The organism is Rhodococcus sp. KRD162, from assembly GCF_017168335.1.
GTDB lineage: Bacteria > Actinomycetota > Actinomycetes > Mycobacteriales > Mycobacteriaceae > Rhodococcoides.
Genome location: NZ_JABFAU010000003.1, coordinates 254,972 through 312,642, shown reverse-complemented (window position 1 = coordinate 312,642; position 57,671 = coordinate 254,972). Strand labels below are relative to the sequence as shown.

Sequence of the window (57,671 nt, the reverse complement as noted above, 5' to 3'; positions counted from 1 at the left end):
CACCGAGCGGATGCAGCAGCTTCGGTCGCTGACCCGGTAGAACTGCTGCCGGGGGTACATGCCGGTCAGTACTGCGCGGCCCGATACACTTTCGAGCCGCGCCCCTATAGCTCAGTTGGTAGAGCTACGGACTTTTAATCCGCAGGTCGTAGGTTCGAGTCCTACTGGGGGCACCACAGGCAACTCCGGTAACGGTGATCACACCTGCCGGGTACGTACACTCGGACGTAACGATCGGCCGAAACGAAGCGACGTGCGGGGGGCCGCAGCAGTCGCGGAGGCCGAGCGAGAGATCGACGAACGAGGACGTTCGAGTCGATCGGCATCGGACATCACGATCGCCGGAACAGCAGGTGAACAGGCACGAGACGGTTCACACCGAACCTACGGTGCCGTAAGCTGGACCGGTCGTACGCAATCTATGGAGGCGATCTAATGGCGAGGGATCTGACACAGCTCGAGCTTCTGCAGGAGCTGGTGCCCACTGCCGAGGACAACGTGAACCGTCACATGTCGATGGCGCGGGAATGGCATCCCCACGACTACGTGCCGTGGGACGAAGGCCGCAATTTCGCTGCCTTGGGTGGCCAGGACTACGACCCCGAGCAGTCCAAGCTCTCCGATGTCGCGCAGGCGGCGATGATCACCAACCTGCTCACCGAGGACAACCTGCCCTCCTACCACCGGGAGATCGCCGAGAACTTCTCCCAGGACGGTGCATGGGGAACCTGGGTCGGCCGGTGGACCGCCGAGGAGAACCGCCACGGCATCGTCATGCGCGATTACCTCGTCGTCACCCGCGGCGTCGATCCCGTCGCACTCGAACAAGCCCGCATGATCCACATGACCAACGGGTTCGCCTCGCCCGCCGGTTCACAGACGGGTCTGCTGCATTCGGTGGCGTACGTGACGTTCCAGGAACTCGCCACCCGCGTCTCGCACCGCAACACCGGCAAGGTCTGCGACGATCCCATCGCCGACCGGATGCTTCAGCGCATCGCCGCCGACGAGAACCTGCACATGATCTTCTACCGCAACATCACCGGCGCGGCGATGGACATCGCCCCCGACCAGACGCTCGACGCGGTGTCCGACATCGTGACCAACTTCGTGATGCCCGGTGCAGGTATGCCGAACTTCCGCCGCAACGGTGTGCTGATGGCCAAGCACGGCATCTACGACCTGCGTCAGCACCTCGAGGACGTCGTCTGGCCGGTACTGCGCAAATGGAGCGTGTTCGAGCGCAACGACTTCACCGGCCGCGGGGAGAACAAGCGTGAGGAACTGGCCGCGTTCCTCGAGGACCTCGAGCGTCAGGCCACCAAGTTCGAGGAAATGCGAGATCGCTCCCTCGCCCGCGAACGCGCGAAGGCCGAAGCACGCGCATCGTAGTGTCGATCAGCGACGTGCCCGGTACCGACTTCGGTGCCGGGCACCGCTGTTTTCGACCCTGATCTCCATCCCTCCGTTCCAAAGGCACTTCTCATGACCCTGCACATCGGCTCACTCGAGTTGCGCAGCCCAGTCGTCCTCGCCCCGATGGCAGGCGTCACCAATGTCGCGTTCCGCACCCTGTGCCGCGAACAGGAACTCGAGCGAGCAGGCAGCACGTCCGGGCTGTACGTCTGTGAGATGGTCACCGCACGCGCGCTGGTCGAACGGCAGCCCGCCACGATGCACATGACGACGTTCGGCCCCACCGAAACTCCCCGATCGCTTCAGCTCTACACCGTCGACCCGGACACCACGTACGCCGCGGCGAAGATGATCGTCGACGACAACCTCGCCGATCACATCGACATGAACTTCGGCTGCCCCGTTCCGAAGGTCACCCGCAAAGGCGGCGGTGCCGCTCTGCCCTACAAGCGGAACCTGTTCGGTCGGATCGTGGCCGCTGCCGTCAAGGCGACCGAGGGGACGGACATTCCGGTGACCGTCAAGTTCCGAGTCGGCATCGACGAGAACCATCACACGCACCTCGACGCGGGTGCCATCGCCGCCGACGAAGGCGCGGCCGCGGTGGCGTTGCACGCCAGAACTGCCGCTCAGCGCTACTCGGGCACTGCCGACTGGAACGAAATAGCTCGACTCAAGGAACATGTCACAGGGATCCCGGTATTGGGCAACGGAGACATCTTCTCTGCCGCCGATGCTGTCCGCATGATGGCCGAGACCGGCTGCGACGGTGTCGTCGTCGGGCGCGGCTGCCTCGGTAGGCCGTGGCTGTTCGCCGAACTCAGCGCCCGCCTCAACGGCAGGCCCGAGCCGACGCCGCCCACCCTCGGTGAGGTCGCGGCCATCATCGCTCGACATGCCGAACTGCTCGCCCAGCATCACGGAGAGAACAAGGGCCTGCGTGAGCTGCGCAAGCACGTGTCCTGGTATCTGCGCGGGTTCCCCGCAGGTTCGGAGCTGCGCGTCTCGATGGCGTTGGTGTCCAGCCTCGCCGAGCTGGACGACCTTCTGGCACAACTCGATCCGACCGTTCCGTTTCCCAAGGACGCCGAGGGACCCCGAGGCCGCCAGGGTTCACCGGGCGCGGTCTCGCTGCCCGACGGCTGGCTCGACGATCCGGAAGACCTCTGCGTACCCGCCGGTGCCGACCTGATGCACTCCGGCGGCTGAGCCCCAGCTCACCGAGCTCGACCTCGCACGAAGTGGACCATGCCGCTCGAGTCAGTACTATGGCTGGGATTGCCGAGTAGGCAGCGCATGCGTGTAATGGAAGGCCAGGTTCCAATCCGTGGGAGACGATCGAGAGTCGGGCCCGTCTGTGCCCGAGGGTCGCGCCCCGTGGGAGCGCCCACTGTCCTCAATCAGGCAAACCGGCGCATTCGGGCGATCCGGACAGCTCGGCTCCGGACCTCCCGAACCCCGGCCTTCCGAACCCCAACCTTCCGATCCCCAGTCTTCCGAACGCCCGCTGGTCGAGGAACCCACCGAGGTGATCGCGCCGATCACCGACACCACTCCTGCACCTTCCCGAGCCGCGCAGCCGCACGCAGTACCGGAACCGGTGGGTGCGCCCGCCGAGGATCGCCCGGCGCTGACCCGCTTGGCGATGAGCCGAGTGCGACGTCGCCGTCGAATCCGGATGATCGGCCGAAGCCTGGTGTCCGTGATCGCGATCCTGTCCGTGACGCTGACGGGGGTGGTCTGGGGCTACCTGCGAAACACCGACCAGGGATTTCTCCAGGTCGCCGCGCTCGATCCGGACTCGACCGACGTCGTCGACGCCGCGGGCCAGTACGGTGACGAGACCTACCTGATCGTCGGCACCGACACCCGTGCCGGTGCCAGCGGACAGCTGGGTGCAGGCACCGTCGCCGATGCCGAGGGATCCCGCTCGGACACCGTCATGCTGGTCAACATCCCCGCCGATCGCAGCCGCGTCGTAGCCGTCTCGTTTCCTCGCGATCTGGACGTGACCCGACCGGTGTGCGAGCAATTCGACAACGACACCAATACCTACACCGGCGAGATGTTCCCCGAGGCATACGGCGACAAACTGAACGCCACCTACGCGCTCGGTGGTCCCAAGTGCCTGGTCAAGACCATTCAGAAGATCTCGGGTCTACGCATCGGGCATTTCGTCGGCATGGACTTCGCCGGATTCGAATCCATGGTCGACGAGGTGGGCGGCGTCGAGGTCTGCACCGCACAACCGTTGATCGACTACGAGCTCGGTGCCGTACTTCCCAACGCCGGTAACCAACATATCGACGGCCGGACCGCGCTCGACTACGTGCGGGCACGCAACGTCGAGTCCGAGGGCAACGGCGATTACGGTCGCATCAAACGCCAGCAGCGGTTCCTCTCGTCTCTGCTGCGATCGGCACTGTCGAACAAGGTGCTCCTCGATCCGGGCAAGTTGAACGGTTTCGTCAACGCCTTCACCTCGGACACCTTCGTCGAGAACGTCAAGACCCAGGACCTGGTGACACTGGGACGCTCGTTACAGAACGTCGACGCAGGCGCGGTCACCTTCCTCACCATCCCCACCACCGGAACCAACGACTACGGCAACGAGATCCCCAACGACGACGCCATCGGTGCGATCTTCCAGGCCATCATCGACGACGACCCGCTGCCCGGCGAGGAACGCGCGGAACCGGTGACCCCGGAATCCTCGGCCCCTGCCGCCGCACCCGATGCCCCGCTGTTGGCCGTCGACCCCTCGACGGTGTCTATCCAGGTGTCCAACGCCTCCGATGTCGCAGGTATGGCCCAGCGAGCGTCCGACGAGCTCGCGACCTACGGATTCCAGATCCTGACGGTCGGCAACTTCGCCGGCACGGCCGCCCAGACCGTCGTGCGCTACTCCCCGGATCAGGAAGCAGCCGCCGCTACGGTCGCGTCCTCGATCCCGGGTGCCGGGATCGAACTCGCGCCGAGCCTGAACAACGTGGTCGAGGTGGTGCTCGGCTCCGACTACCCGGGATACACCCAGTATCCGGCGGAATTCGGCACCGAGATCGATCCCACCATGATGGAAGGGACCACCGAAAGCGCGCCACTTCCGGAGAATCTTTCGTTCACCAATGCCGCCGACGACACGTGCGCCTGACTTCATTCATGCTCCGTTAACCCTCGGGACAGGGAACAGCCAGACGTGACCAACTAAACTTCGGTCATGCGCGTCGCCTACATTGAACAGATGAACGAGCTTGCCGATCTCCTCGGAGAAATGGCGAGCCTGGCTGGTGCGGCCATGGAAAAGGCCACCCAGTCACTCCTCCAAGCAGACCTCGTTCTCGCCGAGCAGGTCATTTCCGAGCACGACAAGATCAGCGAGCTGAGCGCGGTGAGCGAGGAGAAGGCCTTCACGCTGCTGGCTCTCCAGGCCCCGGTCGCAGGCGATCTCCGTTCGGTGGTGGCAGGCATCCAGATCGTTGCCGACATCGACCGCATGGGAGCGCTCGCCCTGCACGTCGCCAAGATCACCCGCCGCAGGCACCCGAACCACGCCCTTCCCGAGGTCGTCAACGGTTACTTCGCCGAGATGGGTCGACTCGCCGTTACGATCGGCGCTTCGGCCCGCGAGGTGCTCGAGACCCGCGATCCCGAGCGCGCTGCAAAGCTGCAGGAAGAGGACGAGGCGATGGATGATCTGCACCGTCACCTCTTCACGGTGCTGATGGACCGCGAGTGGAGCCACGGCGTTGCCGCCGCGGTCGACGTGACGCTGCTGGGCCGCTTCTACGAGCGGTTCGCAGATCACGCCGTCGAGGTGGGGCGTCGCGTGATCTTCCTGGTCACCGGAGAGCTGCCGGCCGAACTCGGTCACGACAACATCGCGACCTCGTAAGACCGCCACTGTCGAGTGGCTCTCGGTGCCCTCCGCACCGGAGCCACTCGACATCCGCATCGGAACCGTACGCGGCCGACACGCACCGACACGAGAAAACCCCCGCCTCGCACGGCGGGGGTTTTCTCGTCTCAGGGGGGCTGCCTCGAGAGGCCGGTCGCTATCCGAAGCGGCCCGAGATGTAGTCCTCGGTGGCCTTCTGCGACGGGTTGGAGAAGATCTTCTCCGTGTCGTCGATCTCGATGAGCTTTCCGGGCTTGCCCGTCGCTTCGAGGTTGAAGAAGCCGGTCTGATCGCTCACGCGCGCAGCCTGCTGCATGTTGTGCGTGACGATGACGATGGTGAAGTCCTGCTTGAGCTCCTGGATGAGGTCCTCGATCGCGAGGGTCGAGATCGGGTCGAGAGCAGAGCACGGCTCGTCCATGAGCAGCACATCGGGAGACACCGCGATGGCGCGCGCGATGCACAGACGCTGCTGCTGGCCACCGGAGAGGCCGCCACCGGGCTTGTCGAGACGGTCCTTGACCTCGGTCCAGAGATTGGCACCTCTGAGCGAGCGTTCGGCGATCTCGTCGAGTTCCTTCTTGCCGCGACCACCCTGCAGCTTCAGACCCGCGACGACGTTGTCCTTGATCGACATCGTCGGGAACGGGTTGGGGCGCTGGAAGACCATGCCGATGGTGCGACGCACGCCGACCGGGTCGACGCCGCTGCCGTAGATGTCCTCGCCGTCGAGCAGCACCGAACCCTCGACTCGGGCACCGGGGGTGACCTCGTGCATGCGGTTGAGCGAACGCAGGACCGTGGACTTACCGCAACCCGACGGTCCGATGAACGCGGTGACACTGCGCGGCGGAACGGCCAGGGTGACGTCCGAGACGGCGTGGAATTTGCCGTAGTAGATGTTGACGTCTTTGAGATCGAGACGCTTTGCCATGTTCTTCGTTCCTTAGGATTCGCTGGAGTCTGGTGGGTCAGGAGTTCTTGGGCGAGAAGAACTTCGAGACCAACTTGGCACCGATGTTGAGTAGTGCGACGATCAGGATCAGCGTCAGAGCTGCTCCCCACATGCGCTCTGCAGTGAGCACGCCGGTTCCTGCTTTCTGCAGGTCGACCATCATGAGCGGCAGTGACGTCTGCGGCCCTTCGAAGATGTTGAAGTTGATGGCGGTCGCGGATCCCACCAAGATCAGCACCGGCGCGGTCTCACCCATCACACGAGCCAAGGCGAGCATGATTCCGGTGACGATTCCGGACAGTGCCGTCGGAATGACGATCTTGGCGATGGTCTTCCACTTCGGCACACCCAACGCGTAGGACGCCTCGCGGAGGTCCTGCGGGACGATGCGGAGCATTTCCTCGGCCGAACGCACGATGACCGGAATCATCAGCAGAACCAAGGCGAAGGCCACGGCGACACCGGAGCGCTGGAATCCGAACGTCGCGATCCACAGCGCGTAGATGAACAGGGCCGCGACGATGGACGGGACGCCGGTGAGAATGTCGACCATGAAGGTCGTCACTTTGGCCAGCCGCGTGCCTGCCCCGTACTCGACGAGGTAGATCGCGACGAAGATGCCGATCGGGATGGAGATGACTGCGCAGAACAGTCCTTGCAGGAGAGTGCCGACGATCGCGTGGTAGGCACCGCCACCGGCGATGAACTGAGTGATTCCGGCCTGCGAGTTCTGCCACCAGGTCGGCGCGACGACGGCCGACAACCCGCGCGAGATCACGGTGTAGAGGACCCAGACGAGCGGTACGAGCGCGATCAGCACCGACAGACCGACGAGGATCGTCGCCGACAGGTTGGCCGCCTTGCGCCGAGGGCTGACACCTCGGAAAGTGGGTTCCTTGACGGGCTTGTCCATGGTTGCGGTCATGGCTCAGTCCTTCTTTCCGGCGATGGCAGCGCGGGCACCGGCGTTGACGACAAAGGTCAGGATGAACAACACGAGGCCAGCCGCGATGTAGGCACCGGCCTGCAGCGGATTGTTGAACTCGCCCGCAGCCAACGCGATCTTCGTTGCGAAGGTCGATCCGCCGTCGAACAAGGACCCACTGAATGTCACCTGCGTGCTGCGAATGATGATGTAGAGCGCGATCGTCTCACCGAGCGCGCGGCCGAGACCGAGCATCGACCCCGACACGAAGCCCGACTTGCCGAACGGAATGACCGTGGTCCGCACAACCTCCCAGCGGGTTGCGCCGAGCGCGAGTGCGGCTTCGACCTGCCCCTTGGGGGTCTGCACGAACACCTCTCGGGTGACCGCAGCGATGATCGGCAGGATCATCACCGCGAGCACGATGCCACCGGTGAAGATGGTGCCGCCACCGGCGATCGAGACCGACCCGGTACTGAAGAGCGGGAACCAGCTCAGTGACGAATTGAGCCATTCGGCGAACGGGCTGATGGCGGGCGCCAGCACGTACAGGCCCCACAGTCCGAAGACGATCGAGGGAACCGCGGCCAGCAGATCGATGACGTAACCGAGCGGACCCGCGACTCGCTTGGGCGCGTAGTTCGTCAGGTAGATGGCGATGCCGAGCGCGACGGGCATCGCGAGAACGAGGGCGAAGAGCGACACAGTGACGGTGACCAGGAAGAGATCGAGAACACCGAACGCCATCGCGGAGGTGTTCGTGGTGTCCCACGCACCGTTGTAGGTCAGGAAGTTGACTGTGTTGTTCGACAGCGCGGGGATCGCACGCCAGAGCAGGAACACACCGACGGCAGCGATCAAGGCGATGATGAAGATGCCCGAGCCCGTAGCCAGGCCGGAAAAGATCCGGTCACCGGGACGAGTGACGGTGCCCGATGTTTTCTTGTCTGACAATTGTGGTTCTTCCGGTTTGTGCGCGGTATCCGTGGTAGCCACGGTAGCCGCGGGGGGGACGCCGGTCATCGAGTGGGTGTCGCTCATACCGCTCACTGTCTCGTCGTGGTGGTCCAGAACGGTCCTGCTTCGACTCGCGAGAACACGCGAGTCGAAGCAGGATCATGTGTCATCGAATCAGCCGATTGCTTCGATGGCGGTGATCAGGCGCTCCTTGAAGGTCTCCGGCAGCGGCACGTAGCCGGCTGCCTCGAGGCCCTGCTGGCCCTCGTTGGCTGCGCTGACCAAGAACGACTTGATCGCGGCCGAGGTTTCGGCGTCGTAGCCGTTGGAGCAGACGATCTCGTAGGTTCCGAGAACGAGGGGGTAGGTATCTGCGGCGTTGCTGGCGTACAGCGCGTCGATGTCGATGACCAGGTCGTTACCCTGGCCCTGGAACTGCGCATCGTCGATGGCCTTGCCTGCGGTCTCGCTGTTCAGCTCGACGGCCCCGTTGCCGAAGTCGATATCGGCCGTACCGAGGCTCTCCTGATCGGCGAAGCCCTTCTCGACGTACGTGATCGAACCGGGGGTGGCTGCGACGGCCTGGGCGACGCCCGACGAACCGTTCGCACCTTCACCGACGCCACCGGCCCAGTCGGAGCTGTGGCTCAGCGTCCATGCCTGCGGAGCCGATGCGCTCAGGAAGCGCTGGAAGTTGTCGCTGGTACCCGAGGAATCGGAGCGGTAGACCGGAGTGATCGCCGTGGACGGCAGCGATACGCCCTCGTTGAGCGCCGCGATGGCCGGATCGTTCCAGGTGGTGATCTGGCCGGTGAAGATCTGTGCGATGACGTTCGGGTTCAGCACCACCTTGTCGACGCCGTCGAGGTTGTACGCCACTGCGACGGGACCGAAGACCAAAGGCAGGTTCCATGCCGGGTTGTTGTCGCAACGAACGGCGGCCTGAGCTGCCTGATCGTCCTTGATCGCCGAGTCGGATCCGGCGAAGTCGACGAGGCCCGCGACGAACTGGGTGCGGCCGTTGCCGGAACCACTGGTGGTGTACTCCACGGCCTTGCCGGGGCAGACGCTGGAATAGATCGAGGTGAAGTTGGACATGGCGTTCTGCTGAGCGGAGGAGCCTTCGCCGGTCAGCGGAGACTTGCCCTCACACGTTGCCGAGGAGTCGGATGCGCCGTCTGTGGTTGCGACGTTGGCGTCGCTACCGCATGCGGTCAGCAACATGGCACTGATGGCCACCGCACTCATGAGAGCACCGTTGCGCTTGAGGTTCACCTGTTTCCTCCGAAGAATCTTGGGCCGTGTCCACGGCTCGGGCCCGAAGCGCCCGCGCTGTGGCTGTGTGGGTGCCGACTCGAGAACAGAACTCGACACCAGGCGACGTAGGTTGCCACCCACGGAGAAAGGTAGGGGCAGGCGGTGGACGTTTCCCCCCGCTCGGGTTAACGGAAGATGAACACCGAGGTGGATATGTCCGTTTAGACGCCGCGGGCGTACGCCGCGTCCACGTGGTAGTTCTCGAACCCCAGCTTGGTGTAGGTGTGCACAGCGGCGGTGTTGTCCGCCTCGACGTACAGCATGATCTCGTCCAACCCGCGGCTGTGCAGGTAATGCAGACCGGCCAGCGTCAGTATTCGGCCGAGACCGCGGCCTTGAGATTGCGGATCGATTCCCACCACGTAGACCTCACCGATCGACGGCCCGGAGCCCTCGCCCGCATGAACCCCCTCGCCCGCATGAACCTTGGTCCAGTGGAAGCCGAGCAGTCGGTCGCTGCCGGCCTCGAACGCCAGGAACAGGCCGGCCGGATCGAACCACGATTCGTCTCGTCGCGCAGCGATGTCGCGGTCGGTCCATCCACCCTGCTCGGGGTGCCAGGAGAATGCTGCATTGTTCACGCGCAACAGCTCTGCGTCATCCTGATGTCCGCGATACGTACGCAGCGAAATATCATCCGGCACAACGACATCGGGCAGAGCTGAACCAGCCGCTCCCCGACGCATCTGCAGTAGCTCCCGCACCACCTTCAGCTCGAGGTGCGCCGCGACCGACTGCGCCGCAGGAAGGTTACCGTGCGCCCAGATTCGCATATCGGAGCCGATATCGAGTGCGCGAGAGACCAATTCGCGACCAACGCCGCGGCCACGCGCCTCCGGATCGACCACAGCCTCGGCCATGCCATCGACGATTCCGACGTACCCGAGGACGCGATCACGCTCGGTGGCGAGAAGACGTACCACGTCCTCGCCCGCGTCGACTGCCTTCACAGCCTGCTCGGAGAGCGGAGCCGTTCCGTCGACTTCCGTTGCGCGAGCAAGGATCTGGTGAACCTCGTAAGAAACGCGCGAAGACGGTGCGTTGCCGTCGATCGGATGGACGTCGAACGCAGGATCCGAATTCATCTACGAGAGCGTACTCTGCTGCTCGTACTCCAGATCCGCATCGCCGGAATCCTCACCAACGGAATCGGCTGCGGTGAGACCGCCCTTGGCAGTGCGCGCAGGACGAACGGCCTTGTAGCCGACGTTACGCACCGTGCCGATCAGCGACTCGTACTCCGTGCCCAGCTTCGCACGGAGGCGTCGAACATGGACATCGACGGTGCGCGTGCCGCCGAAGAAGTCGTAGCCCCATACTTCCTGGAGGAGCTGCGCGCGGGTGAACACCCGGCCCGCATGCTGAGCCAGATACTTGAGCAGCTCGAATTCCTTGTAGGTCAGATCGAGCGGGCGACCCCGCAGTCGCGCGGTGTACGTTCCCTCGTCGATGACCAGCTCGCCGAGCGTGATCTTGCCCGATGTCTCCGGGCTCGCCACCCCGCCACTGCGTCCGACCAGTAGTCGCAATCGCGCGTCCAACTCCGCCGGCCCGGTACCGGGCAGCAGGATGTCGTCCAGACCCCAGTCCGCGTTGACCGCTACGAGCCCGCCTTCGGTGAGGACGGCGACGACGGGGATGGCCGATCCGGTGCTGCCCAGGAGCCGACACAGGCCCCGCGCCGCCGCCAGATCCGAGCGGGCATCGACCAAGGCGACGTCGGCCGAACCCGCCTCCAGAAGCGAGGACACCTCGGTGGGCACCGGGCGAACGTGATGCGCAAGAAGTGCAAGAGAAGGCAGAACGCCCTCCGGATTGGGATCGGAGGTCAGTAGCAGGAGCTCCACTGCGTCTCCGTTCTTACTGCTGGCCGGTCCAGCGAGGCTGGATTGGACTGATCGTCAAGGACACAGACTAGCTTGTCCGTACAACCGGCCGAAGAGGGCAGTACGCGATCCGTCGGTCACAATGGACGCGTGCGCACACTTCTCATCGGACTCGCCAGCCTGTTGGCCCTCGCGCTCGTCGTGGATTTCGGCGCTGCGGCCTACTCGGAGTATCGAGTCTCGCGCGCGATCCGCGCAGGCGGGGAGCTCACCTCCGACCCTCAGGTGATCGTGCACGGCTTCCCGTTCCTGACGCAGGCGGCGAACGGGCGCTACCAGAACATCGAAATTCGAGCCCAGGACGTACCGACCGAGTACGTCGGGTCGACGACCATCGAAGCCAATCTTCGCGGCGTGCACATCGCACTGTCCGACTTGATCGACAACAACGTCCGGGAGATCCCGGTCGACGAACTCGACGGGCGCGTCCGCATCGAGGCGACGAACCTGGGGCAGTTCCTCGGCATCGTCGACCTGCAGGTTTCGGCACCGCCCGCCGACAAGTCCGACGGAACGGGCGGCTCGGGCGGGTCGGGCAAGACCACCACCGGAGGCGTCGTACTGACCGGAACGGTACCGGTCGGCCCCCTGCAGACCACGGTGAGCGTGCAGGCCGATCTGGTGTTGGAGGGCGACAGCGTGGCGATCGTGGCATCGGATTTCTACTTCGGTCCCGAGGGCCAGGCGGACTTCACCATTCCGGACTTCGCCAAGGCAACCGTTCTCGGCTTCTTCACCAAGACCATCGAGCGACAGAGCCTGCCCTTCGGGCTGCGTCCGACGGGCGTGTACGCGGAGGGCTCTCAGATCGTCATCGAGGGCTCGGGGGACGACGTGACCATCGACCTGAACGAAATAGAGAAGCCGTGACAGGAATCACAGTATTGGCTGTCGTGGCGGTCCTCGCCATCGCGACCGGACTCTACCTACGCAGCCGGTCCGGCAGCGTGCGTGACATCCGATCGACCGATTCCGATACCGACGCCCTTCGGCCACTTCTGCTCGAGGCGGGCGTGACGACCGACGGAGCAACCGTGCTGCACTTCTCCGCCGACTGGTGCGGGCCGTGCGCAGCCGTTCGACGCGTCGTCGGACAAGTGCTCAACGATCGCAGCGGTGCCCACGAAGTCGAACTCGACATCGACGCCTATCCGGTGCTCGCCCGCGAGCTCGGAGTGCTGTCGTTGCCCACCACGTTCGTGCTCGACAGCGAACTGCGCCGACGCTCCAGAATCGCGGGCGTGCCGTCGGCGGCGGCCCTGCGCTCGGCACTCGACGCCCTCTGATCGAGTCCGACCGGGACCGGCGGTGCGACGCGACGCTGGTAGCGGGTACGATGCTCTTCGTGTTCTTTCGCCGCGAGCTGATGCTCACCAGTCGACGCACGGTTGATCTGTGCCGACTGGGCGGTTGTTGCTGTCGCTGCTGCTGATTTCCTCGCGCCGCCACGCCCATGCGTGATGCCGGCCCCCAGACAGGAATCCACGCCCGAGCACTGCCCATTCGGTGTGCCCGGCCCCGCACAGGAGTACCTCTCGATGTCGACTTCCGACACCCGCACCATCGTCGAATCCACCACCAGCACCCCCCAGGTCGACGTCCGCGGTCCGCGCTTCGCGGCGTGGATCACCACCGGCGTGCTCGTCGCCGTCCTCGTCCTGACCACGTTCTCGATCCCCGCGGCGGCAATCCTGCTCGGGCTTCAGGCAACAGTGTTCGCCCTCGGAGCCGTCCGCGGACCCAAGCACAGTCCGTACGGCACGATCTTCGCGAAGTTCGTCGCTCCGCGGCTCTCCCCGACCAGCGAACGCGAGCCGGTGGCTCCGTTGAAGTTCGCTCAGTTGGTGGGATTCGTGTTCGCCGCGGTGGGGGTGCTCGCTCTTGCGCTCGGCGCTCCCGTCGTCGGAACCGTCGCGACAGGCTTCGCTCTGTTCGCAGCCTTCCTCAACGCCGCCTTCGCGGTCTGCCTCGGTTGCATGATCTACCCTCTCGCCGCGCGGCTGCGTGGCACCTCGCGCACCGCATCCTGATCCGCACTCACTACCGATCCGAAACCGGAAACACCGAAAGGAACACCATGGCTCGCTCCGACGTCCTGGTCTCTGCCGACTGGGCCGAGCAGAACCTGAACACACCGAAGACCGTCTTCGTCGAGGTCGACGAGGACGCCAGCGCCTACGACGGCGGTCACATCGAAGGTGCGGTCAAGCTCGACTGGCGCAAGGACCTCCAGGACCCGGTTCGCCGCGACTTCCTGGGCCAGGAGCAGTTCTCGGACCTGCTCTCGGCGAAAGGCATCAGCAACGACGACACCGTCGTTCTGTACGGCGGAAACAACAACTGGTTCGCCGCCTACGCCTACTGGTACTTCAAGCTGTACGGCCACCAGGACGTCAAGCTGATCGACGGCGGTCGCAAGAAGTGGGAACTCGACGGCCGCCCGCTGTCGAACGGAGTCGTGAGCCGCGAGACCACGCAGTACCGCGCCCAGGCACCCGACCTGTCGATCCGCGCGTTCCGTGACGAGGTCATCGACGCCATCGGCAACAAGAACCTGATCGACGTGCGTTCGCCGGACGAGTTCTCCGGCAAGATCCTCGCTCCGGCGCACCTGCCGCAGGAACAGGCTCAGCAGCGTGGCCACGTTCCGTCGGCGATCAACATCCCGTGGAGCACCACCGCCAACGAGGATGGCACGTTCAAGTCCGACGACGCTCTCGAAGAGCTGTACAAGGCCAAGGGCTACGACGACGACAAGGCCACCATCGCGTACTGCCGCATCGGTGAGCGTTCGAGCCACACCTGGTTCGTCCTCAAGGAACTGCTCGGCAAGGAAGACGTCAAGAACTACGACGGCAGCTGGGTCGAATACGGCTCCCTCGTCGGAGCACCCATCGAGTTGGAGGTTCACTGATATGTGCGGAGCACCAGTACAGGGCCAGACCATCCCCGCAGGCGTCGACGTCGAGAAGGAAACGGTCATCACCGGCCGCGTCCTCGGCGGTGACGGCGAGCCGGTGGCAGGCGCCTTCGTGCGGCTTCTCGACGGCACCGGAGAGTTCACCGCCGAGGTCGTCGCATCGGGCACCGGCGACTTCCGGTTCTTCGCAGCTCCCGGCCAGTGGACGCTGCGTGCCCTGTCGGCATCGGGCAACGGCGACACCGTCATCACACCCGAGAGCGCAGGCGTGCACTCGGCCGACGTGACCGTGGGTGTCTGACCGCACACTGCCGCATCGAACAAGACAAGAACCCCGCACCTGCGTAGGTGCGGGGTTCTTGTCTTGTAGGGCGGGAGTCAGTTGGTACCGGGTGCCTCGGGGGCGCGCTCGGGAACAGTCGAGTACTGCGGCGGGAACATCCCGGGCGGAAGCGGGATGCCTTGCGATTCGAGAAATGCACCGAGATCGCTCACCTGCGTGACCGTTCCCGGCTCCGGCAGCAGCCGGGGTTCGGGTGCAGGCTCGGGTGCCGGGGCCTGCGGCGTAGCTGTCTCGGGCGCGGGTGCAGCCTTCTTCTCACGTTCGGTGCGCGCGAGATCGGTCACCCAGGCAACGATCTTCTCGCTCTCCCAGTCGAATCCGTCGTTGGGATCGTTGTACCAGTACGACAGGTGCTGTAGGAATCCGATCAACAGGTACGGCCCGAGAACGATGTCGACGATGCCCTTGTTGTTCTCCACCAGCCCTTGCCCCTCGGCGCGCAGCTTGGCGTCGACGGTCTCGGCACCGGGCCCGAGAGCCCAGTTGAGGTCCTCGAGCAACTGATCGGGTGACAGTGCCGCGAGGGCGTCCTTGTCGTCGACCTGGTACTGCTGGTCGGATACCTTCACCAGCACCTGCAGCAGCGTCTCGTCCGATTCGAGCCAGGACTTGTTCGTCGCGATGTCCACGATGGCGCGTGCGGCGATCGTCGAGACCGTCCGAGCGAAGTCGGCAACCGTCTGAACCGGATCGAGCAGGGTGAACCGCATCTGTCCCAGCACCCCGAGCGCGAGCTGCAGTAGTTCGATCTTGTCCGGCGCGTCGCACGCCAGATCATAGGGACGACACGACCAGGTGACCTTGTCGGTCAGGGATCCGTAATCGCGAGGCGACTGGTCCATGAATCCGCCGTGCGACTCACCCGGCTCGTCCTCGAAGTTCGGCACCCCGGCCGGACGGTAGGGCGATCCGATCATCATCACCCCGGCGATGTCGTCCGCGGTGACCAACGCGTTCGGGTCGCCGTGGCCGATATCGACTGCCATCCGGTCCAGTACCTCGCCGCCGACGCTGTACCCGACGAGAACGAATTTCGTCCTGTCGCCGCACTTGGTCTTGTACTCCTCCATCAACCGGTTGGTCGAGGCGATGCCTTCGGCGATCGTTTGCTGATAGGTCGGCACGTCGTCGAGCACACCGACGCCGTACGTCGATGCATACGGAACATAGAGCCAACCGACGGTTCCTGGGCTGTCCGCGTTCATCTCGCCGACAGGAACTGTGACGTTTCCGACCCAGTTCGACGCCACTGTGGACGTTTCCTCGTTGAGGGGGTTTCGGTCCGCATCCGAGTCCGTCGCACCGGACACGGCGAGCATCAACACGTCCGGGCAGTCTTGCGCATAGTTGTTGGGATCGATGTTCGGCCCCTGAGCGGACCCGGTGCCCGATCCCGTGTCCGCGGATCCCGTATCGGGGGCCGCGAGTGCGGCTGCGGGAGCTGCGAGAGCGAACGTCAGCGTGACGAGCGCCGATTTGAACAGAACGGATCCGAACGGCGATGTCAGAGCCCGTGTACGACGCAGCATTGTTGCGGAGACCTCCCCAGCCTTCGATACAGTCACAGTGACAACGTCGGCTGTATCGCGGTCGAGGTGCCGACGCCCCCGGGGAAGAAGGTACCTGTTCGCGACCGCATTGCCATTACCCACCTGTGATCGGGCGCACTAGCGCCTCGTACAGGGCGTACTGTCACCAATGACACAGGCCGGATTCGGGCCGATGTTCTCAGCGGGAAACCACGCGGGTTAAACTCGCTCTCGTGGTCATCTTCTTCGAGGTATTGCTGGCGCTCGCGGCAATTGCCATCATCGCGTTCTCGCTGTACGTCGTCTACCGACTGGTCAACGACGAGTCGTGACGGATCCGGTCGCGGGGCAGCCCGGCGGTGCTGACGAGGGAGACACCACTCCCATCACCAGTGGCGACGAGGCGATAGCGGCTGCCGAGCAGAAGTTCGCCGACGCGTCGGCGCGCAATATCCCGGTTCTGCCGGATATTCCGCACCCCGACGACACGGCCAACCTCAGACTCGGCCCCGATCTGCACCCGTCGATGCTGGCTCTGCTGCCTCTCGTCGGGGTGTGGCGCGGCCAGGGTGAGGGCCACGATCCCGAGTCCGGCACCGACTATCCCTTCGGTCAGCAGATCGTCATCACCCACGACGGGGGCAGCTATCTGAGCTGGGAGTCGCGCTCGTGGCGGCTCGACTCCGACGGAAACTACGCGCACCCCGATCTCCGCGAAACCGGCTTCTGGCGGGTGAGCGGCGGCCACGGCGTCAAGGGCTCGGACAACGAAGAGATCGTCGAGCTGCTGTTGACCCACAGCACCGGAGTCGTCGAGCTGTACTACGGGCACGCACTGACCAAGTCGTCCTGGGAACTCGCCACCGACGTCGTCATCCGGAGCACCTCCGGAGCACTCGTGGGCGGTGCAAAGCGTCTCTACGGCATCGTCGAAGGTGGAGATCTCGCCTACGTGGAAGAACGTGTCATCGCCGACGGCCCGCTCGCACCGCGTCTGTCCGCGAGATTGTCTCGCTACATAGGCTGAGGCCCCCAATTTCTCATCGCAGGACTGTCACCGCATGCGAACGGCCCCCGAGCCATACCTGCTTTCAGGTCCCGACCGGACAGGTCGGGGGCTCGGGGGCCGGGTAGCTGCCTGGGATTCGCCGTGCCGCTCGCGCGGTCTTCGCAGGAATCCGTCAGCGATAGCGGCTAGCTGACAGCCACCTCACGCGTCCTGGAGTTCTTCAACTTCAGACCACCTCCTCTCTCGTGTACTTGTCAACGTACGCCCGAGATTCCGAGTCGGCAAAGGGTTTTTTCGCGTCGTCTCGGCCCAGATCGATCACCTGGTCGGCGTCGGTGTCCTCGGGCAGCTGGTGGGTGACGACCACCACGATTCGATCCGCACCGAACAGGCCGCCGTTCGTGGTGAGCAGCTCTCGCAGAATCGTCTCACCGGAGACTCGATCGAGGTGCTCGGTCGGCTCGTCGAGCAGCACGATCGGCGCGGTACTGAGCAGGGCCCGGGCAAGCAGCAGCCTGCGCCGCTCGCCGCCGGACACCGCCTGCGCGCCGCCGACCAAGGTGGTGTGGACGCCGAGCGGCAACGCGTCGAGCCACCGGCCGAGGCCCACACGCTGCAGTGCCTGGATTGCCTGCTGCTCGTCGACATCGCCGCGCACCACGCGCAGATTCTCCAGAATCGAGGTGTCGAACAGGTGCGCATCCTCGGCGAACAGCGCTGCATCGGAACCGAATTCGCGAGCAAGTGCACGCAGCATCGTCGTCTTCCCCGATCCGCTCGGCCCGATGAGTGCGCTACGTGCATGTGCCCGCACGTCCAATGCTCGGACGCTGTGCCCACCGATCGACCCGTCGAGATCGACCCGCACGTGCGGCGAGGCCGCATCGAGCATGGCCATCACCCGGGTCGCCGCGATGCGCCCACGCATCAAGGCAATGGCGGCACCGGGCAGTGCGGCAGTCGCCTCGAAGGCAGCCAACGGAACCAGCACGATGATCGCGAGCGCCATCGGTGTCATTGCTCCTGCGGTGCCTCCGGCAGGTCCGTAGAGCCCGATGCCCACGAGCAGCGAACCGATCACCGACGCTCCGATCGACAGTGGCAACGCGGCATCGGCCAGAGCCGACGGTCGGGCCGCACGGTCCCGGGCGGTCACCGAATCCTCGGCAGCGCGTCGGGCCTGGACGAGTGCGTCGTCGAATCGACCGGCAACGCGCAGTTCCGGGGCGTGATCGAGTGTGCGGACAGCAGCCTCGGCGAACCGCGCATCCGCGTCGGCTCCGGCCTGTTCGGCAAGCCTTGCCGACCGCGCCGCCAGCATCGGTGCGCCCACCCCGGCAATCAGCAACGACACCGCCAGGATCGACGCGGCCGCGGGCGCGATACCTGCGATCAGGCCAACGGCTGCGAGCATCATCACGACACTGACGCAGATCGGGACGATCGCGCGGACGACGACGTCGCCGAGCACGTCGACGTCCGCCCCGGTGCGAGCCAGCACGTCACCGCGCCGCAGAGCGAGTGCACCGTCTCCGCTCGCCAACTGTTCGTAGATCCTCGTACGCGCTGCCGTCGTGCCACGCAGCGCAGCGTCGTGCGTTGTCAATCGTTCGAGGTAGCGAAATACGCCGCGGGAGATACCCAGCGCTCGCACGGCCACCACTGCCACGGTCAGGTCCATCACCGGCGGCATCTGCCAGGCTCGGGTGATCAACCACGCCGACAGTGCGGCCAGAGCCAGTGCGCTGCCGAGGGTTGCCACGCCGGCCGCCACCGCCGACGCGATCCGTCGCGGCGAGAGCTCCAACAGGGCCAATGCCCGGCGCAGATCAGACATGATCGAGCTCCGCCGACATCGGCGCAGTTCCGAACACCTCGACGATGCGGTCACCTGCGTGCAGCACCGAACGCCGGTGCCCGACCATGACCACCGTGACGCCTCGATCTGCGGCACCGCGAACGGCCTGCAGCACTGTCTTCTCACTCGCCGAATCCAGATGTGCGGTCGGCTCGTCGAGCAGCATCACCGAGGCGTTCGAGACGAAGGTTCGGGTCAGCGCCAGACGCTGCAGCTCGCCGAGAGACAGGCCAACTCCGCCCTGTCCCACGCGGGTGTCCCATCCCTGCGGATGGTCCCGGAGAACTGAGTCGAATCCAGCGGCCCGGCAGGCTGCGACCAACGCGTCGGCGTCGGGTACCCCGTGCAGTGTCACGTTCTCGTAGACAGTGCCAGGGATCAGTACCGGCCGCTGCGGGAGCCAGGCGACCTGCGCCCACCACTGTTCGAGGTCGAGATCGGCCACCGGCACTCCCCCGATGCGCACACCCCCTTCCAAGGGGGTCGTCAATCCCAGAATGGCATGCAGTGCTGTCGATTTACCCGAGCCGTTCGCTCCGGTCAGAACCGTGACGGTGCCCGCTCGGCAGCGGGCAGTCAGCCCCGCCGGAGCGGCCCCGTCCCGACTCGCGACGGTGAGCGCGTCGAGTTCTATGTCCGCGGACGAGGCGTCGACGGTTCGGCCGTGGCTCGGCGGCACCGTGCGCCGGTCCAGCACCGAGAACGCTCGGTCTGCGGCCTCGACACCGTCCTGCGCCGCGTGGAACTGGGTGCCGACGGCCCGCAGCGGCAGGTACACCTCGGGGGCGAGGATCAACGCGATGATTCCTGCTTCGAGCGTCATTTCCCCGAACACCAGCCGCAGCCCGATCGCAACGGCGACCAGTGCTACACACAGGGTGGCGAGCAGTTCGAGCACCATCGACGAGAGAAAGGCGACCTTCAACGCGCGCATGGTCGTTCGTCGGTGGGCCTCGCCCAGTGCGCGGATGCGTGTGGCGGGTCCTCGTTCGCGGCCCAGTGCGCGCAGTGTCGGCAGGCCGGCCAGGAGATCGAGCAGCTGCGCGGAAAGTCGGGTCATCGTGGTGAGCGTCGCCTTCGCTCGGCCCTGAGTGAGCAACCCGATCAGGATCATGAAGATCGGGATGAGCGGCAGCGTCACCGCGATGATGACCGCCGATGTCACGTCCTGGGTGACGATGACGACCAACACCAGTGGGGTGACGGTGACGGCCAGCACGAGCGCAGGCAGATACCCGGTCAGGTACGCCCGTAGCCCGCCGATGGCGCGGGTGACCACGACGTTGAGCTCCTCGCGTTCGGCGTCGAGCTCGCGTGGTTCGAAACGAGATGCCGCCGTGAGGACTTCGACCTCCAGCTCGGCCACGACGCGTGACGCCGACCGATGCGCATACCTCGACTGGGCCCCGGCCGCGAGCACGCGAATCACGGTGACCCCTACCAACACCGCCCATTCCGTCGTCCAGGCGGACAGTGCCCTCACCGAGGGGTCGGTGATCACTCCCGCCAGGACGCGTCCGATCGCCAGTGCACCGATGATGATGCACGCGGTGACGACGATGGACAACGCCACCGTGACGATCAGGTAGCCACGGGCCGAGCGAGAGTACTTCCACAGCCGAGGATCGATCGGCCCCTTCGCCCGCGTGCGCGGCGCAGCGGGGGCGGTCACGATTTCACCGTCAGTCCGATCGAGTCGGGAATCTGGGCGCTCGAGATACGTTGCCGGAACACCCAGTACGTCCAGGCCTGGTAGCCGATGACCACGGGAGCCGCCAGTGCCGCAGCCCAGGTCATCACCTTCAAGGTGTACGCACTGGAGGAGGCGTTCGCGATGGTGAGGTCGAAGGCGGCGTCCGTCGTGGACGGCATCACGTTGGGGAACAGCGATGCGAACAACAGCACCACGACAGCGACGACGGCAATGCTGGTGAACACGAATGCCCAGCCCTCGCGCACCTTCGCGGTGAGAGCGACCACGAGAAGCAGGGCGACCGCAGCCACGGCGACCAGAGCCCACGTCCAGGTCTTCCCGTACGCGAGTTGCGTCCACAGCGCAAAGGCTCCACCGACGAGAACCGCCGGAATCGACAGTCGCGTTGCGATCTTCACCGAGTCCTCGTGCACATCGCCTGCGGTCTTGAGCGCGATGAACACTGCGCCGTGCAGGGCGAACACCAACGCCATGGTGGCTCCGCCGAGCAGCGCATAGGGATTGAGCAGGTCGAGCAATCCCGCGGTGACCTTCTTGTTCTCGTCGATGGCGACACCGCGCACGATATTGGCGAATGCGACCCCCCACAGCACGGCGGGAACCCACGAGCCGATGCCGATGCCGAGATCGCAGCGTCGACGCCACACCGGATCGTCGATCTTTCCGCGCCATTCGATGGCACAGATGCGCAGGATCAGCGCCACCAGGATGAGCAGCAGCGGCAGGTAGAAGCCCGAGAACAACGTGGCGTACCACTCGGGGAAGGCCGCGAACAGCGCCCCGCCCGCGGTGATGAGCCATACCTCGTTGCCGTCCCAGACGGGTCCGATCGTGTTCAGGACGGTCCGCCTGCGCCTCTCCCCCGTCGCCGCATCGGGGTGCCGGCCCAGGATGGGCATGAGCATCCCGACACCGAAGTCGAAGCCTTCGAGCACGAAATAGCCCACGAAGAAGAACGCGATGGCGAGGAACCAGAATTCGGGCAATGACATGACTATCCCCTAGTACGCGAACGAGAGTTGTTTGGGCTCATCGTCTTCCGATTCCGGCGGGTCGACGTGCGGATGCGCGTCGTGTTCGAGAGGTCCTTCGACCACATAGCGTCGGATCAGATAGAACCAGACACCGCCGAGCGCGGCGTAGAGCAGCGTGAACGTCACCAGCGAGGCGACCACGAGGCCGACGGGATGGTCCGACACGCCCTGATCGACGGTGAGCCGGATCTGATCGACTCCCGAGAGGTTCGGTGCGACAACCCAAGGCTGCCTGCCCATTTCGGTGAAGATCCAGCCCGCACTGTTGGCCAGGAATGGCGTCGGAATGGCCAGGATCGACAACCACGAGAACCACTTCTGGTCGGGGACACGACCGCCTCGGGTGACCCACAGACCTGCGATGGCGAGCAACGCAGACCCTGCGGCCAGTCCGATCATCATCCGGAAGGCCCAGTAGGTGACGAACAGATTCGGTTTGTAGTTGCCCGGGCCGAATCGCTGTTCGTACTGATCCTGCAGCTGGTTGACCCCTTGCACGGTGGCACCGAAGTCGTTCTCCGCCAGGAACGAGGTGAGTCCGGGAATCGAGATGAGGTGGACCACCGATTCGCAGTTGTTGTGCGTCCCGACGGTCAGCAGTGAGAAGCTGGCACCGGTCTCCGTGTCGCACAACGATTCTGCGGAGGCCATCTTCATCGGCTGCTGCTCGAACATGAGCTTTCCCTGCACGTCGCCGGTGAGGGCGAGTGCGCCGCCCGCGACGATCATGACAACGAAGGACATCCGCGCTGCCGATCTGAACATCGGGAGCGAGTCGGAGTTACGTGTGCGACGAGCTTCGCGGACCATCCACCAGCCGGAGACTCCGGCGACGAAGGTCCCGGCGGTGAGGAATGCCCCGGAGACGGCATGCGGGAAGGCCGCCAACGCAGTGTTGTTGGTGAGCAGTGCCCAGATGTCGGTCAGTTCGGCTCGGCCGGTCTCCTCGTTGTAGATCGCGCCGACGGGATGTTGCATCCAGGAGTTGGCCGCGATGATGAAGTAGGCCGAGGCGTTGACGCCGATGGCGACGAGCCAGATGGTGGCCAGGTGAACGAGTTTGGGGAGCCTGCTCCACCCGAAGATCCACAGGCCGAGGAAGGTGGACTCGAGGAAGAACGCCAGCAGACCTTCGAGCGCGAGGGGAGCGCCGAACACGTCGCCGACGAACCGCGAGTACTCACTCCAGTTCATTCCGAACTGGAACTCCTGCACGATCCCGGTCGCGACGCCGAGGGCGAAGTTGATGAGGAAGAGCTTGCCGAAGAACTTGGTGAGTCGGTACCAGGAGTCCTTGCCGGTGATCACCCACATGGTCTGCATGGCGGCCACCATCGGCGCGAGGCCGATGGTGAGAGGTACGAGAATGAAGTGGTAGACGGTGGTGATACCGAACTGCCACCGCGAGACATCCAACGCGTCCATCAGTACTCCGAACTCTTCCGCCCGTACTGTGACGGGCAACACCGCAGGTCAGGACATTGGCCCTCGACGAATTCGACAGTACTACTACAAGTAGTAGTAGGGAAGAGTCTTTCGGCAGGGTCGTTGGTCCCCTACCGAGTTTCGACCGTCTCCACGGCCGCATCGACCATCGCTCGAACCTCGTCGACAAGACCTCGCGCGCCGAGAGCGACGCCGTTCATCGCCGTGACCCGAGCCGCGAGGGTGACGCTCGAGACGAGCCAGACACCATCTGCCGCAACGAGATCCGCCGGATACAGGTGGCCGCGCTCACACGTCCAACCAGAGGACTCGGCCACCGAGAACAATCCCGCGACCGTGGTGCCGGCCAGAATGCCCTGTTCGGCCGATGGTGTGACCAGAGTCTTACCGCGCGCGAGCACCACCGTCGAGCGCGGACCTTCGAGCACACGCCCCTCGCTACTGAGATAGATCACGTCGTCGGCACCCTGGGCTGCGGCGTGACGCAGCGCGGCCATATTGGTCGCATACGACAACGTCTTGGCCCCGGCGAGCTGCCACGGCGCACCCGCGGAGAAGTCCACCGAATACCCTCGATCGAGGGTGATCACGGACACCCCGTTCGTGCGGGCGGCGCGCACCCGTGCGGGCAAGGGCCCCACCGTCACGTACGCCGTCGGGCCGCCGCCGCCCTCGCGTCCGCGGCTGAGTACCAATCTGAGCACCGCCTCGTCCTCGGACTGTCGCGCCCACAGACCGACGGACCGTTCGACGACGGTGCGCCACTGCTCGAGATCGGGCTCGGGCAGGTCCAGTGCCGTCGCGGACGCTGCCAGCCGGGCCAGATGCAACTCGACTGCACAGGCCGCGCCGCCGCGCACGAGCAGCGTCTCGAACACCCCGTCGCCGCGCACCACAGCCAGATCGTCGGCGAACAGCAACGGCCGATTCGCGTCGTGCACTCGGCCGTCCAACGTCACCACTACCGACTCCGACATGAACGTCACACTAGAGGGCAGCGGGCGCGATCGATCAATCCGCTCGGTCGGCCGTTGCCATCGCGGCGGCGTGCTCATCGAGGTCGAGATCCTCGGCGACGACGACCTTGGTGCCGTTGTAGACCTCGCGGTCGATCTCGCCGTCGGGCTCGGCGACGAGCATCGCGACGAACGTGTCTCCGTTCACGTTGAGGAAGGTACGGAAGATCCCGGCGAACCAATCCACCGCAATCAGCAGGCCGACGGCCGCGAAGGGAAGGTCCAGCGAGGTCGCGAGGAACATCGCGACGACGGGGAATCCGCCGGGCACGGTGATGGTGCCCATGTTGAGCAGCACCGCCAGGCCCATGCCCAGCACGATCTGTCCGAGGCTCAGATCGATGTTGCCCGCCTGCGCGAGGAACATCACCACGATCATGTAGTTGAGAACGGCACCGTACGAGCCCATCGTCAGCCCGATCGACAACGTGAAGTTGGCGACCTTCTGACTGACGCCGACCTTCTCGACGGTGTTGCGTAGCACCGTGGGGAACGTGACGGCCGAGCTCGTGGTCGTCACCGCGACAGCCGTCTGTTCGGTGAGTTTGCTCGGCAGCTTCCACGGGCTCAATCGAGTCCGCATCGTCACGACCACGACGAAGAGCGCGAACAGAATCAACACCCCGAGCAGTGTCGTACCGAGGTAGCTCAGCGCGGTGGACACCACGGAGAAGCCGACATCACCGGCGAGCGCGGCGAGCAGGCAGAACACACCGACCGGGGCGATGACCATGACGAGGCGGATCATCGTCAGGACGATCTGCTGAATCTGGTCCATGAACGAGAGCACCTGGGTGTTGCCGGTCTTGGTGATGTGACTGCGCAGCGCGATGCCGAAGAGCAACGAGAAGACGATGATCGGCACCATCGTCGCCGTCGACATGGCGTCGAAGACGTTGGTGCTGACGAAGTTGAGCAGCGTGTCCTGCCAGCCGAGTGTCTCCTTCGCCGATTCCTCCAGCGAGGGATCGAGCTGCTGGGTGAACACCATGCCCGCGCCCGGCCTGATGATGCTGCTCAGCACCCAGGCCAGTACTGCCGCGACGACCGAGAACCCGATCATCCATTTGAAGGTGCGGAAGGCGATCTTCCCTGTTCCCGCCCCGGCCATCGATCCGGTGGCGACGATCACCGAGGCCATCACCAGCGGCACGATCGACATCTGGATCAGTCTGATGAACAGATCGCCGATGAACTTCAGGTTTGCGGCCCACTCGCCGACCACCAGCCCGAATACGATGCCGCCGATCGCGGCGAGGCCGATCTGCGCGGCCGGATGCGCCAGTTTCTTCATGGGTCGACACGCTAGGTCCGTGTGTTCGCGCCGCTGTGTCGTCGCCGTTTCGGGGGTGTAACGCGACCGGTCACCGAGTTGCCGCGCCGACGGGCTCCTAGTATGGAGATGTGTCCGACACAGTCACGATCAGCCCGAGCCCACTTCTGACACTCCCCGGCGCAGTGCCCTCCCCCGACGACACCGTCGATGCCGGGGTGGCCTGGCACTACGGCAATCCGTTCGCCGAGCAACGCGATGCGGTCAGCGGTGCTGCTGTCATCGATCGATCCCACCGTTTCGTGCTGGCCATCAGCGGAGACGAACGCCTGAGTTGGTTGAACACGATTTCGAGCCAACTCGTCTCGGACCTGCCCGACAGCAGCTCGGCGGAGAACTTGAGTCTGGACGTCAACGGCCGCATCGAGCATCACTTCGTCCAGACCGATCTGGCCGGCGTCACGTACATCGACACCGAGCGCGCTGCCGGACCGGATCTGCTCTCGTTCCTGAAGAAGATGGTGTTCTGGGCCAAGGCCGAACCCCGTCAGGCCGACGAACTCGCCGTTCTCACCGTCCTCGGTTCCGACGCGGCGGCGGTACTCGCGAAGGCCGGGCTGCCGGTTCCGGGCGAGATCTACGGTGCGTCGCCGGTCGATGGCGGCGGTTTCGTTCGACGGATGCCCTGGCCGGGCAAGAACTCGTACGACGTGGTGATTCCCCGCGCAAACCTGAGCCACTGGTTCCTGCACCTGCGTGATTCCGGGGCCACCTCGGCCGGAACCTGGGCGTTCGATGCGTTGCGGGTGGAATCGTTGCGTCCGCGCGTGGGCGTGGACACCGACGAGAAGACCATTCCGCACGAGGTTCGCTGGATCGGCAGCGCCGCCGAGTTCGGCGCTGTCCATCTGGAGAAGGGCTGCTACCGCGGCCAGGAGACGGTCTCCCGCGTACACAATCTGGGCCGCCCGCCCCGGCACCTGGTGCTGCTGCATCTGGACGGTTCTGCCGACGGCCGTCCCAGCACCGGGGATCCGGTGACCGCAGGCGGGCGCTCGGTGGGTCGGCTGGGCACTGTGATCGATCACTTCGAGCTGGGCCCGATCGCGTTGGCTCTGCTCAAGCGGACCGTTCCGGCCGACACCGCCCTCGAGGCCGGTCCGTGTGCCGCGTCGATCGATCCTGATTCGATCCCGTCGTACGACGACGTCCAGGCCGGTCGCGCTGCGGTGGACCGCCTGCGCGGCCGATGAGCGTGGACAGCTGTCGCCGGGTGCGTCGGTGTTCGGCACCTTCGATGGGCCGCGAGGCGGCAGCGACACATCGAATCCCGACGGAGACCATGACGCGCAGCACGTAGATTTTCGTGTCGCGGCACAAAAATAGTTTGCTTGTGCACGGAAATGCGCAGGTACAGGCGGCGCAGGCCCCAACTCCGGGCGTGTCGAGTGGGCGTGCCCGCCGCCAACACGTGGCGCCGTCTGCGCATCGCGGCGATTCGCGCGCTAGAGTGTGTGCCAGGAAGAAATACCAACTCTAACGGGGCCGCCAAATTTCCCCAGGCCGCCCCGCAAGTCCGCGAGGGGGCACCGCCATGGGCCGAGGTAGGGCTAAGGCAAAGCAGACAAAAGTCGCTCGTGAGCTCAAGTACAGCTCGCCGACAACGGACTTGGAGAGTCTGCAGAGAGAACTCTCCGGTGGTTCGTCCAACTCCCATCGTGGCATCCACTCTGACTCGGACGTGCATTCCCGAGTCGAGGAAGACGAGTACGAGGACTGGCGACGCTAGTTTTGTGCACTGAACGACTGAGGGGGAGCCGCTGAGCGGCTCCCCCTCACTTGTTCGTCCGGTGCTCGGACGATCGGCAACTTGCCGATCAGAACCTCGGGTGGTTGCCCAGCATCAGTGCACGCTCGTCGGCCACGTCCTTGGCGGTGGCCTTCTTCACCGTGCCCAGGGTCCAGCACTCGATGTGCCGTGCCGTCAGCACGGCCAGCGCACGATCGACGTCCTCGGGTGCCACGATCGCGACCATGCCGACGCCCATGTTGAACGTCTGCTCCATTTCGGCGCGCTCGACGCGCCCGCGCTGCGCGATCAGCGAGAAGATCGGGGCCGGGCTCCACGTGGTGCGGTCCAGTTCGGCTACCAACCCTTCCGGCATGACCCGGGAGAGGTTGTTGGCCAGACCCCCGCCCGTGACGTGGCAGAACGTGCGCACATCGGTCTCGGCGGCGAGGGCGAGGCAATCCTTGGCGTAGATCTTGGTGGGTTCGAGCAGTTCCTCACCGAGGGTGCGGCCGAATTCCTCGACGTGTCCACCGAGATCCATGTGGTTGATCTCGAGCAGCACCTTGCGAGCGAGGGAGTAGCCATTGGAGTGCAGGCCGGACGATCCCATGCCGATGACGACGTCGCCGGGACGCACCCGCTCGGGGCCGAGGATCGAATCGGCCTCGACGACGCCGATGCCGGTGGCCGAGAGATCGTAGTCGCCGTCGGCCATCAGCCCCGGGTGCTCGGCAGTCTCGCCGCCGAGCAGCGCGCAGCCGGCGATGACGCAGCCTTCCGCTATCCCCTTGACCAGTTCGGCGACCTGCTCGGGAACCACCCGCCCCACAGCGATGTAGTCCTGCAGGAACAGTGGCTCGGCTCCGCAGACCACGAGATCGTCGACGACCATCGCCACCAGGTCGAGGCCGAGGGTGTCGTGCTTGCCGAGGGCCTGTGCCACCGCGACCTTGGTGCCGACGCCGTCGGTGGACGCGGCCAGGACGGGCTCGCGGTAGTCGCCCTTGAGCGCGAAGAGACCGGCGAAACCACCGAGACCGCCCATGACCTCGGGCCTGCTGGCCTTCTTGGCGAGCGGCGCGAACAGCTGCACTGCTCGATCTCCTGCGGCGATGTCGACCCCGGCCGCCGCATAGGAGGCACCGCCCGAGTGAGTTGCGCTCGTGGGTTGGGATTCCTCGGTCATTCGGCTCCAGCCTGTGTACTCGTTCATGTCAGCGCCCGTTTCAGGCGCAGATAGCGCCCTAACGGTACCGGAGTGCCCGGTGACGAGAAGAATTCACGTGTGCAGGCGCTTGCCCGGAATCGCCGCCAACAACTTCTTGGTGTAGTCCGCTTCGGGGGATCGCAGAATCTTCCACGGGGTTCCCACCTCGACGACTCCCCCGTCACGGAGCACCACCACGCGGTGCGCGACGCGATCGACCACCGCGAGATCGTGACTGATGAACAGGCACGCGAAGCCGAATTCCTGTTGCAAGTCCTCGAACAGGTCCAGGACGGCTGCCTGGACCGATACGTCGAGTGCACTGGTCGGCTCGTCTGCGACCACCAGATCCGGGCCCAACACCAGTGCGCGCGCCAGGCTGACCCGTTGTCGCTGACCACCGGACAACTCGTGTGGGTAGCGCTTGTCGGTGCCGGACGGCAGTTGGACGGCGTCGAGCAGTTCGGTCGTCCTGGCCGCGATCGCATCCGCGGAGCCGTACTTGTGCACGATCATCGGCTCGGCAATGCACTGTCCGACGGTCAGCCGGGGGTTCAACGACGCCGACGGGTCCTGGAAGACGAAACCGAATCGCTTGCGCAACGGCTTGAGCTTGCGTTCGCTCATGCCGGCAATGTTGCGTCCCATCACCGTCACGGTTCCATCGGTCGGCTTCTGCAGGGCGGCCACACATCGGCCGATCGTCGACTTGCCCGAGCCGGATTCGCCCACCAGGCCGAGGGTTTCCCCGCGGTGGATGGTCAGTGAGACATCGTCGACCGCGCGGAACGCCGGTGAGCCGACACCGCCGGAGAACTGCACCACCAGATGCGAGACGTCGAGTACCGGCTCGCCCGAGGTGTCGACGGTCTTGTCGGACTCCACCGCGGCGAGAGTAGGCACGGCGGCGAGCAGCTTCTTGGTGTATTCGTCGGCTGGTGCGTCGAACAGTTGCGCCACGGGGGCTTCCTCCACGACGCGGCCGTTCTGCATCACGACGACGCGGTCCGCCAGATCGGACACCACACCCATGCTGTGGGTGATGAGCACGATGGCGCAGCCCAGCCGATCCTTGAGATCGCGTAGCAGTTCGAGGATTTCGGCCTGCACAGTGACGTCGAGTGCTGTGGTCGGCTCGTCGGCGATGATGACCTTCGCCTCGCACGAGATGGCGATGGCGATCATGACGCGTTGCTTCTGGCCACCCGACAGTTCGTGCGGGTAGTACGAGAAGCGTTGCTCGGGGCTGGGCAATCCCACCATCGTCAACAACTCGACGGCACGTGCCTTCGCGTCCTTGCTGTTCATCCGCTTTCCGTCGCTGCCCGGATGCGCCCGCAACGCTTCGACGATCTGATACCCGATGGTGAACAACGGGTCGAGGGCGCTACCCGGTTCCTGGAACACCATCGAGATCTTGTTGCCGCGCATCTGCGCCCAGGCCTTGCTGCTCAGCGTTGTCACGTCCTGCCCGCCGAGTATCACGTGCCCTTCGACGCGGGCCGTGTCGGGCAGCAGCCCGATGGCCGAACGGACGCTGACCGATTTACCCGATCCGGATTCGCCCACCACCGCGAGCACCTCGCCTGGGTACACCTCGAACGAGACCTCGGAGACGGCATCGACCTCACCCGCGTCGGTGAGGAACGTGACGGACAGCTTCTTCACCGACAGAGCGGACTCCCCGGGTGCGTTCTCGTGCGACGCCGCGACGCTCGTGGTCATACCTTCACCGCCTTCTTGAACTTCTTGCGGGTGCGCAGCAGCGGATTGAGTGTCTCGCTTGCACTTTCACCGACCATGGTCAGACCGAGCACCACCAGTACGATGCCCAGGCCCGGGAACACCGACGTCCACCAGATGCCGTTGGAGATATCGGGCAGGGCCTTGTTGATGTCGTATCCCCATTCCGAGGCCGAGGTGGGTTCGATACCGAAGCCGAGGAAGCCGAGTCCGGCCAGCGTGAGAATGGCCTCTGCACCGTTGAGGGTGATGATGACCGGCAGCGTCTGCACCACGTTGGCGAGGATGTGGCGGAACAGTATTCGAGGAGTGCCTGCCCCGGTCACCCGGGCGGCGTCGACGTACGGTTCGGTCTTGATCGCAACCGTGGCGTTGCGTACGACACGGAAGTACTGCGGGACGAAGATCGCCGTGATCGCGATGGCCGCGGATGCGATACCGCCGAAGCTCGACGACTGTCCGCCCGCGACGACGATCGAGATGACCACCGCGAGAAGCAGAGACGGAAACGCGTACATCGCGTCCATGAAGAGCACCAGCACTCTGTCGAACCAGCGGCCGATATAACCCGAGGCCAACCCGAGTGGCACACCGATGATCAGCGAGAGCAGCAAGGAGGACGCGATCACCATCAATGCTGTTCTCGCGCCGTAGATCACGCGTGAGAAGACGTCCTCGCCGCGAACCGATGTGCCGAACCAGTGTTCGGCGGACGGAGCCGCCTGCCGTGCGAAAGCCTGACCGGCATCGCTGGTCTGCGAGAACCCGTACGGTGCGAGCAGCGGAGCGAACACCGCGGCGATCACGAACACCACCATCAGGGCCAGGCCGACGAGCAGCGTGACGCGCTGCAACCCGGAGGTGGACTTGACGAACGCGACGCCGGGAAATCCTCGACGATGCGGACGGGCGGCAGGTTCTTCCGACAGCACTACTTCGGTGGTCATCAGAACCTCACTCTCGGGTCGATGAGGGCGACGATCGCGTCGGTGAAGAAGCTCACCACTGCAACCACCACGGCCAGGAACGTCACGATGCCCTGCACCGCAACGAAATCGCGGGCCTGCAGGTAACGGGCGAGTTCGTATCCCAACCCCTGCCACTCGAAGGTCGTCTCGGTGAGGACCGCACCTCCCAGTAGTACGGCTATCTGCAGGCCGATGACGGTGACGATGGGAATCATCGCGTTGCGGAACGCATGGCGGCGCGTCACGGTGCCGTCGCCGAGTCCGCGAGCACGTGCAGCATCGACGAACGGTGCCTGCAACGTCTGAATCAGGTTGACGCGCACCAGCCTCAGGAAGACACCGGCGGTGAGCAGGCCGAGCGCCAGGGCGGGTAACACGGCGTGTTCGAGTACATCGATGGTGTAGCCGGTGTCCCCGTAGAGGAAGGAATCGACTATCAGAATGTTGGTCTTGGGCGAGACGTTCTGCAGTGCCAGTTCGACATTGGTGCTGGCTCGACCGGCGACGGGCAACCAGCCGAGCTTGACCGCGAACAGCAACTTGAGCAGCATGCCGACGAAGAACACCGGGGCGGCGTACGCCAGGATCGCGAAGATCCGCAGCGAGGCGTCTCCGAATCGATCGCGATGGGTCGCGGCGAAGAAGCCGAGCGGGATTCCGACCGCGAACGCGACCAGCAAGGCCCAGAAGGCCAGCTCCAACGTGGCGGCCCCGTTGACGAGCAATACATCGCTGATCGCTCGGTTGTCGGTGGCGGACCGGCCGAAGTCGCCGCGCAGCAAACCGGTCAGGTATTCCCAGTACTGGGTCAGAATCGGCCGATCGTAGCCGGCCTCTGCCTTGCGCTGGGCAATCTGTTCGGCGGGCAAACGGCCGCCGAGAGCGGCGGTGATCGGATCACCGATCACCCGCATGAGAAAGAAGACGACGGTGACGAGAATCCAAGCAGTCGGGATGATCAGCAGAAACCTGATTCCGAGATAGCGGGCGAGCGCGCCGTATCGGGACGGCGCGCTCGCCTGCTGTGCGTGCTTCTCGCCCGCTACCGTGGTGCTGTCGGTAGTGGGCACCGGTTCAGCTCTTGGCGAGCGTGACGAACCGGAACTTGAACGAGGCGTCGAGGGTCTCGTCCACACCACTGATCGAGTCGGTGGCCACGGCGATCTGCTTGCCTTCCAACAGCGGAAGGGTCGGCAGGAAGTTCGTCGCGAGTTCGTTCTGGATCTGTCCGATGATCTGCATCCGAGCATTCTCGTCCGCGGTGGTGCGCTCGAGATCGAGGAGTGAGGTGATCTCCGGGCTCTCGAAGTGCGACTGCAGGAAGTTGTCCGGCGCGAAGAACGGCGTCAGGTAGTTGTCCGCATCGGGGTAGTCCGGGAACCAACCGAGCTGGTACACCGGGTATGCGTCGGCGACGCGTTCCTTGGTGTACGTGCTCCATTCGGTGGACTGCAGGTTCACATCGAACAGGCCGGTCGAGTCGAGCTGGTTCTTGATCGCGGCGTATTCCTCGCTCGAGCTCGAACCGTAGTGGTCCGGGTTGTACTGCAGGTTGACCTGAACCGGGGTGGCGACACCTGCTGCAGAGAGGAAACCTGCTGCCTCGTCGCGGTTGGGCGTCGTGCCGTACACATCGCCGTACGCGGTGTTCGCGCCGGCTAGGCCGGTGGGAACCACGGAGTAGAGCGGAGTGTAGGTGCCCTTGTACACACCGTCCGACAGCGCCTGACGATCCACCGAGGACGCAATCGCCTTGCGGACGGCCAACTTCTGCTCGGGAGTGTTGCCGGGCATCGTGTCCAAGTTGAAGACCATGTAGCGCGTTTCGCCGCCGGGGCCCTCGTGCACCGTCAGACCGTCGACGCCGCCGAGAGATTCGATATCGGTCGGCGTCAGCGAACGCCAGGCGACGTCGATCGCCTTGTTCTGCACGTCCAGCTTGAGATTGTCCGAGCTGGTGTAGTACTTCGCGTTGATCGATGAGGTCTTCGGCGTTCCGAGGATGCCGTTGTAGTCACCGTTCGCGGTGAAACTGACAAGGGAGTTCTTGGCGTAACTCGAGATCGAGTACGGACCGGCGAACGGAGTAGCCGCCACGATGGCGTCGTCGTCGAGGACCTTGTCCGCCGGGAACACGGTCTGGTCGACGATCGGCCCTGCCGGAGTAGCGAGAATCTGCGGGAAGGTCTGGTCGTTGGCGGACTTCAGGGTGAACTCGACGGTCTTCTCGTCCGGTGTGGCGACGCTGTCGAGGTTCGTCAACAGCGATGCGGGCCCGTTGGGATCGTTGATGGCCACCACGCGATCGAAGGAGAACTTCACGCTCTCGCTCGTCAACGGGTTGCCGTTCGCGAATTTCAGATCATCTTTGAGCGTGCACTTGTACACGGTCGGCTCCGCGAAATCGCAGCTCTCGGCGATATCGGGCTCGAGCTCGGAGCTGCCCGGCGCGAAGTTCATCAGGAAGGGATAAACCTGATTCATCAGCATGAACGAGCCGTTGTCGTACGAGCCCGCCGGATCCAGCGAGGTCACCTGGTCGGTGGTACCGACCGTGATGGTCTCGCCGCCGCTGTCGCCGGATCCACCGGCGTCGGTGCGTCCCGAACCGCAGGCTGCGGCGGTCAGTGCAAGTACCGACAGTGCTGCCACTGCAGCGGTCTTCTTGCCGTGCTTACGCGCGGCTGTCCTCGATGCGGCGCTGTAGCGCTGCATGCGTCCGTCGTCGGGCGACAGGGTCATCTGAGCCTCTATCCAATTCGGTGTGTCCTATGTAACTCGGGACAGTACCGATGGACTGTTTCGAATATGTGGCATTGAGAAAACCCCGCTGTTCCGTATCGGAAAAACCCAGCTCAGGGACGACTGAGAGCGCTCACGTTCGCGTCGTTGTCCACAGGCTGCCCGGCCGCCGAGGCCAGCAGGCCCTCGAGAACGTGTTTGCCGAGCGCGTTGTCGGCAGGCAGATCGATGGGGTACTTGCCGGTGAAACACGCTGCGCACAGCCGCGATTCGGGCTGTTCCGACGCCGCGATCATGCCGTCGATGGAGATGTACCCCAACGAATCGGCACCGATCGCCTGCCGAACGCCCTCGAGAATGCCGTCCTCGGATTCGACGCCGTTGGCGATCAGCTCTGCGGGAGAAGCGAAGTCGATGCCGTAGAAGCACGGCCAGCGCACCGGCGGGGAGGCGATGCGTACGTGAATCTCGAGTGCGCCCGCTTCTCGCAGCATCCGGATCAGCGCGCGCTGAGTGTTGCCGCGGACGATCGAATCGTCCACCACCACCAGCCTTTTGCCCCGAATGACCTCTTTGAGAGGATTGAGCTTGAGCCGGATGCCGAGCTGGCGGATGGTCTGTGACGGTTGAATGAACGTGCGGCCCACGTACGCGTTCTTCATCAGCCCCTGGCCGTAAGGAATACCGGACCCCTGGGCGAAACCGACCGCTGCCGGAGTTCCGCTCTCGGGCACCGGAATCACCAGATCGCCCTCGGCCGGATGTTCCTTCGCGAGGCGTCGTCCGATCTCGACGCGAGTGGAGTGCACCGAACGCCCCGCGATCACACTGTCGGGCCGGGCCAGATACACGTACTCGAAGACGCACCCCTTGGGCTCGGGTGCGGCGAAACGTGAGGAGCGAACGCCATCGGCATCGATCGCCAGCAGCTCACCGGGCTCGATATCGCGGACGAACGCAGCACCGACGATGTCGAGGGCAGCGGTTTCGCTGGCGACCACCCAACCGCGGTCGAGGCGGCCGAGGCACAGCGGCCGAACGCCGTGCGGATCACGCGCCGCGTACAGGGTGTGCTCGTCCATGAACGTCAAACAGAACGCACCTTTGAGCTGCGGCAGCAACTCCATCGCCGCCTGCTCGACGGTGCAATCGGCCGCCTTGTGCGCCATCAGCGCCGTCACCACATCGGAATCCGAGGTGCCATTTCCCTGCAGCCGATCGCTGATCAGGCCCGCCTCGCGGGCCTTGGTGGCGAGCTCCGCGAAATTCACGAGATTTCCGTTGTGGCCGAGCGCAATCCCGGTACCCGCAGGTGTGGTGCGGAAGATCGGCTGCGCGTTCTCCCACGTCACCGAACCGCTGGTGGAGTAGCGGCAGTGCCCGATGGCCACGTGCCCGGGCATCGCTCCGAGCGTCTGCTCGTCGAACACCTGACTGACGAGGCCGAGGTCCTTGAACACCAGCACCTGGGAACCGTCGGACACCGCGATTCCGGCTGCTTCCTGGCCGCGGTGCTGCAGTGCATACAGGCCGTAATACGAGAGTTTGGCCACATCCTCGCCCGGTGCCCAGACTCCGAACACTCCACATTCTTCGCGTGGCTCGGTCTCGGGTTCGTCGAGGGGTGTGCCTAGCAGAAGATTCGGACTGTCGACCGACAAATCGGCGTTGGTCACGGGCATTGCTCCCTTGGGGGACGGGGCGGGGGGCCGCGCCCGAGTCTACTGGCACACGACCGCAGTAGCCGCATCGTGTGGACGGCAGATTCCCGAGAGGTGAACAGGTGACCGATTCGCCCGGATATCGGGCAGGCTCACTCGATGGACAGCAGCGGCAACCAGCGGCCGACCTCGGCTGCCCGGTTGCCCGAGGCATCGATCGATCCGTCGGCAAGAGCGTCGGCGAAATCACGGATTCCGGTCACCACCTGCAGCCAGGTCAGCGCGTCCGTTTCGACCACATTGGGCGGGGTTCCCCGCGTATGACGCGGCCCTACGATGCACTGCACCGCGACGAACGGCGGCACTCGGACCTCCACCGAGGATCCTGGCGCATTCTGGCCCAACGTTCTGGCGCTGGTACGCACCGCCGCGGCGATCCGGGCGCGAGCCGGTGCATCGGCCTGGCCCTTGATCCAGTCCCCGACCGCCAACACGGCCTCGCGTACCTCGGCGGGGCTCACTTCCTTGTGGGGCGGCACTATCTCTCGTTCCCGTCGTTCACGGCTCGTTCCTGTCGTTCACGGCGAGATGCGCCAACACGGCCCCGCTCGCATTCAGTGCGTAATGCAGCAGCGCAGGGGCCAGCACACTGTGGCTGCGGGCCCGTAGCCACGAGAAGACGAGACCGGCTGCGGTCGTCGCAGCCACCGTTGCGATCACCGGGTCGCCCGCGGCGCGGGCCGGGTGAATATGCCACATCCCGAAGAAGATCGGCGACAGGGCGGGCGAGGCGGCGTCGAGCACCCCGCGGAACAGCAACTCCTCGGTGAGCACCGTTCCCACCGGGATCCGAAACAGAACCCACTCGGCGAGGTCCTCCTCGGATGGCCGGACCCGTCGACGCAACGCCGGAATCGCAGCGACGACGACCGAGCCGAGCACCGGAACTGCCGCCGCCGCAGCGCCCCACTTCAGCCCGCGAGCGGTGTTGCGTAGGCCGAGTTGCTCGGCGCTCGACCCGCTGAGGGCAGCGATGCCGACTGCGAACGAGGCGTTGGCCACCGCACGGCCGCGAGCTCCGAGTCCTACCGAGGGCAGGACGACGGTGCTCCATGCGGTCGTCGACAGTCCGATGACGGTCGCGGTGATTCTCACTTCTCGGGACCGTCGCGGCCGGCGAATTCTTCGATGACCCCACGAACGCGCTCGGTGTCACGATCGGTCCAGCCCTCCGGTGCCGCGACCGCCACCCAGCCGTCGAGCACGAGGGTTCCGTAGTTGTGGCCGTGACCGTCGGGAACGCCCGCGGCATTGGTGAGATCGGCGGCCACCTGCCAGAACGTCACGATCGGGAACCACCGCATGCTGGGCAGTCGGTCCGGCCCGGGCGGTTCGGACAGCCAATCGGGACGTTCGAAGAGCAGATCGGGTGACCACCAGACCACCGGATCCGAGGCGTGCTGGACGTAGAGGATCCGCGGCTCGAACCAGGGCTGATCCTCCGGCGGGATGCCCGAGGAATTGTCGGCGAATCGGACCGTCAGGCCATCGGAGTACACCGGCCGAACTTCCGGAGTTCCCGGATCGCGTCGGGTGACGAACTGCCGCCAGATGCGATTGTCGTTCGGCGGTCCCACCCACAGCACTCCGTCGGTGGTGGCTCGGATGTCGGCCAGGCCGTCGAACGCGCCCTCCCCTGCCTTCGTTCCGAGGCTTTCGCCGTAGACGTAGAACTTGGGGCGAGTGTCCTCCGGCTCCTGCAGCCACCGAGCATGGACCTTGTCGATCAGCGCCTTTCCTGCCTGCGCGGCTTTGTCGCCCTCGGCGAGGAACGAAATCCAGCTCGGCAGATAGGAATACTGCGACGCGACGGTGGCCACATCGCCGTCGAACATGAGCTCCTCGGCCTCGATGGCGGTGGGGTTGACCCACCCGGTGCCCGTGGTCGGTACGACGACGAGCGCCGCGCGTTGGAACGCACCGGTGCGCTCGAGTTCCGCAACGACGATGTCGAGTCGCTCGGCCTGGGTCGGTGCCGTTTCCAGACCGGCATAGGCCCGTATGGGCTCGCGGCTCGGACGCCCCGTGGCCCGTTCCATCTCGTCGGCGCGCAGACCGCTGGAGACGAAGTTCCTGCCCTCGAAGCCCAGAGTGTCCCAGGGAGCAAACGAGTTCGGACTGCCCGATCGCTCGTCCACTGTGGGTTGCTCTGCGCCGTCCCGGGTTTCGTCGTTCTGCAGACTGAACACCGAATTGGTCACCTCGGAGACCGCACGCAGCAGCACACCTTGGACCAGAGCCACGACCAGCACGACCAGAAGAACGACGCCCAGCGCGTTGGCCACTTCCCGCGGCATCTTCACGATGCGATTGAGCTGACGGGCCAGCAGTCGAACGAGGTCGCGCAGCACCCGCCACACCGAAATGAGCAGAGCCGCAACGGCGATGCTGAGTGCCCCGGTTCGGAGGTATCCCGTCGTGGTGGTGCCCTCGGCGTTCATCAATGCGGCGAGCTCACGCTGCCATTCCGCCGAGACCGCCAGCATGATCATCGAGGCCGCGATCGCCGCAACGGGCACTGCGACCTTGACGGCGCGGTCGACTGCGGGTGGTAGCGGCCACCACGATCGCGACGACAGCCACCACCGACTCACGGCCCACCCCAGTGCGACACCGAATGCGTAGCCGATGGCCGCGTTGATGCCGCCGATGATGCCCTGGAACAGCCATCCGCGCGGAAGCAGCGAGGGAGTCAACGACCAGCAGAAGAACAGCGCGCTGAACGCGATTCCGGTGAAGTCCAAACGCAACAGACCCCACGCCCACATGACGAACGGGTGCTTCTCGGGTGAGGGAACCGAGAATTCGAGGGACGGCAGGTGGTAACGGTGATGCTGGTCTTGTTCGAGGGCCGCGTCGCGTTCGACGCCGGGCCCATCCGATGCCCGATCCCCGACCGACGTCCGACCCCCCACCTCGATCAGCCGAAAAGTCTGGGAAGAGTGTCTTCGAACGTCTCGCGCAGCTCCGCCATCGGGACGGAGAACTGCCCCTGTACCTCGATGGAGTCCGATCCCTCGTCGACGACGCCGATGCGCACCCACGGCAGGCCGCGAGCGGTGCACATACCGGTGAACCGGATCTCCTCGGTGCGCGGGACCGCGACCAGTACGCGGCCCGAGGACTCCGAGAACAGCGTCACGAACGGATCCGCACCTTCGGGAACGATGATGCGGCAACCGGTTTCGCCGGCCAGAGCTGCCTCGACGACGGCCTGAGCCAGGCCACCCTCGGACAGGTCGTGTGCCGCAGAGATCAGTCCGTCGCGCGAGGACGCGAGCAGAATATCGGCCAACAGTTGCTCACGGGCCAGATCGACCCGAGGCGGCACGCCGCCGAGATGGTCGTGCTCCACCTGCGCCCAGATGGATCCGTCGAACTCGTCGTGGGTATCGCCCAGCAGAATCAGCGTCTCGCCCGGTTCGAGGCCGAGACCTGTGGGGATGCGGCGGTGCACGTCGTCGATGACTCCGAGAACACCGACGACAGGCGTCGGCAGGATCGGCTCGGCACCGGTCTGGTTGTAGAAGCTGACATTGCCCCCGGTCACCGGGATGCCGAGCGCCACGCAGCCGTCGGCCAGGCCACGTACGGCCTGCTCGAACTGCCACATCACGCCCGGGTCCTCGGGCGAGCCGAAGTTGAGGCAGTTGGTGACGGCCTTCGGCGTCGAGCCGGTGACCGCGACGTTGCGGAATGCCTCGGCGAGCGCGAGCTGCGCCCCGCGATACGGATCGAGGGCGGTGTACCGACCCGACGCGTCGGTGGCCAAAGCGATTCCGCGACCGGTCTTCTCGTCGATGCGGATGACTCCGGCATCGGCATGCTCGGCGAGGACGGTGTTACCGCGCACGTAGCGGTCGTACTGCTCGGTGATGAAACGGCGGCTGCACAGCTGCGGCGATCCGATCATCTTCAGCAGCGTCGCCCTCAGCTCGTCCGGGGTGCCCGGACGTGTCAGCGACGCTGTGGTGTTCGCGACCAGATCGTCCTGCGTGGTCGGACGCTGCACCGGGCGGTTGTACACCGGGCCCTCGTGCGCGACGGTCTTCGGCGGAACATCGACGACGGTGTCGCCGTGCCAGGTGATCTGCAGGTGCTCACCGTCGGTGACCTCACCGATCACGGTGGCCAGGACATCCCATTTCTTGCAGACGGCCATGAACGCATCGACGTTCTCCGGGGTGACCACCGCGCACATACGTTCCTGGGATTCGCTCGAGAGCACCTCGGCGGGAGTCATCCCGGTGGCACGCATCGGCACCTTGTCGAGTTCGATGTGCATTCCGCCACTGCCTGCAGATGCGAGTTCCGAGGTGGCGCAAGACAATCCGGCACCACCGAGATCCTGGATGCCGACCACGAGCTTGCTCGAGTACAGCTCGAGGCACGCTTCGATGAGCACCTTCTCGGTGAACGGATCGCCCACCTGAACCGCGGGCAGCTTCTTGCGGCCCCCTGCGCTCTCGTCCCCGTCGAAGGTCTCCGAGGCAAGCACGGACACCCCGCCGATGCCGTCGAGCCCGGTACGCGCACCGAACAGAATGATCTTGTTGCCCAAGCCCGAGGCGAACGCCAGATGCATGTCCTCGACACGCATGACACCGGCACACAGAGCGTTGAGCAACGGATTACCCGCATAGGAGGCGTCGAACACCGTCTCGCCGCCGATGTTGGGTAGGCCGAGGGAGTTTCCGTACCCGCCGACGCCTGCGACGATGCCGCTCAGGACGCGGCGCGTGTCCGGTGCATCGGCCGCACCGAACCGCAGCTGGTCCATCACGGCGATCGGGCGAGCGCCCATGGCCATGATGTCGCGCACGATGCCGCCCACGCCCGTCGCCGCGCCCTGGTAAGGCTCGACGTACGACGGGTGATTGTGGCTCTCGACCTTGAACGTGACAGCCCAGCCGTCGCCGACGTCGACGACGCCTGCGTTCTCACCGATCCCGGCGAGCATGGGCTTGCGCATCTCGTCGGTGGTGGTCTCGCCGAAGTACTTCAGATGCACCTTCGACGACTTGTACGAGCAATGCTCGCTCCACATGACCGAGTACATCGCCAACTCGGCGTCGGTGGGGCGACGTCCGAGGATTTCCTTGATGCGAACGTATTCGTCGTCCTTGAGTCCGAGTTCCTTGTACGGCTGCGCGACGTCCGGGGTGGCGACGGCGTTGGAGACAGTGTCTGTGGGTACAGAGCTAGCGGACACGAGGAATAGGTCCCTTCGATGGAGCGAAATGCCAGGGAGAGTCTATAAGGTGCGGCCGACATGTACGGCATCGGACGTACGAGCCTCGTGCGAACATCAGCGGATGGACATCGCATTGACCGAGGACGATCTGAACGAAACGGGCGTCATCGACCCCTCGATGGTGGCCCAGGGCATCGACGTCCCGACCAAAGCCGTCGTCTGCTTCTTCTCCGAAGTGATCGAGAGCATATGCGCGAAGGGCGACGCCAGGGTCGTATCGGTCATGCGCTCCGAGCACGGCGAACACCCCGTCTACGAGATCGAGCGGGCAGGACACAAGCTCGCCGTGTTCCACCCGGGAGTCGGCGCACCGCTGGCCGCGCTGTTCCTCGAGGAGGCCATCGCACTGGGCTGCACGCAGTTCGTCGCCGTCGGCGGCGCAGGAGCACTGTCCGACGACCTGGGCATGGGACACGTGATGGTGGTCGACAGCGCCCTGCGCGACGAGGGCACCTCGTTCCACTACCTGCCGCCGGGCCGAGTGATCGACGCCGACCCGGCGGGCGTCGCCGTACTCCAGTCGGTACTGACCGATGCCGGAATCGACTTCGTCACCGGCCGCTCCTGGACGACGGACGCGCTCTACCGCGAAACCCGTGGCCGCGTCTCGCGGCGGGTGGCGGAGGGCTGCCGCACCGTCGACATGGAGGCCTCGGCGTTCTGCGCCGTGGCACAGTTCCGCGGAGTTCGATTCGCACAGCTGCTCTACGCAGGTGATTCACTCGCCGCCGACTGGGACCACCGAGGCTGGACCAAAGCGACAACCGTCCGCGAGCAGTTGTTCTGGCTCGCGGCGGATGCGTGTGTGCAGATCGACCCGCTCTAGGTCGCGGGGGCGTGGGGTCGCTGGCTCACCTCCTAGCTTCGAGGGTTCACCTCCGCGCTTCGAGGGTTCACCTCCGCGCTTCGATGGCTCACCTCCGAGCTTCGCGGGGCTCACCTCCGCGCTTCGCGGGCTCACCCCCGCGCTTCGCGGGCTCACCCCCGCGCTTCCGCAAACGCGCGCGCGTTTGCCAAACGCGAGCGGAATGGCCCCGGATTCGACACTATTTCCCGCGCACCTGACGAATGCGCGCGCGTTTGCGGCCGGTCATCGGGGGACTTTTGCGGCCGGTTATCGGGCGCGCGTTAGCGGCCGGTTATCGGGCGCGCGTTTGCGGCCGGTCATCGGGGGACTTTTGCGGCCGGTTATCGGGGGACTCTTGCCACTGGTTATGGGGCTACTGCGCGGGTGCCAAGAATGCCGCGAGCGCGTCGGCGTAGGCCTTCACGTCGTTGGCACCCATCAACTCTCGTGACGAGTGCATCGCCAGCTGCGCCGCGCCGACGTCCACCGTCGAGAGCCCGGTACGTGACGCGGTGATCGGCCCGATGGTCGACCCGCAGGGAAGGTCCGCACGATGCACGTAGCGCTGCATGGGAACTCCGGCCTGATCGCACGCGAGCGCGAAGGCCCCTGCGCCGGCGGAATCGGTTGCGTACCGGAGGTTCTGGTTGACCTTGAGCACCGGTCCCCCGCCGAGTTCGATGCGATGCGCGGGCTCGTGCCGATCCGGGTAGTTGGGGTGCGTCGCGTGCGCCATATCGCCTGAGGCACAGATGGATCCGGCCATGGTGCGCAGAAATTCCGCACGACCGCCGCCGCGTCCGAGCACGATGCGCTCGAGCACGGTGTTCAGCAGATCCGAGAACGCACCGCGGTCGGACATACTGCCGACCTCTTCATGATCGAACAGGGCAAGCACCGGCGTCATGTTCGTCGGGTTGTCCACTGCCGCAAGCAAAGCCTGCGTTCCGGCGTAGCAGGTCCCCTGATTGTCCAGACGCGGCGCACTGACCAGTTCGGACTCGACACCCACGATGGCACTGGGCGCGAGATCGTGGGTCATCAACTCCCAACCCAGTACCGAATGCGGGTCGACGCCTTCCCTCTCGGCGACGTATGCGATGAACGACTTCGGCGAATTACCCACTCCCCAAATGGCATTGACGTGTCGCTGGGGATCGAGGGTGACTCCCTTGCGATCCTCGGAGAGGTGAATCGCGAGCTGTGGCACCCGCAGGATGGGCTCGTCCACCTTGACGAGCACCTCGCGCGCAGCATTGCCGTCACGCACACTCAGCCGCCCGGAGATGCCCAGATCGCGGTCGAGCCAGGAGTTGAGCCACGCACCGCCGTACGGTTCGAGGCCCACCATCTGCCAGCCCGCCGATTCGAGATCGGGATGCTGCTTGACCCGAAGGTTCGGGCTGTCCGTGTGCCCGCCGACGATGCGGAAGGGGCCATCACCCGAACTACTGCTCTCGGTACTCCAGGCGACGAGCGAACCGCCCCGAACGAGGTAGTAGCGGCCCGGCTCCGTCGGCCAGGCGTCGGTCTCCTCGAGCCGAACGAATCCGGCCTCCTCGAGCTGCACCGACACCGTATTGCAGACATGGAACGGCGACGGCGAGACGTCGACGAAGTTGCAGAGACCGGTTGCAGAAGCGTGAGTCGACATGGGAACCATTGTGGCAGCCGCCGCGTCGGACACCCCCAGTGCACACCGCCCCGGGGGAACCGACGCCGGGCAACATGCGAGAGCTCAGTGCGAACCGGACACGCAGAACACGTTGCCGTCGGGATCGCTCAGTGTCACCCAGCGGAAATCGCCCATCGTGTGCTGCGCGAGCTCACTCGCTCCGGCCTCGATCAGCCGCGCGACCTCACCGTCGAGATCCTGAGTGGTCATATCGAGATGGACGCGATTCTTGCCCGGCGTCGGATCCTCGATCTTCTGGAAGGCCATCCGATACGGGGCCTCGGCCAGAGCGACGACGTAGAACCACCCGTCGTTCTCCTCCACGATCGATCCGTTCGCTCGAGCCGCCCACCAGTGCGCGAGCGGTCCCGGATCGGTCGAGTCGAACGTGATCATGCCCAAGGTCAGTGTCATGTCGGCACAGTAACCGCCACCACCGACAGCTTCGAGTCAGGCGTTGACGATGGTGTCCAGCGCCGAGTAGAAGATGCCGAGTCCGTCGTCGCTCGGACCGGTCAGCGGCTCGGTGGCGTGCTCGGGGTGCGGCATCAAACCGACCACTCGACCGTTGGCCGAGGAGATACCGGCAATCGCGCGCTGCGATCCGTTCGGGTTGGCGCCGCGGTAGCGGAATACGACGCGGCCCTCACCCTCCAGCTCGTCCAGGGTCTTCTGCGGTGCCTGGAACCGTCCCTCGGCATTCTTGACCGGAATCAGGATCTCGGCACCGGGCTCGTATCGCGAAGACCAGGCGGTGTCGGTGTTCTCCACGGCCAACCACTGATCGCGGCAGACGAAGTGCAGCCCTTCGTTGCGGGTCAACGCGCCGGGCAGCAGTCCCACCTCGCAGAGCACCTGAAAGCCGTTGCAGATTCCGAGAACCGGCATACCGCCCTCGGCCGCCTTGACGACGGACTCCATCACGGGTGCGAACCGAGCAATGGCCCCGGCCCGCAAGTAGTCGCCGTACGAGAAACCGCCGGGGACGACGATGGCGTCGACGTTCTTCAGATCGGCGTCCGCGTGCCACAGGCCGACAGCCTCGCCGCCTGCGAGGGTGACCGCGCGGGAGGCGTCGACGTCGTCGAGGGTTCCGGGGAAGGTGATGACACCTATGCGGGCGCTCATGCGGCGGGCTCTACCGACACACGGGTGACCGTCCAGTCCTCGATGACGGTGTTGGCCAGCAAGGATTCCGCGATCTTGTCGAGCTCGGCATCATCTACGGTGTCGTCGACCTCGAGCTCGAATCGCTTGCCCTGGCGCACGTCGGACACGCCGGAGATACCCAGCCGACCGAGCGCACCTGCGATCGCCTGACCCTGCGGATCGAGAATCTCGGCCTTGGGCATGACATCGACAACGACTCGGGCCACGAAAGCGCTCCTTGAAATACGTACAGCAAGACAGTTACCGGCAGGTGGGAGTCTACGCAGCCCTGGCGGGAGGCGCGAAACCGCGCTTACTGTGGAGCACATGCAGCTGACACACTTCGGACATTCCTGCGTTCTCGTCGAGCTGAACGGCACCACCGTGTTGTTCGATCCGGGCAGCTTCTCCCACGGGTTCGAGGGCATCACCGGACTCGATGCCATCCTCGTGACGCATCAGCACCCCGATCATGTCGATCTGCAACGACTTCCCGCCCTCCTCGACGCGAATCCACGTGCGGCGCTGCACGCGGATCCGATGACGGCGGACCAGCTCGGCGGCCAGTGGGCCGCAGCTCCCGCAGGCGAGGCGTTCACCGTCGGCGGCATCACCGTCACCGGGGTCGGCGGCACCCATGCGGTCATCCACCCCGAACTGCCGACGATCGACAACACCGGCTATCTGCTCGGCACCCCGGAGAACCCGGGCCAGCTCTTCCACCCGGGCGACTCACTGTTCGTCCCCGAGCAGCGGGTCGAGGTGCTGGCACTTCCCGCTGCGGCACCGTGGTCCAAGCTGTCCGAAACCGTGGAGTTCCTGCGTGCGGTGGCTCCCACCATGGCTTTCCCCATCCATCAGGCAGTGATCGCCGACATCGCGACCGGGGTGTACTACGGGCGTTTCAAGGACATGTCCGACGCGGAATTCCGCGAGCTTCCCGAGGAATCTGCGGTCTCGATCTGACCGGTGAGCTCCGGCGGGGCCGGCGAGCATCACGGCACCCGGGTCGGCGATAGTGCACGGCGGTGGCAGTTCACGGGCCCGTCGGTGGCGTCAGGCTGCGTCGAGCAGCACCAGTTGTCGCAGTGTGGACTCGTTCACGGCATCGAGTTCGTCGAGGAACGCCGCAGCGAAGGATCCGGGCCCGGACGTCGACCGCGCCGCGATCTGCGATGCCACCGCAACATGGGCATGGGCAGCGACGGCACCGATCACGGTGGTCGGGGCCACGGAGCAGTACGCTGCCGTGAGCGCACCGAGCGCGCAGCCGGTTGCGGTAACTCGTTGCAGCAGTGCACTTCCGCCGCCCACCCTTATGACGCCATTCGAGCCGACGATGTGGTCGGTCTCCCCCGACGCCGCCACGATCTCGGCTCGATCCAGCAGTGATCGGGCCGCATCCACCGAATCTGCCGCCTGTGCAGACGAATCGACTCCCCTCGATCCGCCTCCTGCTCCTGCCAGCCCGATCACCTCCGACGCGTTCGCGCGAACGACGTTGGGCCGGTTGGCGAGTAGCTCGACTGCCACGCCGGTGCGCCACGGCAGACCGCCCGCTCCCACCGGATCGAGCACCCAGGGCTTGCTCGCTGCTCTCGCGGCAGCCGAGGCGAGGCGGGAGCTCGCCACCTGAGCGGCGGTCGGAGTCCCCAGATTGACCAGCACCGCGTCGGCGATCTCGGCGAAGCCGGCCGCCTCCTCGGGGTTGTCCACCATCGCCGGAGCGGCTCCGGCTGCCAACAGTGCGTTGGCGACGAATTGAACGGACACGGTGTTGGTCAGACACTGCACCAGCGGATTGCGCTCGCGGAGAAGACGGTGCGCGGCAACGATGTCGTCGAGGGTGGGGCACGAAGCACTCATCGTTGCGAGTCTACGACCGATACGATGCCCTGGTGGCCACCCTTCTCAAGCCCGAGCGGCACTTCCGCATCCTCGAGCTGTTGCGCACGACGGGCAAGATCCTCTCGTCCGAGCTCGCCGTGTCGTTCGATGTCTCCGAGGACACCATTCGTCGCGATCTCGACGAGCTCGGATCGGAAGGAAAGCTCAAGCGTGTGCACGGCGGCGCCTTGGTCGTCTCGACGTTGCATCAGGATTACCGGGACCGGCGGGGGCAGGAAACCTCGGCGAAGTCGCTGGTAGCTCGCGCTGCTGCGAGTCTGCTTCAGGACGGCCAGGTGATACTCATCGACGGCGGTACGACGGCGATCGAGGTCACGAAGCAGTTGGACCCCGCTCTTCGGGCAACCTTCGTCACGCACAGCCCGTCCACGGCGGTGAATCTGGCCGAGCACCCCCATTGCGAGGTCGTCGTGGTCGGGGGCCGTCTGCTCAAGAACGCGATGGTGACGGTGGGAGCCCAAACCCTCAAGACCTACGAGTCGATCAATGCAGATGTCGCGATCGTGGGCATCCTGGGTATCAACGTCGACTCCGGGATCACTCATTTCGAGTACGAGGAGGCACAGATCAAGCGCGCGATGATCGAGGGTGCCCACCGCTCGATCATCCTGTGTACCAGCGACAAGCTGGGGTACTCCGGCGCATTCCAGGTCGCACCACTGGGCGCGATCACCACGTTGGCGGTCGAGCCAGGGCTCGACCCCTCGCTGCTGCGGCAGTACCGCGACAGCGGTGTCGAGTGCATCTCGGTCGACGACATCGCTCCACTCGCTCAGGTATCCGCACCGACGACGGATCGATCGCACTAGCGATCGTCCGCTGAGGTCCAGACCGCTGCCAGTGCCGCCGTCAGCGCGTGGTGGCGGGAGTATCGGCCGTTCATCACTGTCACCTTGTGCGGGTCGGGTTCGTAGGACCGCATCGAGGGTGTGAATGCTGCTGCAGCGGAATCGAAATCCGGAAAGATCCCGAGGGCGACGGCGGCGGTGATCGCGGCACCGCGAACCCCGATTTCTCCCCGTTCGGCGACGTCGACGCGTAGTCCGAGGACGTCGGCGAACATCTGCGGCCACACGGGACTGTGCGAGGCACCTCCCGACATTCTCACCACCGACGGCCGAGCTGCATCGTCGCCGCTGAGAAGCTTGTCGATATCTGCTTTGTGCGCGAACGTGATTCCCTCGTACACCGCAAGCGCCGTGTCGTCGAACTCGTCCTCGGCGACGGCACCGAGCACACCGGCTGGAGCGCCGCTCGGTCCGCCGAATACGTAGGGGAAGAACATCATGCCGCTGAGGCGTTCTCGGCCGTACGCTCGCAACACGGCGTCGTTGCACATCTGGTAGATGTCACCACCGTCATTCGTGGCCTCGGCTCGGAACAGATGTCGACAACACCATTCGAGGTTGCTCGCGGAGGTGATCCCACCCTCGCTTGCGAGGTACGCCTCTCCCGTCACGTATCGGCACTGGAGCAGTGGGACCGTGCTGGTTCTCGGCTGGGGGTGCAGTGTTTGATCTATTCCGAATGTTCCTGCGACAACGGACATGTGCCTCTCGTCGAGAACTCGTGATGCGAGTGCACACGCGGCGACGTCGACCACTCCTCGAATCACCGGGGTGCCCTCCGATAGGCCGGTGAGTTCGGCGGCTGCAGCGGTGATGCCGCCGACCGTCTCGGCCCCTGGACCGATCGCCGGAAGCGTGTCGCGCCACTGGGCGATTCCGAGCAGGCCGAGCGCATCCTCCGACCACGAATTCCGCTCGATGTCGCACAGTCCGGTCAGCCCGGCATCGGTGTAATCGGTGGACATGTCTCCGCACAACCGTGCTCTGATGTAGTCCTTGCAGGCGAGGACGCGGTGCACCCGCGATCGCATCGTCGGTTCGTGCTCGTCGAACCATCGCAGCAGTGCGGCGGTCTGGCCGCTCCACATCCGTTGCGAGACCAGTCGTTCGATCTGTACTGCGGTCTCGTGGTCCGGCGCGGATGCGGGGTCGAGTTCCACCCGGCCGTCGGTCGAGAGAATTCCGTTGCCGACTGCGCCGGCGTTCTCGTCGACGAACCAGAGCCCGCTGCCGTATCCGGTGACCGATACCGCGAGGACGTCGCAAGGATGCGTGCCCGACGCGCGAAGCAGCTCCCGGGTGGAGGAACAGACCGCGTGCCACAGCGCGTCCGGGTCCTGTTCACGCCTGCCGCCGCGCCCGTCCAGGTGCGGGCTGCGCTCCTTCGCGGCCGCCAGCTCGCGCCCTCCGGCGTCGAACAGACCCGCTTTGACGAAGGTTCCGCCGGCGTCGATCCCGAGGATGTATTGCTTCATGACCACCATTCCGACTGCGGGTTAATGCAGATATCACAGTCCCGATCCGCCCAGGAAGCCTCCGGGACTGCATGACAAGGATCACACAGTTTCTGCTACGAACCTAGTGGAATGGGTTTTCGACCGTTAGATATTACTGATGGGTAGTTGTTGACTGCCACTCCACACTGAGTTAACTTCGTCACTAAGCCGCACAAACCGGCATAAACACGAAGCGCCTCCTCTTACCTCGAAGCCGCTCGAACACGAGCTCCTGGGTCACCTCCCGCACGCAGTGCGGCCGGTGGCGATCGAAGAGGTTTCACCCGCGTTCCCGCCCGTCACCTCGGGCCCGGACTGGGCGGGCTCGACCACGAGGACCCACTCGAATGGGCCTCACCGTCTCGAACAAAGGACTCTTGTCGTGGATCTTCAACTGGTCGCCTACATCGCCGCCTTCGGAGGTGGTTTGGTCGGGGCCGCACTCGGCGGACTGTTCGTCTTCAGCCTCTGCGGCATCTTCTGCATCATCGGCGTGGCGGTAGCGATGGCAGGCGTCGACTACGACTTCCTCGGGCAGTTGGCATTCGGACCGTTCCTCGGCCCTCAGGTTGCTTTTGCCGGAGCCGTCGCGGCAGCGGCCTACGCCAAGCGCACCGGCAAGCTGGACGACGGGAAGAACATTCTCGCGCCGCTCGTCGGGCTCGGCAGCAGCAGCGTGCTGCTCGTCGGCGGAGTGTTCGGGGTCATCGGATTTGCACTCGAGAAGGCGCTGAAATCCGTGCTGAGTATCGACTCCACCATCGCCTCGACAGTCGTACTCACCGACACGGTCGCGCTCACTGTCGTCATTCTTGCTGCGGTAACGCGTCTTTCGTTCGGTCGCACCGGACTGGTGCCATCGAATCACGGTGGGCCGGGCGCGCAGATCGCCACCCGGTGGCATCCGACCGCGACGCAGGCCTGGCTACCGTTCCAGTCTCACCGGTTGCAGGTCGGCACCGTGGCCATCGGGTTCGGACTGGCCGCCGGATGGCTGATCGTCAGCCTTCCGGACTCGGCACGTGCCCTCGGACCCGTCCTGCTCTTCGGTTTCAGCGCGACAACTCTGCTGCTCCTCCAGATCGGCCTGTCCGGTCCGGTATCGCACCACATCACATTGCCCGCCGGGTTGGCAGCCGTCGCGCTGCTGTCCGCAGGTGCGGCCGGCCCGATCGCGCTGTTGGGGGCCGTCGTGGTTGCACTGTTCAGCGCGTTCCTGGCCGAACTCAGCTCCAGAATCTTCCACACGCTCGGCGACAGCCATTTCGATCCGCCTGCATGCGCCATTGCCGTCACGACCTCGCTGATCGTCGGCGCCCAACTCGCCTTCGGACAACTCTGACCCGGGCCGCCGCCCCCTCTTCCGTTCACCACGAAACACACACCCCTATCTCGCCATTACGACAGAAAAGAGCGTCAGCCATGACTCAGTACATTCTCGGAATCGACGAAGGCACCACCAGTGCAAGAACTCTCATCTTCGATGAGAAGTGCGAGGTCCGCGCGGTCGCTCAGCGCGAGATCACCCAGATCTACCCCAACTCGGGTTGGATCGAACACGACCCGCTCGAAATCCTCACCGCGCAGCTGGAAACGATGCGCGAGGCGCTTCGAAGTGCCGATCTCGAACCGACCGACATCACTGCTATCGCGTTGACCAACCAACGCGAGACAGCGGTGGTATGGGACAAGGAGTCCGGGCGTCCGATCCACAATGCGGTGGTCTGGGCGTCGCGGCAGAGCAACGGAGTGATCGAGCGCTGGCGCGAACGTGGACTCGACCCCATCATCCGCGAGCGTACGGGCCTGAACTCGGATGCCTACTACTCGGCCTCGAAGATCGCCTGGATCCTCGAAACCGTTCCAGGAGCGCAGGAACGAGCGGAGAAGGGGGAACTGCTGGCTGGCACCATCGATACCTGGCTGATCTGGAATCTCACCGGACGTTGCGCACATGTCACCGACTACTCCAATGCCTCGCGAACGATGATGTTCAACATCCACACCCGCGAATGGGATCAGGATCTACTCGACGCCTACGGCATTCCGCGTTGCATGCTCGCGACAGTCGTCTCCTCGGACACGATCGTGGGCGATGCCGGTGCCACGTTCGGGGCCCCGATTCCCATCGCATCCAACATGGGCGATCAGCAAGCCGGGCTTTTCGGTCAGGTCTGCTTCCGAGCCGGTCAGGCGAAGATGACCTACGGGACCGCGGGAGTCCTGACGATCAACTGCGGCGACACCCCTCAGATGGTCGAGGGTGCAACGACTTCCGTTGCCTGGGGAATCGGTGACGAAGTTCGCTACGAGAACGAGGGCGTGTTGTTCAGCATGGGCAAGACCATGCAGTGGCTGCGCGACGACATGAAACTGATTCACGGAGCAGCGGATTCGGAGTGGTACGGCGGCCAGGTGGCGAGCACCGACGGGGTGTATCTGGTACCCGCCTTCACCGGACTCGCGGCTCCGACCTGGGATCCCTACGCCCGCGCCTGCATCGTGGGGATGAGTAGCTCCACCAACCGACTGCACGTCATCCGCGCAGCCGTGGAGTCGATGGTCTACCAAACTCGCGATGTCGTGGAGGCCATCACTGCCAACGGCCAGGTCACTCTGCCCGAGCTTCGGGTCGACGGCGGAGCGGTCAACAACAACATGCTCTGCCAACTCCAGGCCGACATTCTCGGCATCCCGGTGATTCGGCCGGCCATCACCGAAGCCACCGCGCTCGGCGCGACGCTGATGGCCGGGCTCAGCACCGGGGTATGGGAATCCCTCGACGAGATCGAGGCACTGTGGTCGGTCGACCGCACCTTCGAGCCCCGGATGGACCGCAGCAAGGCCGAGGAAATGTACTCGGGATGGAACGAGGCCGTCGAACTGTCGAAAGGCTGGGCGCGCAAGGTGACGGCCCGATGACATCGACCGCGACACTCGCGCAGTCGACCCTGCGAGAACCGACACGGCTGTTCGAGTCCTACGTGTTCGATCTCGACGGGACGCTCTATCTGGGCGACGAGCTGTTGCCGGGGGCAGCGCACCTGGTGCACGAGCTGCGCAACCACGGCAGGCGGGTTGTGTTCTGTAGCAACAACCCAACCCGCACGCCGCAGCAGTACGCCGACAAGCTCACGGCCCTGGGGATACCGACGCAGCTCTCGGATGTGATCACCACATCGATGACGACGGTCCGCTGGCTCTCCGAGAACGCGGCGACCAGCAAGATCTTCGTCATCGGTGAACAACCGCTGAAGGACTCGATCTCGGCGGCCGGCCTCGAACTGAGCGAGGACCCGCGCGAGATCGAGGTCGTGGTCGCCAGCTACGACCGCGGGTTCGACTACCGCAAACTCAAGATCGCATTCGAGGCTCTCGCCGTCTACCGTCGGGCAATTCTGGTCTCCACCAACCCCGACCGATTCTGCCCGCTCCCCGGCGGATTCGGCGATCCGGACGCGGCAGCGGTGACGGCTGCAATCGAGGCGAGCACACGCGTTGTCGCAGTGGCACAGCTGGGCAAACCCAGCACGTTCATGTTCGAGACCATCAGCGCACTCACCGGAATAGATCCGGCCACCACCCTCGTCGTCGGCGATCGACTCACCACCGACATCGCGATGGGGGTCAACGCCGGGACCTCCACGGCGCTCGTTCTCACCGGCGAGTCGACCGTCGCCGATGTCGACCGGACCGACCCTGACGATCGGCCCACGTACATCGTCGAATCGGTCGGTGACCTCCTGCCCGCGTCCTCGAGTGGGAGCGCACGGTGAGCCGGCCACAGATCGTGAGCGCAACGGGTGCTACCCGTTATCTCGCGAACATCGGCATCGATGACGACACGTCCACCCTCCGTACGGTCGTCAGCTCTCCGGGGGCGCTGACGGAGTTGACTTCGGTATTGGCAGATCTCGACACCTCGGGAACAGCGGTCGTCCTGCACGACGGCACGCCGATCTCGGTGGGCTCGCGAGATGTCCTCGCCGAAATCCGTGAGATGGTTGCCTGCCACTTCACCACTGCCGAGCTGATTCCGAACGCACAGCACGGCGCGGTCGTTCTCGACGAAGCAACGGTGGACAACGCCAGTGCGGCGAGTACGGGGTGCGCGGCCATCGTGGCCGTGGGCGGCGGGACGGTCGTCGATCTCGGCAAGGTGCTCTCGCAACGCCATCAGGTGCCGTTGGTGGTGGTCCAGACCTGCGCTTCGGTGAACGGCTTCTCCGATCCGCTGTCGGTCCTGATTCGCGGCGGGGCCAAGAGCACGGTTCCCACCGCGTGGCCGGTCGCGCTGATCATCGATCACGAAATCATTGCCCATGCGCCTGCCGAATTGACCAGAGCAGGATTCGGAGACGCTGCCGCGATCTGGTGCGCGCCTGCGGACTGGTATCTGGCCTGCACACTGGGCATGGACAGGGAGTTCGACAGCGAGGTGCTGGCCGTGATCGGTCAAGCAGCACAACGACTTCGAGATTCACCCTCGCTCGAGGAGCTCGACCTCGACGCCCTCCTCGATACGCTCACCTACGGTGGCCTCGGAATCGGCGTCACCGGAACGACGGCTGTGGTGTCGGGATGCGAGCATCTCATCAGCCATCTCATCGACATGGCTGCGGTGGCGCGGGGCGAGAGCCACGATCTGCACGGCGCTCAAGTCGGCGTCGCCGCGGTGCTCTCGGCTGCGTTGTGGGAGAGTGCAATCGAATCCTTCGACGCAGTCCCCATCGATGTCGAGGTCGCCACGACACCGATACCCGATCTCGAGAAATCGGTCACCCAGGCATGGGAATCGATCGATCCTTCGGGCAGGGTCGGTGCGGCGTGTGCGCGCAATGTCGCAACGAAGATGGACAGATGGTGCGGGGTCCGATCCGAACTGGGGTCGTTCGTCGCACACTGGCCAGAGCATCGCCGCGTGCTGACCACGCTGTTGCGTAGCGCGTCCGACATCGCGTCGGATCTGGCCGCAATCGGTGCACCTACCAGGTTCTCACAGCTCACACCTGCCGTCGATCGTGAGACGGTCCGATGGATCTTGCGCACGTTGCCGCTCATGAGAGATCGATTCACACTGTGCGATCTCTTGCTCGTGACCGGCCGATGGACCGACGAGTTCATCGACATCGTTCTCGACCGGGCGACAGCATCGGGCGGCGGACCTTGAGATCGAGTTCCGTTACTCACCAATAATTTTCGACCCCAACAACAAGGAGCGTGTCTCATGCCACACGGTGGCGATCTCGTCGCAGAAATTCTGCGCAAGCACGGAGTTACCCAGGTCTTCGGTCAGCCCGGCGGGCAAACCGCCGCGTTCTATCAGGGCCTGGCCAATCGCAAGGACATGTCTCATCTGGGTTGCCGGGACGAGCGCTCCGCGGCCTACGCCGCCGACGCCTACGCACGAGTGAGCGGCAAGCCCGGCATCGTCGACGTCACGGTCGGCCCCGGCACGACCAAACTGCCCGATGGCCTCATCGAGAGCATGAACGCCTCGGTTCCCATCGTTGCCGTCGTCGGCGAGCTTCCTCGGTCCTGGGTTCCGCTGCGCGACGGTGGAGTCGGGTCACAGGGCTTCGACCAGATGCCTTTCTTGCAGACGATGACCAAACAGTCCTGGCTCGCACCGGATCTCGAGACCGTCCCCGATCTGATGCGGGCGGCCTTCCGCACCGCCACCACCGGCAAGCCCGGACCGACGGCCGTGGTGATTCCACACGATGTGATCGACGAGGAGTGGGAAGAAACCGATCTCCAGGTAGAGGAGAGATTCAATTCCGCACCCGCGTACCGGAGTCGGCCGTCCGACGACGAACTACGCACGGCCGCAGCCCTGATCGCGAAGGCCGAGCGCCCGTACATCATTGCCGGCGGCGGAGTCCTGGGTTCGCGAGCGACCGCTGAGCTGGCCGAATTCGCCACGCTCGTCGGGGCCGCCGTCGGCACCAGCTTCACCGGCAAGGGCTCGGTCACCGAGACCGAGAGCTACTCGGTGGGCGTGTTGAACCCGCTCGGATCACAGTCCGCGCGGGAGCTCGCAGGCGAGGCCGACCTGATCGTCTGGTTGGGATCGAAGGTGGGACAGAACACTTCGCTCAACTGGGCGCTCCCTCGCCCCGAGCAGATGACCATCCAGGTCGATGTCGACGGCAGCCAACTCGGCCGAACGTTCGGCCCGTCCGTCGGTCTGCTCGGCGATGTCAAGGCCACCCTGGAGGCACTCATCCCCCTCGTGACGGCCAAGTCGGTTCCGGAGTGGCAGAAGCGAATTGCGGAGTCCAAGGACGCGGCATGGGCATCGACGGAACCACTGAGGCTGAGCGAGGCGAGCCCGGTCATGCCGCCGCGGGCGATGACGGAACTGGCCAAGCATCTGCGTCCGCACGACATCGTCGTCTCCGACGCCAGCTTCAGTGCCGGATGGATATCGAACTACCTGAAGAACCCTGTTCCAGGACGCAACTTCCTGTTCGCACGCGGTCAGGGCGGGCTCGGGTACTCGACTCCGGCCTCCATGGGTGCTGCGAAGGCCAGGCCGGAGGCACGCATCGTCACCGTTTCCGGTGACGGTGGATTCAGCTACTCGGTAGGCGAATTGGCCACCCAGGCCGCACACGGGATGAACATCGTGCACGTCGTGCTCAACAACGGAACCTGGGGCTGGCTCCGGATGTGGGAGCACCTGCACTACGAAGGTCTGCGCTATTCGGTGGACCTCGAGAGCGAGAAGGCCAGCACCTCGTATGCCGCAGCCGCAGCGGGGCTGGGTATGCAGGGCATTCTGGTCACCTCCGCCGACGAGCTGGCCAGTGCATTCGACAAGGCCTTCAGCACCGAAGGACCCACGGTGGTCGAGATCAGAATCGATCCCGACGCGACACCGATCGACAGCTACACCCGACGGTTGGCGTCGGGCAAGTTCTATCCACGTCCCGGAACGGTCTATCAGGCTCGCCCGTGGCAGCAGTCCGCAGGACGAAAGTAACTGCACTCCAACGAGCCTGGTGGCCGAGCGGAACGACGAGAAGGACAGAGATGAGTAACACCACACGACTGGAACTCGACGAGGTGGCCGCGCAGGATTACGACCTCGTGGTGATCGGAGCGGGCATCAACGGGGCGGCGATAGCCCGCGAGGCAGCGCTGCAGGGCACCCGAACTCTCCTGATCGACAAGGGAGACTTCGGCAGTGGGACGTCGAGTTGGTCGAGCAGGCTGATGCACGGCGGACTGCGCTATCTCGAATTCATGGAGTTCGCGCTGGTTCACGAATCACTGCGCGACCGCGAGGCACTGTTCGGCATCGCCTCGCATCTGGTCAAGCCGCTGCCGTTCGTCGTTCCGCTCTACGGCCACAACCACAAGCCGGGTTGGATGATGCGGGTCGGCATGGCGATGTACGACGCGTTGTCATGGAACAAGTCGGTTCCCCGACATCGCAAACTGAACAAGAAAGCCATGGCCGTCGAGCTCGGCGGTCTGGACACCACATCGCTGGGCGGAGGTCTGCACTACTACGACGGTCAGGTCGAGTTCGCCGAACGGTTGGTGGTCGAGAATGTGATCGACGCGGCGCGTCACGGCGCGACCGTGCGCAACCACACCCAGGCAGTTGCGTTGACGACACAGGGATCGACCGTCACCGGCGTCGAGCTGCAGGACGTCCTGACCGGCCGCACGGCCTCGGTCCGGGCCAGGGTGGTCGTCAATGCCGCCGGGCCCTGGGTGGACGACGTTCTGGTCGGTTCCTCGCCGTCGATGTCGCGACTGATCGGTGGCACCAAGGGAACTCACGCCGTCGTCGGGCCGTTTCCCGGTGCGCCGACGTGTGCGGTGTATTACGAGGCCCGCTCGGACAACCGCGCGGTACTCGTCATCCCGTGGCGGGGGTACTTCCTCATCGGAACCACCGACGACCGCTTCGAAGGCGACCTCGACACCGTCGCAGCAACACAGGACGAGGTCGATTACATCCTCGCCGAGACCAATGAACTGATCCCCGGTGCCGGACTGACCCGGGAATCGGTGGTGATGACGTACGCAGGTGTGCGGCCTCTTCCGTTCCAGGCAGACGGTGACACTCGGGCCATCTCGCGTAGCCACGACATCGTCGACCACGGCGAGTTGGAGGGTTTGATCTCGGTGGTGGGCGGCAAGCTGACGCCGCATCTGTCACTGGCCGAGGAAACCCTGACGATGGCCTACCGCAAGATGAAACTCGGGAAGCCGACCTACCACGCACGCAACACGCCGCTGCCCGGTGCGGGACCGGATCCTGCTCGCGTACTACGTTCGGCCGCAGCCGATCTGGGCTTGTCCGAATCGCTCGTCGAACGATTGGTGGACGTGTACGGCAGCCGAGTCGACGTTCTGCTCGAGCTCGCTCGCTCGAACCCGGAACTCGCAGAGGTGGTGGGCCGCGGCCGCGGCGCGTTCCTGGCCGCGGAGGTCGTCCTGGCGCTCACGGAGGAGTATGCGGTGACCCTCGGCGATATTCTGCACCGCCGCATGATGCTGGGTATCGAACCCGGTGTACAGGATGATGTCGCGGAGGCCGTGGGCAGAATTCTCCAGCGCAATGCCGGCTGGTCCAGCGACCGGGTGGCACGAGATATTCGGGAGAATCAGCAGTACGTCGAGCGGTTGACGTCGTGCACGGGCACACAAGTATCGACTGCTCGTCACAATGAGCCGTCGTACTCGACGACCGGTAGCTGACCGCCGCCCGCCCCGTTCGCGTCAATGGACCCTTGCATGCGTCTGAACCGTGCAAGGGTTCATTCACGCGGCCACCCCGCCCGCGTGAATGGCACTTTGCATACGTC

At 65.0% G+C, this 57,671-nt stretch carries 51 protein-coding genes and 1 tRNA gene (1 of these 52 cut by a window edge); 23 read left to right on the top strand and 29 right to left on the bottom strand.

Going from position 1 to position 57,671, the window contains the following annotated elements:
• From J1M87_RS03880 to phoU, 6 genes are all read left to right on the top strand, one after another.
• On the top strand, positions 1-32 hold the final stretch of the coding sequence (locus J1M87_RS03880) for a lipase family protein (RefSeq protein ID WP_206488757.1). It extends 1,222 nt beyond the left edge of the window; the window shows 32 of its 1,254 coding nt (coding positions 1,223-1,254); its start codon lies off the left edge, out of view; it ends in the stop codon at positions 30-32.
• A 68-nt stretch (positions 33-100) separates the two neighbouring features.
• A tRNA-Lys gene (locus tag J1M87_RS03875) sits at positions 101-176 on the top strand.
• Positions 177-435: 259 nt separating this feature from the next.
• On the top strand, positions 436-1,392 hold the full coding sequence (locus J1M87_RS03870; RefSeq protein WP_206487983.1) for an acyl-ACP desaturase: 957 nt from the start codon (positions 436-438) through the stop codon (positions 1,390-1,392).
• Positions 1,393-1,485: 93 nt separating this feature from the next.
• Positions 1,486-2,625 (top strand): tRNA dihydrouridine synthase DusB, encoded by a 1,140-nt coding sequence (dusB, locus tag J1M87_RS03865; protein ID WP_206487981.1) that lies wholly within the window; start codon positions 1,486-1,488, stop codon positions 2,623-2,625.
• Between the two features lie 118 nt (positions 2,626-2,743).
• Complete coding sequence (locus tag J1M87_RS03860; RefSeq protein WP_206487979.1) at positions 2,744-4,567, top strand: LCP family protein; 1,824 nt, start codon at positions 2,744-2,746, stop codon at positions 4,565-4,567.
• A 66-nt stretch (positions 4,568-4,633) separates the two neighbouring features.
• Positions 4,634-5,308 (top strand): phosphate signaling complex protein PhoU, encoded by a 675-nt coding sequence (phoU, locus tag J1M87_RS03855; protein WP_206487977.1) that lies wholly within the window; start codon positions 4,634-4,636, stop codon positions 5,306-5,308.
• Positions 5,309-5,468: 160 nt separating this feature from the next.
• Here the strand turns inward: phoU and pstB are convergent, their stop codons facing one another.
• From pstB to J1M87_RS03825, 6 genes are all read right to left on the bottom strand, one after another.
• Entirely contained in the window at positions 5,469-6,245 is a 777-nt protein-coding gene (pstB, locus tag J1M87_RS03850) for a phosphate ABC transporter ATP-binding protein PstB (protein ID WP_206487975.1), read from the bottom strand.
• 37 nt (positions 6,246-6,282) lie between these two features.
• Positions 6,283-7,191, bottom strand: coding sequence for a phosphate ABC transporter permease PstA (pstA, locus tag J1M87_RS03845; protein WP_206487972.1), 909 nt, complete (start codon positions 7,189-7,191; stop codon positions 6,283-6,285).
• A 3-nt stretch (positions 7,192-7,194) separates the two neighbouring features.
• Positions 7,195-8,232 (bottom strand): phosphate ABC transporter permease subunit PstC, encoded by a 1,038-nt coding sequence (gene pstC / locus J1M87_RS03840; protein ID WP_206487969.1) that lies wholly within the window; start codon positions 8,230-8,232, stop codon positions 7,195-7,197.
• Positions 8,233-8,322: 90 nt separating this feature from the next.
• The gene (gene pstS, locus J1M87_RS03835; RefSeq protein WP_206487967.1) at positions 8,323-9,423 is read right to left on the bottom strand and encodes a phosphate ABC transporter substrate-binding protein PstS; all 1,101 of its coding nucleotides are present in this window, start codon (positions 9,421-9,423) and stop codon (positions 8,323-8,325) included.
• 203 nt (positions 9,424-9,626) lie between these two features.
• On the bottom strand, positions 9,627-10,550 hold the full coding sequence (gene mshD / locus J1M87_RS03830) for a mycothiol synthase (RefSeq protein WP_206487965.1): 924 nt from the start codon (positions 10,548-10,550) through the stop codon (positions 9,627-9,629).
• Entirely contained in the window at positions 10,551-11,312 is a 762-nt protein-coding gene (locus J1M87_RS03825; RefSeq protein WP_206487963.1) for a response regulator transcription factor, read from the bottom strand.
• A 129-nt stretch (positions 11,313-11,441) separates the two neighbouring features.
• Here J1M87_RS03825 and J1M87_RS03820 point away from each other — a divergent pair, with 129 nt between their 5' ends.
• From J1M87_RS03820 to J1M87_RS03800, 5 genes are all read left to right on the top strand, one after another.
• Positions 11,442-12,221 (top strand): LmeA family phospholipid-binding protein, encoded by a 780-nt coding sequence (locus J1M87_RS03820; RefSeq protein ID WP_206487961.1) that lies wholly within the window; start codon positions 11,442-11,444, stop codon positions 12,219-12,221.
• The gene (locus J1M87_RS03815) at positions 12,218-12,637 is read left to right on the top strand and encodes a thioredoxin family protein (protein WP_206487959.1); all 420 of its coding nucleotides are present in this window, start codon (positions 12,218-12,220) and stop codon (positions 12,635-12,637) included. Before J1M87_RS03820 ends, J1M87_RS03815 begins: the two co-directional genes overlap by 4 nt.
• A 252-nt stretch (positions 12,638-12,889) precedes the next feature.
• Complete coding sequence (locus J1M87_RS03810) at positions 12,890-13,381, top strand: DUF4395 domain-containing protein (protein ID WP_206487957.1); 492 nt, start codon at positions 12,890-12,892, stop codon at positions 13,379-13,381.
• Positions 13,382-13,428: 47 nt separating this feature from the next.
• Positions 13,429-14,265: a sulfurtransferase gene (locus tag J1M87_RS03805; protein WP_206487955.1), complete on the top strand. Its 837-nt coding sequence runs from the start codon at positions 13,429-13,431 to the stop codon at positions 14,263-14,265.
• 1 nt (position 14,266) lies between these two features.
• Complete coding sequence (locus J1M87_RS03800; RefSeq protein ID WP_206487954.1) at positions 14,267-14,572, top strand: DUF1416 domain-containing protein; 306 nt, start codon at positions 14,267-14,269, stop codon at positions 14,570-14,572.
• Between the two features lie 77 nt (positions 14,573-14,649).
• Here the strand turns inward: J1M87_RS03800 and J1M87_RS03795 are convergent, their stop codons facing one another.
• Complete coding sequence (locus tag J1M87_RS03795; RefSeq protein ID WP_307830722.1) at positions 14,650-16,179, bottom strand: cutinase family protein; 1,530 nt, start codon at positions 16,177-16,179, stop codon at positions 14,650-14,652.
• Positions 16,180-16,528: 349 nt separating this feature from the next.
• Here J1M87_RS03795 and J1M87_RS03790 point away from each other — a divergent pair, with 349 nt between their 5' ends.
• Positions 16,529-17,170, top strand: coding sequence for an FABP family protein (locus J1M87_RS03790; RefSeq protein WP_206488755.1), 642 nt, complete (start codon positions 16,529-16,531; stop codon positions 17,168-17,170).
• A 208-nt stretch (positions 17,171-17,378) separates the two neighbouring features.
• On the opposite strand, the gene J1M87_RS03785 is transcribed toward J1M87_RS03790, so the two are convergent.
• From J1M87_RS03785 to J1M87_RS03760, 6 genes are all read right to left on the bottom strand, one after another.
• Positions 17,379-18,989, bottom strand: a complete 1,611-nt coding sequence (locus J1M87_RS03785; protein WP_206487951.1) for an ATP-binding cassette domain-containing protein — start codon at positions 18,987-18,989, stop codon at positions 17,379-17,381.
• Positions 18,982-20,682 (bottom strand): thiol reductant ABC exporter subunit CydD, encoded by a 1,701-nt coding sequence (gene cydD / locus J1M87_RS03780; RefSeq protein ID WP_206487949.1) that lies wholly within the window; start codon positions 20,680-20,682, stop codon positions 18,982-18,984. The genes J1M87_RS03785 and cydD overlap by 8 nt, the downstream gene beginning before the upstream one ends.
• Positions 20,679-21,716 carry a cytochrome d ubiquinol oxidase subunit II gene (gene cydB / locus J1M87_RS03775; RefSeq protein ID WP_206487947.1) on the bottom strand — a complete coding sequence of 346 codons (1,038 nt, stop codon included), beginning with the start codon at positions 21,714-21,716 and terminating at the stop codon, positions 20,679-20,681. The genes cydD and cydB overlap by 4 nt, the downstream gene beginning before the upstream one ends.
• Positions 21,717-21,725: 9 nt before the next feature.
• Entirely contained in the window at positions 21,726-23,183 is a 1,458-nt protein-coding gene (locus J1M87_RS03770; RefSeq protein WP_206487945.1) for a cytochrome ubiquinol oxidase subunit I, read from the bottom strand.
• A 131-nt stretch (positions 23,184-23,314) separates the two neighbouring features.
• A complete protein-coding gene (locus J1M87_RS03765; RefSeq protein WP_206487943.1) occupies positions 23,315-24,181 on the bottom strand; it encodes an aminodeoxychorismate lyase in 867 nt (288 codons plus the stop codon).
• 34 nt (positions 24,182-24,215) lie between these two features.
• The gene (locus tag J1M87_RS03760) at positions 24,216-25,514 is read right to left on the bottom strand and encodes a dicarboxylate/amino acid:cation symporter (RefSeq protein WP_206487942.1); all 1,299 of its coding nucleotides are present in this window, start codon (positions 25,512-25,514) and stop codon (positions 24,216-24,218) included.
• A gap of 110 nt (positions 25,515-25,624) precedes the next feature.
• Here J1M87_RS03760 and J1M87_RS03755 point away from each other — a divergent pair, with 110 nt between their 5' ends.
• Positions 25,625-26,746: a folate-binding protein YgfZ gene (locus tag J1M87_RS03755; RefSeq protein ID WP_206487940.1), complete on the top strand. Its 1,122-nt coding sequence runs from the start codon at positions 25,625-25,627 to the stop codon at positions 26,744-26,746.
• Between the two features lie 341 nt (positions 26,747-27,087).
• Entirely contained in the window at positions 27,088-27,282 is a 195-nt protein-coding gene (locus tag J1M87_RS03750) for a DUF3073 domain-containing protein (protein ID WP_082073787.1), read from the top strand.
• Positions 27,283-27,370: 88 nt separating this feature from the next.
• Here J1M87_RS03750 and purM read toward each other — a convergent pair whose 3' ends face one another.
• From purM to purL, 10 genes are all read right to left on the bottom strand, one after another.
• Entirely contained in the window at positions 27,371-28,471 is a 1,101-nt protein-coding gene (gene purM, locus J1M87_RS03745) for a phosphoribosylformylglycinamidine cyclo-ligase (protein WP_206487937.1), read from the bottom strand.
• Between the two features lie 93 nt (positions 28,472-28,564).
• Entirely contained in the window at positions 28,565-30,217 is a 1,653-nt protein-coding gene (locus tag J1M87_RS03740) for an ABC transporter ATP-binding protein (RefSeq protein ID WP_206487935.1), read from the bottom strand.
• The gene (locus tag J1M87_RS03735; protein ID WP_206487933.1) at positions 30,214-31,182 is read right to left on the bottom strand and encodes an ABC transporter permease; all 969 of its coding nucleotides are present in this window, start codon (positions 31,180-31,182) and stop codon (positions 30,214-30,216) included. The genes J1M87_RS03740 and J1M87_RS03735 overlap by 4 nt, the downstream gene beginning before the upstream one ends.
• On the bottom strand, positions 31,182-32,177 hold the full coding sequence (locus tag J1M87_RS03730) for an ABC transporter permease (protein ID WP_206488754.1): 996 nt from the start codon (positions 32,175-32,177) through the stop codon (positions 31,182-31,184). Before J1M87_RS03730 ends, J1M87_RS03735 begins: the two co-directional genes overlap by 1 nt.
• A 100-nt stretch (positions 32,178-32,277) precedes the next feature.
• Positions 32,278-33,918, bottom strand: a complete 1,641-nt coding sequence (locus tag J1M87_RS03725) for an ABC transporter substrate-binding protein (RefSeq protein ID WP_374222358.1) — start codon at positions 33,916-33,918, stop codon at positions 32,278-32,280.
• Positions 33,919-34,058: 140 nt separating this feature from the next.
• Entirely contained in the window at positions 34,059-35,621 is a 1,563-nt protein-coding gene (purF, locus tag J1M87_RS03720; RefSeq protein ID WP_206487932.1) for an amidophosphoribosyltransferase, read from the bottom strand.
• Positions 35,622-35,758: 137 nt separating this feature from the next.
• Complete coding sequence (locus J1M87_RS03715) at positions 35,759-36,145, bottom strand: sterol carrier family protein (RefSeq protein ID WP_206487931.1); 387 nt, start codon at positions 36,143-36,145, stop codon at positions 35,759-35,761.
• A 19-nt stretch (positions 36,146-36,164) separates the two neighbouring features.
• On the bottom strand, positions 36,165-36,761 hold the full coding sequence (locus J1M87_RS03710; protein ID WP_206487930.1) for a CPBP family intramembrane glutamic endopeptidase: 597 nt from the start codon (positions 36,759-36,761) through the stop codon (positions 36,165-36,167).
• Positions 36,758-38,485: an alpha/beta-hydrolase family protein gene (locus J1M87_RS03705; protein WP_241256385.1), complete on the bottom strand. Its 1,728-nt coding sequence runs from the start codon at positions 38,483-38,485 to the stop codon at positions 36,758-36,760. Before J1M87_RS03705 ends, J1M87_RS03710 begins: the two co-directional genes overlap by 4 nt.
• 101 nt (positions 38,486-38,586) lie before the next feature.
• The gene (gene purL / locus J1M87_RS03700; protein WP_206487925.1) at positions 38,587-40,878 is read right to left on the bottom strand and encodes a phosphoribosylformylglycinamidine synthase subunit PurL; all 2,292 of its coding nucleotides are present in this window, start codon (positions 40,876-40,878) and stop codon (positions 38,587-38,589) included.
• 103 nt (positions 40,879-40,981) lie between these two features.
• On the opposite strand from purL, the gene J1M87_RS03695 reads away from it, so the two are divergent.
• Complete coding sequence (locus tag J1M87_RS03695) at positions 40,982-41,746, top strand: nucleoside phosphorylase (RefSeq protein WP_241256309.1); 765 nt, start codon at positions 40,982-40,984, stop codon at positions 41,744-41,746.
• A 394-nt stretch (positions 41,747-42,140) separates the two neighbouring features.
• Here the strand turns inward: J1M87_RS03695 and J1M87_RS03690 are convergent, their stop codons facing one another.
• From J1M87_RS03690 to purS, 4 genes are all read right to left on the bottom strand, one after another.
• A complete protein-coding gene (locus J1M87_RS03690) occupies positions 42,141-43,430 on the bottom strand; it encodes a M18 family aminopeptidase (protein WP_206487923.1) in 1,290 nt (429 codons plus the stop codon).
• 75 nt (positions 43,431-43,505) lie between these two features.
• On the bottom strand, positions 43,506-43,856 hold the full coding sequence (locus J1M87_RS03685) for a VOC family protein (protein ID WP_206487919.1): 351 nt from the start codon (positions 43,854-43,856) through the stop codon (positions 43,506-43,508).
• A gap of 36 nt (positions 43,857-43,892) precedes the next feature.
• Positions 43,893-44,570 carry a phosphoribosylformylglycinamidine synthase subunit PurQ gene (gene purQ, locus J1M87_RS03680; RefSeq protein WP_206487916.1) on the bottom strand — a complete coding sequence of 226 codons (678 nt, stop codon included), beginning with the start codon at positions 44,568-44,570 and terminating at the stop codon, positions 43,893-43,895.
• The gene (purS, locus tag J1M87_RS03675; protein ID WP_128646288.1) at positions 44,567-44,818 is read right to left on the bottom strand and encodes a phosphoribosylformylglycinamidine synthase subunit PurS; all 252 of its coding nucleotides are present in this window, start codon (positions 44,816-44,818) and stop codon (positions 44,567-44,569) included. The genes purQ and purS overlap by 4 nt, the downstream gene beginning before the upstream one ends.
• A 100-nt stretch (positions 44,819-44,918) precedes the next feature.
• Between purS and J1M87_RS03670 the strand changes: the two genes are divergently transcribed.
• Complete coding sequence (locus J1M87_RS03670; RefSeq protein WP_206487914.1) at positions 44,919-45,557, top strand: MBL fold metallo-hydrolase; 639 nt, start codon at positions 44,919-44,921, stop codon at positions 45,555-45,557.
• A gap of 90 nt (positions 45,558-45,647) precedes the next feature.
• Here the strand turns inward: J1M87_RS03670 and thiM are convergent, their stop codons facing one another.
• On the bottom strand, positions 45,648-46,457 hold the full coding sequence (thiM, locus tag J1M87_RS03665) for a hydroxyethylthiazole kinase (RefSeq protein WP_206487912.1): 810 nt from the start codon (positions 46,455-46,457) through the stop codon (positions 45,648-45,650).
• Between the two features lie 32 nt (positions 46,458-46,489).
• On the opposite strand from thiM, the gene J1M87_RS03660 reads away from it, so the two are divergent.
• Entirely contained in the window at positions 46,490-47,308 is an 819-nt protein-coding gene (locus tag J1M87_RS03660) for a DeoR/GlpR family DNA-binding transcription regulator (protein WP_206487910.1), read from the top strand.
• Here J1M87_RS03660 and J1M87_RS03655 read toward each other — a convergent pair.
• Positions 47,305-48,822 carry an FGGY-family carbohydrate kinase gene (locus tag J1M87_RS03655; protein ID WP_206487907.1) on the bottom strand — a complete coding sequence of 506 codons (1,518 nt, stop codon included), beginning with the start codon at positions 48,820-48,822 and terminating at the stop codon, positions 47,305-47,307. The genes J1M87_RS03660 and J1M87_RS03655 overlap by 4 nt on opposite strands.
• A 403-nt stretch (positions 48,823-49,225) precedes the next feature.
• Between J1M87_RS03655 and J1M87_RS03650 the strand changes: the two genes are divergently transcribed.
• The 6 genes from J1M87_RS03650 to glpD all read left to right on the top strand — a co-directional run bounded on the left by J1M87_RS03650 (position 49,226) and on the right by glpD (position 57,564).
• Positions 49,226-50,185: a hypothetical protein gene (locus tag J1M87_RS03650; RefSeq protein ID WP_206487905.1), complete on the top strand. Its 960-nt coding sequence runs from the start codon at positions 49,226-49,228 to the stop codon at positions 50,183-50,185.
• Between the two features lie 80 nt (positions 50,186-50,265).
• Positions 50,266-51,765: a glycerol kinase GlpK gene (gene glpK, locus J1M87_RS03645; RefSeq protein ID WP_206487903.1), complete on the top strand. Its 1,500-nt coding sequence runs from the start codon at positions 50,266-50,268 to the stop codon at positions 51,763-51,765.
• On the top strand, positions 51,762-52,619 hold the full coding sequence (locus tag J1M87_RS03640; protein ID WP_206487901.1) for an HAD-IIA family hydrolase: 858 nt from the start codon (positions 51,762-51,764) through the stop codon (positions 52,617-52,619). Before glpK ends, J1M87_RS03640 begins: the two co-directional genes overlap by 4 nt.
• Complete coding sequence (locus tag J1M87_RS03635) at positions 52,616-54,013, top strand: iron-containing alcohol dehydrogenase (RefSeq protein ID WP_307830721.1); 1,398 nt, start codon at positions 52,616-52,618, stop codon at positions 54,011-54,013. Before J1M87_RS03640 ends, J1M87_RS03635 begins: the two co-directional genes overlap by 4 nt.
• A gap of 57 nt (positions 54,014-54,070) precedes the next feature.
• Positions 54,071-55,831 (top strand): thiamine pyrophosphate-binding protein, encoded by a 1,761-nt coding sequence (locus tag J1M87_RS03630; RefSeq protein ID WP_206487899.1) that lies wholly within the window; start codon positions 54,071-54,073, stop codon positions 55,829-55,831.
• 50 nt (positions 55,832-55,881) lie between these two features.
• Positions 55,882-57,564 carry a glycerol-3-phosphate dehydrogenase gene (gene glpD / locus J1M87_RS03625; protein WP_206487897.1) on the top strand — a complete coding sequence of 561 codons (1,683 nt, stop codon included), beginning with the start codon at positions 55,882-55,884 and terminating at the stop codon, positions 57,562-57,564.
• Positions 57,565-57,671: the final 107 nt, after the last annotated feature.

Excerpts from the sequence above, each read along its gene's own strand:
- J1M87_RS03870 (WP_206487983.1), top strand. The coding sequence starts at position 436 with ATGGCGAGGGATCTGACACAGCTCGAGCTTCTGCAGGAGCTGGTGCCC.
- dusB (WP_206487981.1), top strand. The coding sequence starts at position 1,486 with ATGACCCTGCACATCGGCTCACTCGAGTTGCGCAGCCCAGTCGTCCTC.
- phoU (WP_206487977.1), top strand. The coding sequence starts at position 4,634 with ATGCGCGTCGCCTACATTGAACAGATGAACGAGCTTGCCGATCTCCTC.
- pstB (WP_206487975.1), bottom strand. The coding sequence starts at position 6,245 with ATGGCAAAGCGTCTCGATCTCAAAGACGTCAACATCTACTACGGCAAA.
- pstA (WP_206487972.1), bottom strand. The coding sequence starts at position 7,191 with ATGACCGCAACCATGGACAAGCCCGTCAAGGAACCCACTTTCCGAGGT.
- pstC (WP_206487969.1), bottom strand. The coding sequence starts at position 8,232 with ATGAGCGACACCCACTCGATGACCGGCGTCCCCCCCGCGGCTACCGTG.
- mshD (WP_206487965.1), bottom strand. The coding sequence starts at position 10,550 with ATGAATTCGGATCCTGCGTTCGACGTCCATCCGATCGACGGCAACGCA.
- J1M87_RS03810 (WP_206487957.1), top strand. The coding sequence starts at position 12,890 with ATGTCGACTTCCGACACCCGCACCATCGTCGAATCCACCACCAGCACC.
- J1M87_RS03805 (WP_206487955.1), top strand. The coding sequence starts at position 13,429 with ATGGCTCGCTCCGACGTCCTGGTCTCTGCCGACTGGGCCGAGCAGAAC.
- J1M87_RS03800 (WP_206487954.1), top strand. The coding sequence starts at position 14,267 with ATGTGCGGAGCACCAGTACAGGGCCAGACCATCCCCGCAGGCGTCGAC.
- J1M87_RS03785 (WP_206487951.1), bottom strand. The coding sequence starts at position 18,989 with ATGTCTGATCTGCGCCGGGCATTGGCCCTGTTGGAGCTCTCGCCGCGA.
- cydB (WP_206487947.1), bottom strand. The coding sequence starts at position 21,716 with ATGTCATTGCCCGAATTCTGGTTCCTCGCCATCGCGTTCTTCTTCGTG.
- J1M87_RS03770 (WP_206487945.1), bottom strand. The coding sequence starts at position 23,183 with ATGGACGCGTTGGATGTCTCGCGGTGGCAGTTCGGTATCACCACCGTC.
- J1M87_RS03765 (WP_206487943.1), bottom strand. The coding sequence starts at position 24,181 with ATGTCGGAGTCGGTAGTGGTGACGTTGGACGGCCGAGTGCACGACGCG.
- J1M87_RS03760 (WP_206487942.1), bottom strand. The coding sequence starts at position 25,514 with ATGAAGAAACTGGCGCATCCGGCCGCGCAGATCGGCCTCGCCGCGATC.
- J1M87_RS03750 (WP_082073787.1), top strand. The coding sequence starts at position 27,088 with ATGGGCCGAGGTAGGGCTAAGGCAAAGCAGACAAAAGTCGCTCGTGAG.
- purM (WP_206487937.1), bottom strand. The coding sequence starts at position 28,471 with ATGACCGAGGAATCCCAACCCACGAGCGCAACTCACTCGGGCGGTGCC.
- J1M87_RS03740 (WP_206487935.1), bottom strand. The coding sequence starts at position 30,217 with ATGACCACGAGCGTCGCGGCGTCGCACGAGAACGCACCCGGGGAGTCC.
- J1M87_RS03735 (WP_206487933.1), bottom strand. The coding sequence starts at position 31,182 with ATGACCACCGAAGTAGTGCTGTCGGAAGAACCTGCCGCCCGTCCGCAT.
- J1M87_RS03725 (WP_374222358.1), bottom strand. The coding sequence starts at position 33,918 with ATGCAGCGCTACAGCGCCGCATCGAGGACAGCCGCGCGTAAGCACGGC.
- J1M87_RS03695 (WP_241256309.1), top strand. The coding sequence starts at position 40,982 with ATGGACATCGCATTGACCGAGGACGATCTGAACGAAACGGGCGTCATC.
- J1M87_RS03690 (WP_206487923.1), bottom strand. The coding sequence starts at position 43,430 with ATGGTTCCCATGTCGACTCACGCTTCTGCAACCGGTCTCTGCAACTTC.
- J1M87_RS03685 (WP_206487919.1), bottom strand. The coding sequence starts at position 43,856 with ATGACACTGACCTTGGGCATGATCACGTTCGACTCGACCGATCCGGGA.
- purQ (WP_206487916.1), bottom strand. The coding sequence starts at position 44,570 with ATGAGCGCCCGCATAGGTGTCATCACCTTCCCCGGAACCCTCGACGAC.
- J1M87_RS03670 (WP_206487914.1), top strand. The coding sequence starts at position 44,919 with ATGCAGCTGACACACTTCGGACATTCCTGCGTTCTCGTCGAGCTGAAC.
- thiM (WP_206487912.1), bottom strand. The coding sequence starts at position 46,457 with ATGAGTGCTTCGTGCCCCACCCTCGACGACATCGTTGCCGCGCACCGT.
- J1M87_RS03655 (WP_206487907.1), bottom strand. The coding sequence starts at position 48,822 with ATGAAGCAATACATCCTCGGGATCGACGCCGGCGGAACCTTCGTCAAA.
- glpK (WP_206487903.1), top strand. The coding sequence starts at position 50,266 with ATGACTCAGTACATTCTCGGAATCGACGAAGGCACCACCAGTGCAAGA.
- J1M87_RS03640 (WP_206487901.1), top strand. The coding sequence starts at position 51,762 with ATGACATCGACCGCGACACTCGCGCAGTCGACCCTGCGAGAACCGACA.
- J1M87_RS03630 (WP_206487899.1), top strand. The coding sequence starts at position 54,071 with ATGCCACACGGTGGCGATCTCGTCGCAGAAATTCTGCGCAAGCACGGA.
- glpD (WP_206487897.1), top strand. The coding sequence starts at position 55,882 with ATGAGTAACACCACACGACTGGAACTCGACGAGGTGGCCGCGCAGGAT.